Genomic DNA, 57671 nt, shown 5'->3' on the forward strand with positions numbered 1-57671 from the left:
CCGGCCCGCAGGGCGAGGGGTTCGGTGACCGGGGCCAGGCCGACGGAACGGTCCTCGACGAGGGCCAGGGCGCGGCGCCCGGCCACCGTGCCGCTCTTGTCCGCCAGCGCACCGCGCATGCCGATGGACGCCTCCAACTCCGCCCGGGCCCGCGAGAGGTTGCCGGTGCAGAGTGCGAGAACGCCCAACTCGTGGTGGAAGTAGGCCTCCTCGGCGACCTCCCCGCTGATCCTGGCCGCCTCGGAGCCGATGCGCAGCGTCCGCTCCCAGGCGCTCCAGTGCAGGCCGGCGGCGAAGGCCGGTGCCGCACTGCGGGCGAGCAGCACGGCGGTTCCGGCATGGCCCGGGTCCTGCCCGGGCACCAGCGCGCCCAGTGCCGCGGTGAGGGCGTCCACCTCGGCGACGGCCCGCTCGGAGGTCACGGACGGGTGTCCGGCCCACCAGGAGTAGTGCCGGGCGGCGGTGTGCGCGCAGTCGGCCGCGTCCTCGTCGTAGTCGCGCTCGCGGAGCTGGGCGAGCACGCCCGCGGCCAGCCGGTAGCGCGGTCCGGCCGGGGAGAGCAGCCCGCAGCGCATCAGCTCGCCGAGCGCCGCGTCCGCGTGGGTGTCGCCGACCAGGGCCGGCAGGTGGGCCTGGTGGGGCACCTCTCCTCCCAGCGCGACGGCGAGGCGCAGGGTCTGCCGCGCGGACTCGCTCAGCCGGGAGGCGAGCAGCGGGGCGGGCGCCGCGGCCTCGCCCAGCGACGGCAGGGGCACCTCCCGGCCCTGCGGGGCGTCGAACGCGGCGAACTCCTCCTGCGCCTCGGGGTCTCCGCGCAGTTCGTCGCACTGGCGCAGCAGGGCACCGGCCTGGAGGAAGCGCAGCGGCAGCCCCTCCGACTCGAACCACAGGTCGCCGGCCCAGTTGGCCTCCTCCTCGCTGAGCTCGCGTCCGACGACCTCGCGGAGCAGGTCGAGGGAGGTGGCGCGGTCGAGCCCGGAGAGGGCGACCTCCTCCAGCGGCGCGTCGGCCGTGGGCTCGGGCGTCTGCGGTGTGGCGGCGAGCAGGAAGGCGCACTCGGGCGCGGCGTCGAGCAGTTCGTCCAGCGCGGCGCCGCCGATGTCGAGGTCGTCGAGGAGCACGACGGCCCCGATGTCCCGGACGAACCCGGCGAGGGCGTTGCGGTCGGGCCGCCGGCCCGGCGAGTCGTAGACCGTGGCGTACAGCTCGTGGAGGAGGTCCCCCGCGGTGCGGTGGAGGCCGTTGAGGCGGACGACCCCGTCGGGGGCGAGCGTCCCGCAGCGGGCGGCGACGGCGTCCAGCAGCGCGGTGCGGCCCGAGCCCGGGGCTCCGGTGAGGCGGACGGAGCGTCCCTGGGAGAGCAGGCGGACCAGGCGGTCGCGGGTCTCGTCGCGGTCCAGCAGGGACGGCTGCGGGGCCGCGGGCCCCGGTGGCACCGGCGGCTGCGCGGCCCGCGCGCGCTCCTCACGCCCGGCGGCGGTCCGCCGCGTCGGCCGCGTCGGCTGCGCGCCGGGCGGGCAGGGCTCCACCTCGCTGCCGTCGAGCGGGTTGACGGTGAGCAGCAGGTCGCCCGTGGTCACCGTGGCCGTGCGGACGGGCCCCGGCGAAGACGCGGCGGGCCCCAGGACGTCGCGCGGTGGCCGCTTGGGGCCCTCGGCGTCGCCGAAGCTGTCGTTGTCCATGCTGAAAGCCCCCAGATGCGGTTGCCTGGCCTCGCTCCGCCAGGATCGCCGTCCTGGGGCCGGAGCCGCGTGCGGTGTGCCCTCCCGGCCTCTCTGCACGCCCGCCGTCGCTTCGGTCCGGTGCCCGCCTGAAGGGTGTTCGCAAGGGCGGGCGTTCGAACCCTAGACGTTCGGCGGGACATGCGGAACCGTCGGGTCCCCGCACGGTGCGGGACGTCACCTTCTCGGAAGGTTTGCGGCTCTCGTACCCTTCGCACCGGCCGGCACACCTCGCACCGCTCCCTTCCCGCGCGGCGCCGCCGGGGAGACGGAGCGGGGCGGGGCGGGCCCGTTCGGGCCCGCCCCGCCCCGCGGTCGGGTCCTCAGACCCGGGGAAGCGATTCGGCGGCCAGGCCGCCCTCGATGGCGAGGATGCGGTGCAGCCGGGTCGCGACGAGGAGCCGCTGCATCTGCGGCGGGACTCCGCGCAGCACCAGGCGGCGGCCGCACCGGCCGGCCCGCCGGTGGGCGCCCATGATGACCCCGAGCCCGGTGGCGTCCCAGGAGTCGAGCTGCGTCAGGTCGAGCACCAGGTCGCCGACTCCGTCGTCGACGGCCGAGTGCAGGACCGTACGGGCGTCCGCCGCGCTGCGGACGTCGAGGCGGCCCCCGACGACCAGCTCGGCGTGGTCGCCCCTGATGTGCATATGCGCTCCCCGAGAACTCGTGAATGCCCCGTGTCCGTCACTTCTCCGTCTTGCAACAACTGACTGCCGTCCATGCGGCGGGGTTGCTGCTTGTAAGCGAACCGATACCGAATTCACCCGCGGGAGGGATGCCGCATCGGTCGGTACGGTCAGTGCTTGTAGAAGCCCTGCCCGCTCTTGCGGCCGATGTCACCGGCGTCCACCATCCGGCGCATCAGCTCCGGCGGCGCGAACTTCTCGTCCTGCGACTCGGTGTAGATGTTGCCCGTGGCGTGCAGCAGGATGTCGACGCCCGTCAGGTCGGCCGTGGCCAGCGGGCCCATCGCGTGGCCGAAGCCCAGCTTGCAGGCGATGTCGATGTCCTCGGCCGTCGCGACGCCCGATTCGTACAGCTTCGCGGCCTCCACGACCAGTGCCGAGATCAGGCGGGTGGTGACGAACCCGGCCACGTCGCGGTTGACGACGATGCAGGTCTTGCCGACGGACTCGGCGAACTCCCGTGCGGTGGCGAGGGTTTCGTCGCTGGTCTTGTAACCGCGGACCAGTTCGCAGAGCTGCATCATCGGCACGGGCGAGAAGAAGTGGGTGCCGACCACGCGCTCCGGGCGCTCGGTCACTGCGGCGATCTTGGTGATCGGGATGGCGGAGGTGTTGGAGGCCAGGACCGCGTCCGGGCGCACGACCTTGTCCAGGCTGCGGAAGATCTCGTGCTTGACCTCCAGCTTCTCGAACACGGCCTCCACCACGATGTCGGCGTCGGCGACCGCGTCGAGGTCGGTGGTGGTCGTGATGCGCGCCAACGCGGCCTCGGCGTCGGCGGCTTCGAGCTTGCCCTTGGCGACGAACCGGTCGTAGGAGGACCGGATGCCGTCACGACCGCGGGCCAGAGCCTCGTCGGTGACATCGCGCAGCACCACGTCCCAGCCGGCCTGGGCCGAGACCTGTGCGATTCCGGACCCCATGAGTCCGGCCCCGATGACGGCGAGCTTCCTGGCCACTGCGGCACCCCTTAACAGCTGTTTACATGTGGACTCTCTGCCGGAGGTTAGCGTCCGTGAGGGCCGCTGTGACCACCAAGAGACGCGCGTCACGTCCCACATGGCGGACATCACACCCACGGCCGGACGGCGGTGGCCGACAAGGGCCCCGGCGGCCCCGTCCGGCCCCCGGGGACGGGCTCCGCGACCGGCGGCGCGCGGGCAGGCCCGCGCGCCGCCGGGTCCCGTGCCGCCGTGCTCCGCCGGGCGGGGGTCCGCCCCGCCCGGAGCCGGAGCACGGGGTGCTCTGGAGGGATCACCGTCCTCTCGGAGGACGGGTTCCCGGCCTCCGGTGGGGTCCCCCCGCCGGGAGGCCGGGACGGCCCTCGAACCGGGCGGGCCCGAGGGGAGGGCCGGCGGCACGGTGAGGTGCCGCGGCCTCCGTCCCACGCCCGCCGGGGCCTGCGCGGCAGCCCTTAGGCTGGCCGCATGGTCAATCTGACGCGCATCTACACCCGCACCGGCGACCAGGGCACCACCGCCCTCGGCGACATGAGCCGCACCGCGAAGACCGATCCGCGGATCGCCGCCTACGCGGACGCCAACGAGGCCAACGCGGCCATCGGCACCGCCATCGCGCTGGGGCAGCTGGACGAGGAGGTCGTCAAGGTCCTGGTCCGGGTGCAGAACGACCTCTTCGACGTGGGCGCCGACCTGTGCACCCCGGTGGTCCCGGACCCCGAGTACCCGCCGCTGCGGGTCGAGCAGGCGTACGTCGACAAGTTGGAGGCGGACTGCGACCGGTTCCTGGAGGGCCTGGAGAAGCTGCGCAGCTTCATCCTGCCCGGCGGCGCACCGGGCGCAGCCCTGCTGCACCAGGCGTGCACGGTGGTCCGGCGGGCGGAGCGCTCGACCTGGGCGGCACTGGAGGGGCACGGGGAGACGATGAACCCGCTGACGGCCACCTATCTGAACCGGCTGTCCGACCTTCTGTTCATCCTGGCCAGGACCGCGAACAAGGAGGTCGGCGACGTGCTGTGGGTCCCCGGCGGGGAGCGCTGACCCCGGAGCGGCGGCGCCCGCGGCCGGACCGCCGCGGGCCTCAGCGCCGCTCCGCGCCCACCGGTTCCTCGCGCTCGGCCGCCGCGGGTGCCCTGCGTGGGAAGACCGCGTAGGACAGGGCGATCACCCCGTGGATGCCGGCCACCTTCCAGGCCGTCTGCATCCAGCCCAGCAGCGGCCCGGTCCGGGAGGGGTCGTCCACGTACCGGACGGCGGCCAGCAGCAGGACGCTGGCCACGGCGGCACCCAGCGCGGTACCGAGCCAGACGCGCGCCTCGTGCCGGGCGCGGGCCATCCCGTGGCGGGGCGGCGGCTCGGGCGGCGGGGCCCCGCCGAAGCGGTGCGCGGCATGCCCGTCGAGCCACTTCACCGTGCGGTGGCCGTGGCCCACGGTGTAGCCGATGTAGAGAGCGGCCAGCCCGTGCTCCCAGCCCGGCTCCGCACCCCCCTTGAGGTCGACGGCGGTGGCCACGAGCAGGACGACCTCCAGCAGGGGCTCGCACAGCAGCAGTGCGGCTCCGGTGCGCGGCATCCGGAGTAAGTAGCGGGCGGCGAGCCCCGCCGCCAGCAGCACCCAGAAGCCGACCTCGCAGGCGACGATCAACGTGACGATCACGACGGCGCTCCTTTCCGTGCCCCAGCCTCACACGCGGAGGCCGCCCGCGTCCTCGTCGGAAGGGACGAGACGGCCCTGCATCCTTCGACGCACTCCGGGCTCCCCCCGCACGCGGACGCGGACACGGTGCGGCGCCGTGTTGGATGGGACCGTGAGTCTCCCCCGCCCCCACCGCGACGACGTGACGATCGCGGCCGTCTGGCTGTTCGTGGGCCTGGTGCTGTGGTCCCTCGGCCTGCACGCACGGCCCGCCGGCCCCTCGCTCCTCGGGCCCGTCTACATGCTGGTCCCCCTGGTGGTGACGGCCGGCCTGGAACTGGTGCGCCGGGCGCTGCCGCACACCGCACTGCTGGCCGGGACGATCGCCCTCGCGGCCGACCAGTTGACCCCGGGCAGCATCGCCACCGTGGTGATGTTCGCCGACCTCGTGTACGCGGCCGTCGTCTACGGCACACCCGCCGCCGCCCGCCGGATCCCGGTGATCTCGGGAATGATCACGATCGGTGCGTTCGTGGGCTTCCTGGCGTGGCTGCGGGAGCCCGCCGCACTGCTCCTGGGCATGGTCACGGCGCTGGTGGTGTTCGCGCCCGCCACCAGCGGCGCGGTGGTGCGCAACCACCGCGAGGCGGCCGACGCGGCCCGGCTGCGGGCCGAGCAGACGGCGCTGCTCGCCGAGATGGACCGGGTGCAGGCGGTCACCGCGGAGCGGGCCCGGATGGCCCGTGAGCTGCACGACGTGGTGGCCAACCACCTGTCCGCCATCGCGATCCACTCAACGGCGGCGCTCTCCCTCGACGACGGCGCGACCACCCGCAGGGCCCTCGGCGTCATCCGGGAGAACAGCGTCGAGGGGCTGGCGGAGATGCGGCGGCTGATCGGGCTCCTCCGCGACAGCGGGGCCGGCGGGGCCGAGCCCGCGGCGACCCCGACGCTCGCGGGGCTCCGCTCCCTGGTGGCGCAGGCCCGTGTGAACGGGACGCCGAACGGCCTGTCCTTCGAGCTCCGGCAGGCCGACGACGCGGGGCGCAGGCTGCCCGCGCCGGTGGAACTGGCGGCCTACCGCATCGTGCAGGAGTCCCTGACCAACGCCCTCAAGCATGCGGCACCCGGACCGGTCCGGGTCTCGGTCGCGGACGGGGAGCGGGCCCTGACGGTGACGGTGACCAGCTCCTTCCGCCCCCGCCCCGAGCCCCGGGCCCCGGGCTCGCGCGCGGGACTGGTGGGGATGCGGGAGAGGGTGGCGCTGCTCGACGGGGACTTCCGGGCGGGGCCGGAGGAGGCACCCGGGACGGGCGCGGACGGCGGACCGGGGAGAATCTGGCGGGTGCGGGCGGTCCTGCCCGTGCGCGGCGACGACAGGGAGCCCTCGGCGGCATGACGGATTCGGCAGGGACGGGCGGGGCGCCCGGGCGGCGCGTGCGGGTGCTGGTCGCCGAGGACCAGAGCGCGGTGCGGGCCGGGCTGGTGCTCATCCTCGGCAGCGCGGCCGATCTGGAGGTCGTCGGGGAGGCCGCGGACGGCGAGGAGGCGGTGCGCCTCGCACGGGAGTTGCGGCCGGACGTGGTGCTCATGGACGTGCAGATGCCCCGGCTGGACGGGGTGTCGGCGACGCGGGAGGTCGTGGCGGAGGGGCTGTCCGACGTGCTGGTGCTGACCACCTTCGATCTGGACGCCTATGTGTTCGGCGCGCTGCGCGCGGGAGCCGCCGGGTTCCTGCTGAAGAACGCCGAGGCGCACGAACTCCTCGAGGCGGTGCGGACGGTGGCGCGCGGGGAGGGTCTGATCGCCCCCGCGGTGACCCGGCGGCTGATCGCGGAGTTCGCCGCGCCCCGCACCCCGGCGCCCGGCTCCCCGGGCCCCGGGGTCCTCGACGCCCTGACGCCCCGGGAGCGCGAGGTGCTGTCCTGGCTCGGCCGGGGGCTGTCCAACGCGGAGATCGCCGGACGGCTGTCGCTGGCCGAGGGGACGGTGAAGACCCACGTCAGCCGGGTACTGGCGAAGCTGGAGCTGCGCAGTCGCGTCCAAGCGGCAGTTTTGGCACAGGAGTTGGGCGTCTGACGGAGGGCGGCGACTTTGGTCTGGACCTATTGACGATTGGTCCAGACCACCCTACTCTCGCCGAGCACGCTGCGGTGAGCCACGCAGCGGTGTGCACGGACCAACCCCGATCTGTCCGCACACGACTCGAGGAGATTCCTTGAGCACTCAGGCGACTCAAGCCCCCCTCAGGAAAAGACGATTCACCTCCCGGGCCACCGCCGCAGTCAGCGCACTGGCCCTTCCCCTGGCCGCCATGATCGGCCTGGCCTCCCCCGCGGAGGCGGCCACCTCGGCCACCGCCACGTACACCAAGACCTCCGACTGGGGCTCCGGCTTCGGCGGCAGCTGGACGGTGAAGAACACCGGCACCACGACCATCAGCACGTGGACCGTCGAGTGGGACTTCCCCTCCGGCACCAAGGTCACCTCGGCATGGGACGCCACCGTCACCAACTCCGGCAACCACTGGACGGCCAAGAACGTCGGCTGGAACGGCACGCTCGCCCCCGGGGCATCCGTCTCCTTCGGCTTCAACGGCAGCGGCAGCGGCGACCCCGCCAACTGCAAGCTCAACGGCGCCTCCTGCGACGGCGGCTCCGTCCCGGGTGACAACCCGCCCTCCGCTCCGGGCACCCCCACCGCCTCGGACGTCACCGACACCTCGGTGAAGCTCAGCTGGAGCGCGGCCACGGACGACAACGGCGTCAAGAACTACGACGTCCTGCGCGACGGCGCCAAGGTCGCCACGGTCACCGGCACCAGCTACACCAACACCGGGCTGACCGCCGGCACCGACTACTCCTACGCCGTCCAGGCCCGCGACACCGCGGACCAGACCGGACCGGCCAGCGGCTCGGTCGCCGTGCGCACCACCGGCGGGGGCGGCGAGCCGCCCGTCGGCGACAAGATCAAGCTCGGCTACTTCACCAACTGGGGCGTCTACGGGCGCAACTACCACGTGAAGAACCTGGTCACCTCCGGCTCCGCCCAGAAGATCACGCACATCAACTACGCCTTCGGCAACGTCCAGGGCGGCAAGTGCACGATCGGCGACGCCTACGCCGACTACGACAAGGCCTACACGGCCGCCCAGTCGGTCGACGGCGTGGCGGACACCTGGGACCAGCCCCTGCGCGGCAACTTCAACCAGCTGCGCAAGCTGAAGGCCCAGTACCCGCACATCAAGGTGCTGTGGTCGTTCGGCGGCTGGACCTGGTCCGGCGGCTTCGGCCAGGCCGTGCAGAACCCGGCCGCCTTCGCGCAGTCCTGCTACGACCTGGTGGAGGACCCGCGCTGGGCCGACGTCTTCGACGGCATCGACCTGGACTGGGAGTACCCGAACGCCTGCGGTCTGTCCTGCGACACCAGCGGCCCGGCCGCCTTCACCACCATGATGCAGGCCATGCGCGCCAAGTTCGGCCCGAACAACCTGGTCACGGCCGCCGTCACGGCGGACGCCTCCTCCGGCGGCAAGATCGACGCCGCGGACTACGGCCCGGCCGCCCAGTACATCGACTGGTACAACGTCATGACGTACGACTTCTTCGGCGCCTGGGCGAAGAACGGCCCGACGGCCCCGCACTCGCCGCTGACCTCGTACGCGGGCATCCCGCAGTCCGGCTTCAACTCGGCCGAGGCGATCGCCAAGTTCAAGGCGAAGGGCGTCCCGGCGAAGAAGCTGCTGCTCGGCATCGGCTTCTACGGCCGCGGCTGGACCGGCGTGACCCAGGCCGCCCCGGGCGGCACCGCGACCGGGCCCGCCACGGGCACCTACGAGCAGGGCATCGAGGACTACAAGGTCCTCAAGAACAGCTGCCCGGCCACCGGCACCATCGCCGGCACCGCCTACGCCCACTGCGGCACCAACTGGTGGAGCTACGACACCCCGGCCACCGTCACCTCCAAGATGGGCTGGGCGAACAACCAGGGGCTCGGTGGAGCCTTCTTCTGGGAGTTCAGCGGCGACACCTCCAACGGTGAGCTGGTGAGCGCCATCAACAGCGGGCTCGGATAACCGGTCCGTACACACACGCGGGGCCCGGGAGAGTGGGTGACTCTCCCGGGCCCCGCCCCGTGCCGGGGGCCGAGGACGGGGGGCCGGACGGTCAGCCTCCCGAGCGGGCACGCGACCCGGTCGGCGCGGTCGGGGCGGCGGCGTACCGGCCGCCCCCACTCCCCCGCCGCGGAGCCGGCCGCCCCTCCGCTGCCCGCCCGGGAGCCCGGCGGGCACCGCCGCCCGTCACGCCCCGGGCGGACCGGCGGGCCCGCCTGACGGGACCCGGCACCGACGGCGAGGGGCCCCTTCCCGGTGCGGTACCGGGAAGGGGCCCCTCGGGGAAACCCGTCAGGCGACGTTCACCCGCTGACCGGGCGGCGCCGCCTCCAGCCAGGCGAGGAAGCCGGTCAGGGCGTCCTCGCTCATCGCCAGCTCCAGGCGCGTCCCGCGATGCAGGCAGACCAGGACCACCGCGTCGGAGAGCAGCGCCAGCTCCTCCTCGCTGTCCGGCACCCGGCGCGCCAGGACCTCGATCGCCGCACGCTCCAGCATCCGCCGGGGGCGGGGGGCGTAGGAGAAGACGCGGAACCACTCCACCCGGTCGCCGTTGTAGCGGGCCACACCGTAGACCCAGCCCTTGCTGCTGCCGTCGCCGTCGTCGGGGACGTTCCAGCGCAGGCTGCAGTCGAAGGTCCCGCCGGAGCGCTGGATCACCCGACGGCGCAGACCGAAGACCAACAGCGCGACCACCACCAGCAGGACGACCAGGCCGCTCACAAGAAGAGCGAGGAACATCTCCACCGACCTCCTCGCCTCGTCCCGTTCACGAATACCTGCACCTGCATCGCCTCAGCCGCGACACGCTCCGGAGTGACTCCGGACCGGGCCGCGGCTGAGGGAAAAACTGATCGGCGGTGTCCGCCAGTCGCCTCCTTGCGAAGGGACCTAGCCGACCGCCACCGCACGAAGCCGGACGTCGGCGCGACGCTCGGCGGACGCGTCCGCCGCGGACTTCGCCCGCTCCAGCGCGCGCTCGGCGCGCTGGACGTCGATCTCGTCCGCCAGCTCGGCGATCTCCGCCAGCAGCGACAGCTTGTCGTCGGCGAAGGAGATGAAACCGCCGTGCACGGCCGCGACCACGGTCTGGCCCTCACTCGTACGGATGGTCACCGGGCCCGACTCCAGCACACCCAGCAGCGGCTGGTGACCGGGCATGACGCCGATGTCGCCGGAGGTGGTGCGCGCGACCACCAGCGTGGCCTCTCCGGACCAGACACTGCGGTCCGCGGCGACCAGCTCGACGTGCAGCTCAGCAGCCAAGGTTGGCTCCTCGGGTCACCACCCGGCGGTAGTGCCGGGTGTTGGGTCATAAGTCTAGTAGGGCGCAAGGCGCCGAAGCGCCCCGGCCCGCCCCGGCCCAGGGCCGGGATGTCGGAGGTCGCCCTCCGATGCCGCCGGATGACGGCGTGGGGAAGGGAGCGGGACGGGTCCCGCCCCCTTCCCGGGCCACGACTCAGGAGACGCCGAGTTCCTTGGCGTTCTTCTTGAGGTCCTCGAGGCCACCGCACATGAAGAAGGCCTGCTCGGGGAAGTGGTCGTACTCACCGTCGCAGATCGCGTTGAACGCGGCGATCGACTCGTCGAGCGGCACGTCCGAACCGTCCACACCGGTGAACTGCTTGGCGGCGTGGGTGTTCTGCGACAGGAAGCGCTCGACACGACGGGCACGGTGGACGACCAGCTTGTCCTCCTCGCCCAGCTCGTCGATACCGAGGATCGCGATGATGTCCTGGAGGTCCTTGTACTTCTGCAGGATCCCCTTGACGCGCATCGCGGCCTCGTAGTGGTCCTGCACGATGTAGCGCGGGTCCAGGATGCGGGACGTCGAGTCCAGCGGGTCCACCGCCGGGTAGATGCCCTTCTCGGAGATCGGACGGGAGAGCACCGTCGTCGCGTCGAGGTGGGCGAAGGTGGTGGCCGGCGCCGGGTCGGTCAGGTCGTCCGCGGGGACGTAGATCGCCTGCATCGAGGTGATCGAGTGACCGCGGGTCGAGGTGATGCGCTCCTGCAGCAGACCCATCTCGTCCGCCAGGTTCGGCTGGTAGCCCACCGCGGACGGCATGCGGCCGAGCAGGGTGGACACCTCGGAACCGGCCTGGGTGAACCGGAAGATGTTGTCGATGAAGAAGAGCACGTCCTGCTTCTGCACATCGCGGAAGTACTCCGCCATGGTCAGACCGGCCAGGGCGACGCGCAGACGGGTGCCCGGGGGCTCGTCCATCTGGCCGAAGACCAGCGCCGTCTTGTCGAGGACGCCGGACTCCTCCATCTCCGCGATGAGGTCGTTGCCCTCACGGGTGCGCTCACCGACGCCCGCGAAGACGGAGACGCCCTCGTGGAGGTTGGCGACACGCATGATCATTTCCTGGATCAGCACGGTCTTGCCGACACCGGCACCACCGAACAGACCGATCTTTCCACCCTTGACGTACGGGGTGAGGAGGTCGACGACCTTCAGGCCGGTCTCGAACATCTCGGTCTTGGACTCGAGCTGGTCGAAGGCCGGGGCCTGGCGGTGGATCGCCCAGCGCTCGCCGACGTTGGCGTTCTCCTCGGGGTGGTTCAGCACCTCACCGAGGGTGTTGAACACCTTGCCCTTGGTGAAGTCGCCGACCGGGACGGTGATGCCCGCACCCGTGTCGGTCACCGGGGCCTGGCGGACCAGGCCGTCGGTGGGCTGCATCGAGATGGTGCGGACGATGCCGTCACCGAGGTGCTGCGCGACCTCCAGGGTCAGCGTCTTCCGGGCGCCGTCCTCGGCGGGGTCGGCGACCTCGACGTGAAGGGCGTTGTAGATGTCGGGCATCGCGTCGACGGGGAACTCCACGTCGACGACCGGGCCGATGACCCGGGCGACACGGCCCGTGGCCGTGCTGCCCGGGGTGGCCGTCTCAACAGAGGCAGTCATGTTACTTGTCACTCCCCGCGGTCGCGTCGGCCAGGGCTGCGGAGCCACCGACGATCTCGCTGATTTCCTGGGTGATGTCGGCCTGGCGGGCCGCGTTGGCAAGTCGGGTGAGGTTGGTGATCAGGTCACCCGCGTTGTCGGTGGCCGACTTCATCGCCCGACGGCGGGCCGCGTGCTCGGAGGCTGCGGCCTGCAGGAGGGCGTTGTAGATACGGCTCTCGACGTAGCGCGGCAGGAGGGCGTCCAGGACGTCCTCCGCCGACGGCTCGAAGTCGAACAGCGGAAGGATCTCGCTCTTCCCGCCGGTCTCCTCCTTCGCCTTCTCGAGGCTGAGCGGCAGCATCCGGTTGTCGACGGGCGTCTGCGTCATCATCGACACGAATTCCGTGAAGACGATGTGCAGCTCGTCGACGCCACCCTCGGCCGTGTCCTTGCGGACGGCCTCGATGAGGGGGGCGGCCACCTTCTTGGCGTCCGCGTACTCGGGGCTGTCGGTGAAGCCGGTCCACGAGTCCGCGACCTTGCGCTCGCGGAAGCCGAAGTAGGCCACACCCTTGCGGCCGACGATGAAGGTGTCGACCTCCTTGCCCTCGCCGCGCAGCCGCGCGGTGAGCCGCTCCGCGGCCTTGATGGCGTTGGCGGAGTAGCCGCCGGCCAGACCGCGGTCGCTCGTGACGAGCAGGACCGCGGCACGGGCCGGGGCCTCGACCTCGGTCGTCAGCGGGTGCTTGGTGTTCGACCCGGTCGCCACCGCCGTGACCGCGCGGGTGAGCTCGGCCGCGTACGGCGCGGAGGCCGCCACCTTGCGCTGCGCCTTGACGATGCGCGAGGCGGCGATCATCTCCATCGCCTTGGTGATCTTCTTCGTCGCGGTGACGGACCGGATGCGACGCTTGTAGACCCGGAGCTGCGCTCCCATGAGTCAGGTCCCTTCCGTCGTCACTTGGAGACGTCGACGGCCGCCGGGGCGTCCTCGCCGAGCAGCTTGCCGTCCGCGGTCTCGAACTGCTTCTTGAAGTCGGCGATCGAGTCCGCGACCTTCGTCAGCGTGTCGTCCGACATCTTGCCGCCCTCGCGGATGGAGGACAGCAGACCGCTCTCCTCGCGCCGCAGGTACTCCAGCAGCTCCTTCTCGAAGCGGCGGATGTCCTGGACGGGGACGTCGTCCATCTTGCCGGTGGTGCCGGCCCAGACGGAGACGACCTGCTCCTCGGTCGGCATCGGCTGGTACTGCGCCTGCTTCAGCAGCTCGACCATGCGCTTGCCGCGCTCCAGCGAGGCCTTGGAGGCCGCGTCCAGGTCGGAACCGAAGGCGGCGAAGGCCTCCAGCTCGCGGTACTGGGCGAGGTCCACGCGCAGACGGCCGGAGACCTGGCGGATGGCCTTGTGCTGGGCCGAGCCACCGACGCGGGAGACCGAGATACCGACGTTCAGGGCCGGGCGCTGACCGGCGTTGAACAGGTCGGACTCCAGGAAGCACTGGCCGTCGGTGATGGAGATGACGTTGGTCGGGATGAACGCCGACACGTCGTTCGCCTTGGTCTCGACGATGGGCAGACCCGTCATCGAGCCGGCGCCCATGTCGTCGGAGAGCTTGGCGCAGCGCTCCAGCAGACGCGAGTGCAGGTAGAAGACGTCACCCGGGTAGGCCTCACGACCCGGCGGGCGGCGCAGCAGCAGGGACACGGCGCGGTAGGCGTCGGCCTGCTTCGACAGGTCGTCGAAGATGATCAGGACGTGCTTGCCCTCGTACATCCACTGCTGGCCGATGGCCGAGCCGGTGTAGGGGGCGAGGTACTTGAAGCCGGCCGGGTCGGACGCCGGGGCGGCGACGATGGTCGTGTACTCCAGCGCACCGGCCTCCTCCAGCGCGCCGCGCACGGACGCGATGGTGGAGCCCTTCTGGCCGACGGCGACGTAGATGCAGCGGACCTGCTTCGACGGGTCGCCGGTACGCCAGTTGTCGCGCTGGTTGATGATCGTGTCGACGGCCAGGGCGGTCTTGCCCGTCTGGCGGTCGCCGATGATCAGCTGGCGCTGGCCGCGGCCGATCGGGGTCATCGCGTCGACGGCCTTGTAGCCCGTCTCCATGGGCTCGTGCACCGACTTGCGCTGCATGACCGTGGGGGCCTGCAGCTCGAGGGCGCGGCGGCCCGAGGTCTCGATCTCGCCGAGGCCGTCGATCGCGTTGCCGAGCGGGTCGACGACGCGGCCGAGGTAGCCCTCGCCGACGGCCACGGACAGGACCTCGCCGGTGCGGGTGACCGACTGGCCCTCCTCGATGCCGCTGAACTCACCGAGGACGATGGCACCGATCTCGCGCTCCTCGAGGTTGAGGGCGAGGCCGAGGGTGCCGTCCTCGAACTTCAGCAGCTCGTTCGCCATGGCGGAGGGAAGACCCTCCACCTTCGCGATACCGTCACCGGCCAGGCTGACCGTGCCGACCTCCTCGCGCGAGGCCGCGTCCGGCTGGTACGACTGGACAAAGTTCTCCAGCGCGTCCCGGATCTCCTCCGGCCGGATCGTGAGCTCCGCCATCTGGGTTCCCTGCTCTCCTTGTTGGGCCCGAAGTTTCTTTGGGGGTCTGGGGGCGACCCCCAGGAATCTTCTGCAAATCTCTGCACGACCCAACCGGGCCGCTGGTGATGCTTGTGCTGTTGTGCTGCCGACCGGGGTCAGCCGGCGATGCGGCGCTTGGCCTCGTCGATCCGGTCCGCGACCGTGCCGTTGATGACCTCGTCGCCGACCCGCACCGAGATACCGCCGAGGACCTCGGGGTCCACCTCGAGGTTGAGGTGCATCTCCCGGCCGTAGAGCCGGGCGAGGCCCGCGCCGAGGCGCTGCTTCTGCGCTTCGGTCAGCGGCACCGCGGAGGTGACGACGGCGACCATGCGGTCCCGGCGCTCCGCGGCCAGCTTGGACAGCGAGTCGAGTCCCGCCTCCAGGCTACGTCCCCGCGGGTGCGTGACGAGACGGACGATCAGCCGCTCGGTGACCTTCTCCACCTTGCTGCCGAGCAGCTCGCCGACCAGGTCGCCCTTGGCGGCGGCCGTGGCGGCGCGGTCGGTCAGCGCCGAGCGCAGCTCGGTGCTGGTGGAGAGGATGCGCCCGAAGCGGAAGAGCTCGTCCTCCACGTTGTCGAGACGCCCGGTCTTCTGCGCTGCGGTGAGCTCGGCGGTGGCCGCCAGCTCCTCCAGCGCGTCGACCAGGTCGCGCGACTGCGACCAGCGAGCGCGGACCATGCCCTTGATCAGGTCGACGGTCTGACCGCCGACCTGCCCGTCGAGCACGCGTCCGGCCAGCTCGGCCTTGGCCTCGCCGGCCTGCGCCGGGTCGGTGAGGACCCGACGCAGCGACACCTCACGGTCGAGCAGCGCGGTGACGGCTGCCAGCTCGCCGGCGAGCTTCGCCGCGTCGGCCGACGTGGAGTCGGTCAGCGCGTCGAGGGACTCGTGCGCGGCGGCCAGCGCCTCGCGGCTGGCTCCGTTCATCGTGCGGCCTCGGCCTTCGCGTCGAGCTCGTCGAGGAACCGGTCGATGGTGCGGCTCTGGCGGGCGTGGTCCTCCAGGGACTCACCCACCAGCTTGCCGGCCAGGTCGGTGGCGAGCTTGCCCACGTCCTGGCGCAGCGCCGAGGCCGCGGCCTTGCGGTCGGCCTCGATCTGGGCGTGGCCGGCCGCGATGATCTCCTCACGCTGCCGCTGGCCTTCCGCCTTCATCTCGGCGATGATCGCGGTGCCCTGCTCGGTCGCCTCCTGGCGCAGCCGGGCGGCCTCGTGCCGGGCCTCGGCGAGCTGGGCCTTGTACTGCTCCAGGACGCTTTCGGCTTCGGTCTTGGCCGCGTCGGCCTTCTCGATACCGCCCTCGATGGCCTCGCGGCGCTCGTCCAGAACCTTGTTGATGTTCGGGAGGAGCTTCTTGGCCAGGAAACCGAAGACGATGAGGAAGGCGATCAGGCCGATGACGAGCTCGGGAATCGGCGGAATCAGCGGATTCTCGGCCGCGAGCTGAACCAGGGGGTCCACATCAGTGCCTTTCGTCGGTTAGGGCTGGTCGTTCGTCGTCTTTAGTAGACGAACGGCATGACCAGACCGATGAGGGCGAGCGCCTCACAGAAGGCGAAGCCGAGGATCTGGTTGGCGCGGATCAGACCGGCAGCCTCGGGCTGACGGGCCAGGGCCTGGGTGCCGTTACCGAAGATGATGCCGATGCCGACGCCGGGACCGATGGCCGCGAGGCCGTAACCGACGGAGCCGAGGTCACCGGTGACAGCAGCAAGGGTCTGGGACATGCCAGTTCTTCCTTCTCTTTACGGACCGGTGGGGGTTGGCCACCGGACGACTGGGGGGTTCAGGGAGGGGCTCAGTGGTGCTCGGCGAGCGCGCCCTGGATGTAGGTGCAAGCCAGGAGGACAAAGACGTACGCCTGGACCGCCTGGATGAAGAGCTCGAAGAGGGTCATGACGATGACCATCACGAAGGAGACGCCCGCGTAAGCGATACCGATGCCGTTCAGCAGGTACCAGCTGGCGATGGTGAAGAGCAGCAGCAGCGTGTGGCCCGCGAACATGTTCGCGAAGAGTCGCACGGCGTGCGTGAACGGGCGGACCAGCAGGTTCGAGAAGAGTTCGATGAACGCCGCCAGGTAGGCGACCGCACCGAGCGACTTGTCGAAGCCGGTGATGTTCTTGAACGCGCCGCCGACCCCGTGCCGCTTGAACGTCAGGGTGACCCAGGTGATGTAGACGAGCAGCGCCAGAACGGCCGGATACGAGATGATCGACGTGACCGGGAACTGCGCGACCGGGATGATCGACCACAGGTTCATCATCCAGACGAAGAAGAACAGCGCCACGATGAAGGGCACGTACTTCTCACCGTCGCGCTTGCCGATCGTCTCGTAGACCACGCCGCGGCGGATGAAGTCGTAGCCGGACTCGGCGACCATCTGCAGCTTCCCCGGCACGACCTTCGGGTTGCGGAACGCCGCCCAGAAGAAGCCGACGATGATGACCGACCCGAGCAGGGCCAGCAGCATCGTCTTGTTGAAGTACAGATTGCTGTCCCCGTCGCCCCAGAGCGGCTCGAACAGGAACGAGTGCAGGCCCGGAGCCGGAAAGCCACAACCGTCGAAGATGTGGCAGTCGGTCTCGAAGGCGAGCACCTGCGTCGGGTCAGCACTCACCGCGGGCTCCTTCAGCGTGGCGCATAGGTACGGCAACCTCGTTGTGTCGGCGCGGCGCGGAGCCGCGGGTCGGCACTGGACTGGTACTACGAATGGTGGGGCGGCAGTAGGGCATCAAGCCTCGCGAATAGGCAGGCGTCAGCTCAGATGCCCGCGCCCGCGATGCCGCAGTTGGCACCGGACGATAGCAGGATCCCGAACGGGCACTTATACCGGCCCTACCCCTCACGACGAATGCCCCTTGTCTCCGGGCTTGTCACCGGCGGAGGACTCGGGTTCGACGTAGAGGATCTTGGCCTTCATGTGTGCTCGGGTCTGGGCGGCGATCCACACGAGCGTGAGCACGACCAACGTGATCGCGAACGCCCGGGGGTTGAACAGCGTGGTGTTCTTGAACACCGCGACGAAGATGAAGAGCAGCAGCAGCTGGGCCGCGTAGAGCATCAGCCCCATGGCCTGGAAGATCTGCGGCAGCGACTTGGCCACCCGCTGGAGCACGTACAGGCCGATCCCCATGAAGACGATCACCACACCCGTGGCGACCAAGGCGCCTACCGCCCCCTTGCCGCCCGCGACCACCGCACTCACGACGGCGGCAACGGCGCCGGCGGCAGCGGTCGGCACGGCGGCGTGCAGGAGATTGCGTGCGTCATTGGACGGCATGGCGGTGGCTCCGCTTTGCTGGGGGGCAGTGAATCGGGGTCGTCGAGGACGAGCCTAAACCGGTTCCGAAATGGGTCTCGGCGGCCAACGGACTGTCGCACTACGGTCCTTCGGCGCTGTCTCCGGGTCTCGTGAACGGTATCACAAACTATTTGATGAGGTCTTTACCCGTACGTGTGCCAACTCTCACACATGAGAGTGACACTGCGCGTGTGTGCGCGCCGGGAAGGGTTTTTGTCTGGTAATGAGGCGATGCCTCCTCCCGCACGAAGCACACCCACACCGCTGACGTCACCTGGTGTACGGCTCCTGCACCTTCAACGTCCATGCAGTGCCCCCCGTCACGCGCCCCCGTGGCGGCCTCCCGATCCTTCTTCCGCAGCGTGCCGCCGTAGCGGAACGACTCCTTCTTCGTCGCGCGGCTGGCGGACAGCGGGTCCTTGCGGGCCGCGACCGTCACCGTGAAGCACGCCCTGCGTGCGCAGGCGCTCTCCACGCCGACCACCCTGTTGAAGCGCCTGCCGTACCGACGCTCCACCTTCACGCGGTCCGCCTGAGCGGCCACCGGGGTCTCCCGGGACGCGTCATCCGCCATGGCGGCCGGCTGGTACGTCCCGGCTAACGCCGTTGCCACTGGTCGGGCCCACTCCGGACACCGAGCGATCTGGACCACCCTTGTCGTGACGCTCAGTGACCACGGCAGGGAGTGGAGAAGAACGGCTGAAGATCATCCAGGAACGTCACCGTCCGGTGCCCGCGCCCTGCGAAGCTCCCGGCGCGCGGCCGACGCGCCGGGCGGAATCGGCCGAACGACGAAAAGAGTGAGACCGGTTACGCCGGTTTCCGGTCAGCCGCCGGTTCCCGCCCGGTCCCCTTCGTACAGCCGCCGCGCCCCCACCGCCGTCGCCCCGTTCATGCCGCTGACGCCCACACCGACCGGCACGGGCTCCTCGGCCGGAGCGGGGGCGCCGTCCGCCGGGAGTGGCGGCGCGGGGTGCCGACCGCGCACGCGGCGCCGGTAGCGGGGCGGGACGAAGGACTCCGCCCAGCGCGGGGCCCTCGGACGGAACCGGGGCAGCAGCAGGAGCACCAGGCCCACCGCGCTCAGGACCACGATCACCGGGACGATCCACATCGAGTCGGCGTGCACCGAGTAGAGCACCGCGCCGAAGGCGATCAGGCCGGACCAGAAGTACATGATCAGCACGGCCCGGCTGTGCGAGTGGCCGATCTGGAGCAGGCGGTGGTGCAGGTGCCCCCGGTCCGCCGCGAACGGCGACTGGCCCTTCCAGGTGCGCCGGACGATCGCCAGCACCAGGTCGGCGATCGGGATCGCGATGATGGTCAGCGGGAAGATGATCGGCATGTAGACCGGCACCATGGCGTGCACCGCGTCCCGCTCCGAGCCCACGCTGTAGGCGATCCGGTCGGGGTCCACGCGCCCGGTGATGGAGATGGCCCCGGCGGCCAGCACCAGGCCGATCAGCATCGACCCGGAGTCCCCCATGAAGATCCTGGCCGGGTGCATGTTGTGCGGCAGGAAGCCCAGGCACATGCCGACCAGCACGGCCGCGAAGAGGGAGGCCGGAGCGGCGGCCTCGATCCCGTACCCGACCCACATGCGGTAGGCGTAGAGGAAGAACGCCGCCGAGGTGATGCAGACCATGCCCGCGGCGAGCCCGTCCAGGCCGTCCACGAAGTTGACCGCGTTGATGGTGATGACGACCAGGGCGACGGTCAGCAGGTTCCCCTGCCAGGCGGTGAGGGAGACCGTGCCCACACCGGGCACCGGAATCCACAGGATCGTCAGCCCCTGCGCGACCATCACGCCCGCGGCGATCATCTGCCCGCCGAGCTTGATCAGGGCGTCGATCTCGAACTTGTCGTCCAGCACGCCGATCAGCCAGATCAGGGCCGCACCGGAGAGCAGCGCCCGGGGCTCGCTCGACAACGCGAAGATGTCGTCCATGTTGAGCAGGTGGTCCGCCACGAGCAGACCCGCGCACAGGCCGCCGAACATGGCGATGCCGCCGAGTCGCGGTGTCGGTTCCCGGTGCACGTCCCGCGCCCGGATCGCCGGCATCGCGCCGGCTGCGATGGCGAACTTCCGCACCGGTCCGGTCAGCAGGTAAGTCACCGCTACCGTGACACAGAGCGTCAGCAGGTACTCGCGCACTGAATCCCCATGTGTTGGACGACGCGCCGATCCACACCTTAGGACATACGACGGGCCACGACGGCCGACGGTTGCACGGCCGTCCCGCGCGCGCCCGTACCGTCACTCCCCGTGACGCTCGACGACCGCCGGCGGGTAGGGCGGGAAGGCCGCCGCCATCTCCGCCACCTGTTCGCGCACACGGTCCTCCTCGCGGAGCGCCGCCGCGAAGAGGGAGGCGATCCGGGCCATCTCCGGGCGGCCCATGCCCTGGGTGGTGACCGCCGCGGTGCCGAGCCGGATGCCGCGGCCGTCCCCGTAGGGCAGCGCGCAGGTGTCGAGCACGATGCCCGCGGCGGCCAGGCGGCTGCGGGCCGTCCGGCCGTCGACGCCCAGGGCCGCCGGGTCGGCGCCGACGATGTGGGTGTCGGTGCCGCCCGTGAGCACGGCCAGCCCCTCCGCCTCCAGTCCCTCCGCCAGCTCCCGGGCGTTGGCGACGACCTGGTGCGCGTAGGCGGTGAACGCGGGCGTGGCCGCCTCGCCGAAGGCCACGGCCTTGGCGGCGATGGTGTGCATCTGCGCACCGCCCTGGGTGAAGGGGAACACCGCACGGTCGATCCGGTCGGCCAGCTCCGCCCCGCACAGCAGCATCCCGCCGCGCGGCCCGCGCAGCACCTTGTGGGTGGTCGCGCAGACCACGTCGGCGTACGGCACCGGGTTCGGTGCGGCACCGCCCGCGACCAGCCCGATGGGGTGCGCGGCGTCCGCGATCAGATACGCGCCCACCTCGTCGGCGACCTCCCGGAAAGCCGCGTAGTCCGGGTGGCGCGGATAGGAGATCGAGCCGCAGACGATCGCCTTCGGTCGGTGCTGCCGCGCCAGCCTGCGCAGCTGCCCGTAGTCGATGAGGCCCGTCTCCGGGTCGATCCCGTAGCCGACGAAGTCGAACCAGCGCCCGGAGAAGTTGGCGGGCGAGCCGTGGGTCAGATGGCCCCCGAAGTGCAGGCCCAGCGCCAGTACGGTGTCGCCGGGCCGCAGCAGCGCCGCGTAGGCCGCGAGGACCGCCGAGGATCCCGAGTGGGGCTGGACGTTCGCGTGCTCGCAGCCGAAGAGGGCGGTGGCGCGCTCGGTCGCGAGGCGCTCGGCGGCGTCGACCAGCTCGCAGCCGCCGTGGTGGCGGGCGCCCGGATAGCCCTCGGCGTACTTGTTGGCGAGCGGGGAGCCGAGTGCGGCGAGCACCGCGGGCGAGGTGAAGTTCTCGGCGGCGATGAGCTGGAGCCCGCCGGCCTGCCGCTGGGACTCCGCGAGGAGGATGTCGGCGGCCTGCGGGTCCTGGCGGCGCAGCGCCGCGAAGGCCGGGTCGTCGTGGAGGACGGCGGGTGCGAGGGGGGCGGGACGCACTTCGGAGGATGCGGACATGACGGCTCCGTGCCTCGGAGGGGAGCGGCGGCACCTCCAATGTAGGACCGTGCCCCGCCGCGTGCGCGCCCTGTACCGCCGCATCCCGCCCCCGCTGCCCCCGTCCGCCCCCGTGGCGTGCGTACGGCCCCGGCCCCGTGGGGCGGCTGGGCCGGTCAGCGCCGGGTGGGGACCCCGGTGAGCGCCGTGACCACCGGGTCGAGCGCCTGGTGGATCTCCTCCCCGATCGAGCGGAAGAAGGTGATCGGCGCCCCGTACGGGTCGAAGACCTCGTCCGCGTCGGGGCTCGGGGCGAGCAGCCAGCCGCGCAGGGCGGCCGCGGCGTGCACCAGGGCCCGGGCCCGCTCCACGACGCCCTCCTGCCGCGGGTCCGGGAGGGTGGCCGGGTCTATGGCCCGGACCAGGCGGGTGAACTCCTTGAGCGTGAAGGTCCTCAGCCCGGCCGAGTGGCCCATGGAGATGACCTGGGCGCGGTGGTCACGGGTCGCGGTGAGCACCAGGTCGGCGCGGATGACGTGCTCGTCGAGCAGTTCCCGGCCGACGAAGCCGCTCGCGTCCGCACCGAAGTCCGCGAGGACGGTCTCCGCGTTCGCCTCCATGGGCGCGCCCTCGTGGCCCCAGGTACCGGCGCTCTCCACGACCAGGCCGCCGGAGAGCGGGTCGCCCAGCCGGTCGCAGAGGGCATGCCGGGTCAGCCGCTCGGTGATGGGCGAGCGGCAGACGTTGCCGGTGCTGACGTGGAGGATGCGGAAGGCCGGTACGGGGCCCGCGGGGTCCGCTATGCCACGCCCCTCGGCGGCGGTCACCGCGGCCGCCCCCGGTCGTTCTCCTGCGTCACGGGGCCACCTCGAGGTCGGGTACGACCTTGCGGAGCTCCTCGGCGGAGAGTGCGCCCTCGCGCAGCAGGACGGGCACGGGGCTCGTGACGTCGACGATGGAGGACGGGACGATGCCCGGGGTGGGGCCGCCGTCCAGGTACACGGAGACGGCGTCGCCGAGCATCCCCTGCGCGGAGTCGCAGTCCTCGGGGGCGGGGTGTCCCGTGAGGTTGGCGCTGGAGACGGCCATCGGGCCGACCTCGGTGAGCAGTTCGATGGCCACCGGGTGCAGGGGCATCCGGATCGCGACCGTCCCGCGGGTGTCGCCCAGGTCCCACTGGAGGGACGGCTGGTGCCGGGTGACCAGGGTCAGGGCGCCGGGCCAGAAGGCGTCGACGAGTTCCCAGGCCGCCTCGGAGAAGTCCGTGACGAGGCCGTGCAGCGTGTTCGGCGAGCCGATGAGCACCGGGGTGGGCATGTTGCGGCCGCGCCCCTTCGCCGCCAGCAGGTCGGCGACGGCCTCGGAGGTGAAGGCGTCCGCGCCGATGCCGTAGACGGTGTCGGTGGGCAGCACGACGAGTTCGCCGCGGCGGACGGCCGAGGCGGCCTCCCTCAGGCCGTTGGCGCGGTCCGTCAGGTCGTTGCAGTCGTATCGCCGAGCCATCTAACGAGCCTCCTCGTACGCGTGCCTGGTCATGGCATCGCCTTGCGCGCGGTCGCGAACCGCGGCCGCCTGTTCAGATCGGGGTGGTCGGCCGCGTCGGCCCAGCCGGACTCCTCGTTGAAGATCCACGGGACCTGGCCGCCCTGCGTGTCGGCGTGCTCGACGACGACGAGCCCGCCCGGACGCAGCAGGCGGTGTGCGGTGCGCTCGATACCGCGGATGGTGTCCAGGCCGTCCTCGCCGGAGAACAGCGCCATCTGGGGATCGTGGTCGCGGGCCTCGGGCGCCACGTACTCCCACTCGGTGAGCGGGATGTAGGGCGGGTTGGAGATCACCAGGTCGACCTGGCCGTCGAACTCCGGGAGCGCGGTGAGCGCGTCGCCCTGGTGGACGGTGACCCGGGAGCCCTCCGCGTTGCGCCGGGCCCAGCGCAGGGCGTCGTCGGACAGCTCCACGGCGTGCACCCGCGAGCGCGGCACCTCCTGGGCCATGGCGAGCGCGATGGCGCCGGAGCCGGTGCACAGGTCGACGATGAGCGGTTCGACGACGTCCATGGCGCGCACGGCCTCTATGGCCCAGCCCACCACGGACTCGGTCTCCGGTCTGGGGACGAACACGCCGGGCCCCACCTGGAGCTCCAGGTACCGGAAGAAGGCGCGCCCGGTGATGTGCTGGAGGGGCTCGCGGGCCTCGCGCCGCGCGACGGCCTCCCAGTAGCGGGCGTCGAAGTCGGCGTCCTTGACCAGGTGCAGCTCCCCCCGCTTCACCTGGTGGACGAAGGCGGCGAGTTCCTCCGCGTCGAAGCGGGGCGAGGGCACACCGGCGTCGGCCAGGCGCTGGGTGGCCTGGGCCACCTCGGCGAGCAGCAGACTGCGGGGACCTGGGGGGCGCCCCCCAGAAGGTGACTGCACGCTGGTCCTCCGGTGCGGGTGCGGGTGGGTGTCGGGCGGTGGGGCGGCGGGCGGACTACTGCGCGGCGGCGAGCTTGGCGGCCGAGTCGGCGTCCACGCACGCCTGGATCACCGCGTCGAGGTCGCCGTCGAGGACCTGGTCCAGGTTGTAGGCCTTGAAGCCCACCCGGTGGTCGGAGATCCGGTTCTCGGGGAAGTTGTACGTCCGGATCTTCTCCGAGCGGTCCACGGTGCGCACCTGGCTGCGCCGCGCGTCGGCGGCCTTGCTCTCGGCCTCCTCCTGCGCCGCGGCGAGCAGCCGGGAGCGGAGGATGCGCAGGGCCTGCTCCTTGTTCTGGAGCTGGCTCTTCTCGTTCTGGCAGGAGGCGACGATACCGGTGGGCAGGTGGGTGATGCGCACGGCGGAGTCGGTGGTGTTGACGGACTGGCCGCCCGGTCCGGAGGAGCGGTAGACGTCGATCCGCAGGTCGTTGGCGTGGATCTCGACGTCGACCTCCTCGGCCTCGGGGGTGACCAGCACACCGGCGGCGGAGGTGTGGATGCGGCCCTGGGACTCGGTGGCCGGCACCCGCTGCACGCGGTGCACGCCGCCCTCGTACTTCATCCGCGCCCAGACGCCCTGGCCCGGCTCGGTCTCGCCGCGGGCCTTCACGGCGACCTGGACGTCCTTGTAGCCGCCCAGCTCGGACTCGGTGGCGTCGATGATCTCGGTCTTCCAGCCGACGCGCTCGGCGTAGCGCAGGTACATCCGCAGCAGGTCGCCGGCGAACAGGGCCGACTCGTCCCCGCCGGCCCCGGCCTTGACCTCCAGGATGACGTCCTTGTCGTCGCTGGGGTCCCGGGGCACGAGCAGCAGCCTCAGCTTCTCGGTGAGCTCCTCGCGCCGGGCCTCCAGCTCCTTCACCTCGGCGGCGAAGTCGGGGTCGTCGGCGGCGAGTTCGCGCGCGGTGTCGATGTCCTCACCGGTCTGCTTCCAGGAGCGGTAGGTGCCGACGATCGGCGTGAGCTCGGCGTAGCGCTTGCTCAGCCGACGGGCGTTCGCCTGGTCGGAGTGGACCGAGGGATCGGCGAGCTTGGTCTCCAGATCGGCGTGCTCGCCGATCAGTTCCTCGACCGCTTCGAACATGGTCGGGCTCCTGGTCTCTACACGTGGGGTGGCTGCTCGGAACGGACAAAACGCCGGTCCCGGCCGCCCGTGGACCGGGGCGGCCGAGGACCGGCGCAGTGGCTCGCTACTTCTTGGCGGAGCCGGCAGCCTTGCCGAAGCGGGCCTCGAAGCGGGCCACACGGCCACCGGTGTCGAGGATCTTCTGCTTGCCCGTGTAGAACGGGTGGCACTCGGAGCAGACCTCGGCACGGATGCTGCCGCCGCCGATGGTGCTGCGGGTGGTGAACGACGCGCCGCAGGTGCAGCTGACCTGGGTCTCGACGTACTCGGGGTGGATGTCGCGCTTCAAGGTGTCTCCTCGTTTCCGGAGGGCGCCGGGTCGCACGGGCGGGATGCGGGTGCGTGAACCGGAGCCGACGTACCAGTCTGCCAGGACCGGCCGTATCTCCCAAAACCGGGGTGGCCGCCCCGGTATTCCCCCCTCCTGCCCGCAGGGGGCTCAGCCTCCGGCGGCCACCACCGCCGCGGCCTGGCCGCGGTCGGCCGCGGAGTCCCGGAGGGCGGATCCGGGGATCGGGCGGTCCTGCTTCAGCGCCCGCCAGACCTCGGTGGCCCCGGGTTCCACGGGGACGACGCGGTTGGGGTCGACCGGGTCGTAGCGGACCGGCAGGGTCACCAGGGACACGTCGTCGGCGCCCAGGTCGCCGAGCCCGCGTGCGAAGCCCACCAGCTCGTTCACCGAGTCGAGGCCGGAGTCCGGTGTGACCGCGCGGGCAGCGGTGCCCGCCAGGTCCAGCAGCCGCTTGGGGTTGCCGAGCACGCCGACGTCCCGCACCTGGTCGACGAAGGCCCGGACGAAGGCCTGCTGGAGCTCGATGCGGCCGAGGTCGCTGCCGTCGCCGACGCCCTTGCGGGTGCGCACCAGGGCGAGGGACTGCTCGCCGTCCAGGGTGTGGGTCCCCGGCTCCAGGTCGAGGCGGCTGTCGGCGTCGCGGAGGGGCTCGGTGGTGGTGATCTCCACCCCGCCGAGCGCGTCGACCAGCTCCGTGAAGCCGGTGAAGTCGACCTCCAGGTAGTGGTCCATGCGGATGCCGGACATCGCCTCGACGGTCTTGACCGCACAGGCCGGGCCGCCCGTCTCGTAGGCGGTGTTGAACATGGCCCGCGCGGCGCCGGGGGCCTCGGTGCCGTCGGCGCGGGTGCAGTCGGGGCGCTCGACCAGGGTGTCGCGGGGGATGGACACCACCGAGGCGGCGGTGCGGCCGGTGTGGACGTGGACGACCATGGCGGTGTCGGAGCGGGCGGCGCCCCCGTCCCGGCCGTAGGCGCCGTTGTCGCCGGCGCGGGAGTCCGAGCCGAGCACCAGGATGTCCATCGAGCCGTCGTCGAGGTTCTTGGGACGCTCGGTGCCGAGGGCCTGGTCGATGTCGACGCCGTCGATGCTGCCCTGGAGCGTGAAGTACGCGTAGGCCAGGCCGGAACCCGCGACCAGCAGGGCGGCGGCCGTGGTCCAGGCCGCTGCCAGGCCGATGCGGCGGGCCGTCCCGTGGTGTCTCCGGCGCTCGCCGGTGTCGCCTATGGCGCCCTCCGGGCCGCCGTCGCCGCGGCCCTGACTGCTCTGCTCGGACATGCTCTCCTCGGCTCTCCTGGGCCCGCCGCGCGGTGCGGCCGGGGCCGTCGGGCTGTGCCGGACTCGGCGGGTGCCGGGTGGGAGCGCGCCGCCCGTGCGCCCGGCGATGTGCCGGGTACCCCGCGGGGCGTGCGGCATCCCCCTCAGCGTGGCACGGGTGTCTGAGAGCGCCCTGAGAACGCGCTGTGCCCACCGCGCGGGGCGCGGTGGGCACAGGGGGGCCGGATCCGCCGGGGGCCCGTGGGAGGGCCCCGGCGGGGCGGGGGACCCTCAGTCGTTGCCGTTGCCGGCGGACGGAGTGGTCTTCTGGATCTGGAGCAGGAACTCGCCGTTGGACTTGGTCTGCTTCAGCTTGTCGAGCAGCAGCTCGATCGCCTGCTGCTGGTCGAGCGCGTGCAGCACGCGGCGCAGCTTCCAGGTGATCGCGAGCTCGTCGCTGCCGAGCAGGATCTCCTCCTTGCGGGTGCCGGACGCGTCGACGTCCACCGCGGGGAAGATGCGCTTGTCGGCGAGCTTCCGGTCGAGCTTGAGCTCCATGTTGCCGGTGCCCTTGAACTCCTCGAAGATCACCTCGTCCATGCGCGAGCCGGTGTCGACCAGCGCGGTGGCCAGGATGGTCAGCGAGCCGCCGTCCTCGATGTTGCGCGCGGCGCCGAAGAAGCGCTTCGGCGGGTAGAGCGCGGTCGAGTCGACACCACCGGAGAGGATGCGCCCGGAGGCCGGGGCCGCGAGGTTGTAGGCACGGCCGAGGCGGGTGATCGAGTCCAGCAGGACGACCACGTCGTGGCCCAGCTCGACGAGGCGCTTGGCGCGCTCGATGGCCAGCTCGGCGACGGTGGTGTGGTCCTCGGCGGGGCGGTCGAAGGTCGAGGAGATGACCTCGCCCTTGACCGACCGCTGCATGTCGGTGACCTCTTCCGGACGCTCGTCGACGAGGACGACCATCAGGTGGCACTCGGGGTTGTTGTGGGTGATCGCGTTGGCGATCGCCTGCATGATCATGGTCTTGCCGGTCTTCGGCGGGGCCACGATCAGACCGCGCTGCCCCTTGCCGATCGGCGACACCAGGTCGATGATCCGCGTGGTCACCACGCCCGGGTCGGTCTCCAGGCGGAGCCGGTCCTGCGGGTAGAGCGGGGTCAGCTTGTTGAACTCGGGGCGTCCGCGACCGGACTCGGGGGCCATGCCGTTGACGGAGTCCAGGCGCACCAGGGCGTTGAACTTCTCGCGGCGCTCGCCCTCCTTGGGCTGGCGCACCGCGCCGGTGACGTGGTCGCCCTTGCGCAGGCCGTTCTTGCGGACCTGCGCGAGGGAGACGTACACGTCGTTCGGGCCGGGCAGGTAGCCGGAGGTCCGGATGAACGCGTAGTTGTCGAGGATGTCGAGGATGCCCGCGACGGGGATCAGCACGTCGTCCTCGGACACCTGCGGCTCGCCGCCGGCGAAGTCGTCGCGGCCGCGGCGGCCCCGGCGGTCGCGGTAGCGCCCGCGGCGGCCCCGGCGGCCGGTGCCGTCGTCGTCGAAGTCGTCCTGCGCCCCGCCGCCCTGCTGGCCGCCCTGGCGCTGCTGGCGCTGGCCGCCGCCCTGCTGGTCGTCGCCCTTGCCCCGGCCGCGCTGGCGGTCGCGGCGCCCGCCGCGGTCCTGGCGGCCCTGGCGGGCCTCGCCGTCCTGGCCGCCGCCGGCCTCGGGCCTGGTGTCGGTCTGCGTCTCGGTGCGCACCTCGGTGCGGACGTCGCCGCCGGCCTCGGGGCTGCCCGCCTGCGCGGTGGCGCGGCGACGGCGGCGCTCACCGGCCGGCTGGTCGTCGCTGGCCGGCTGGCCCGGGATCTCGATCTGCTGCTGGGCGACGGCCTTCTCCGCGGCCTCGCCCTTCTCGGCCTTGGCGGCCTTGGCGGGCTTGTCGGCGCCGGAGGCGGCCTCGTCCTCGGCGGTGCGGGCCTTGGAGGTGGCGCGGCGCTTCGGCTTGGCGGGGGCCTCGCCGGCGCCCGCCTCGGCGGGCTTCGACGGGGAGGCCCCGGAGGCGGCCTGCGCCTCCTTGATGACCTCGATCAGCTGGCTCTTGCGCATCCGCGCGGTGCCCCTGATGCCGAGGCCGGACGCCACCTGCTGCAGCTCGGCCAGGACCATGCCCTCAAGGCCGGTGCCGGAACGGCGGCGCCGTGTGGTGGTGCCGGAGGCAGCACCTTCGGCGGGCGCGGCGGTGTCGACACTGTTGTCGGCAGTGACGCCCATCAGATCGGTGGTGTCGCTCACGAAGGGTCCTTCCCTGGAGCGGACGTCGGCCTTCTGGCTCGGCGACCGGTTGTGCTGTCCGGCTGCGGTCTGGGGTGCCGACCGCGTCGGAGCGGTGATCCCGCCGGTGCGGACCAACGGCGGAAGATATACATGCAAAGACGTGCAGGGTCCGGCTCGAGGTCCCCCTGCCCGACCCGCTTCCCGGGGGAGCGAGGGGTGTCGTGCCGGTTCCGGAGCGTGCTCGAAACTGCTCAGGCAGGCTGCTCAGGCAGTGTGGGAGGCTCCCGGAAGAAGGGTGGTCCCGTGACGGGACTCGCAGCACCGCGCCGCTTCGACGACGGTTGCAGACTTGAGGTTAACACTACCGGCTCCAACAAACATTCCCCCTCTCTCGCACCGGCAATCGTGTGTCACTGCGTGGCCAGCGGCAGAACGCTCGCCCCCGCGGCGTCGAAGGGGAGCCGGTTGGCCGCCCACTCCTCGCCCGCCAGCCGGGCGACCTTGTCCGCCGCCCCGCTGTCGGGCAGCGCCAGGACCGTCGGCCCCGCACCCGAGATCACCGCGGGGATGCCGTCGGCGCGCAGGCGGTGGACCAGGGCCATGCTCTCGGGCATGGCCGGGGCGCGGTATTCCTGGTGCAGCCGGTCCTCGGTCGCGGCCAGCAGCAGCTCGGGGCGCCTGGTCATCGCCTCGACGAGCAGGGCGGCACGGCCCGCGTTGGCGGCGGCGTCCACATGCGGCACGGTCTTGGGCAGCAGCCCGCGGGCCGTCTCGGTGAGCACGGGCCTCGCCGGGACGAAAACCACCGGAACGACGGAATCCGAGGGGTCCATCCTGATGGCCCGGGTGCCCGCGGCCTCGCTCCAGGCGAGGGTGAAGCCCCCGAGCAGGCAGGCGGCCACGTTGTCGGGGTGGCCCTCGATCTCGGTGGCGAGTTCCAGCAGCGCGGTGTCGTCCAGGCGGGCGTCGCCCCCTATGGTGACGGCCCGGGCGGCGACGATGCCGGCGCAGATGGCCGCCGACGAGGAGCCGAGGCCGCGTCCGTGCGGGATGCGGTTGGCGCAGACGACCTCCAGGCCGCGGGGCTGCCCCCCGAGCAGGTCGAACGCGGTGCGCAGGGAGCGCACCAGCAGATGGTTCTCGTCGCGCGGCAGGGTGTCGGCACCCTCGCCCGCGATGTCGATGTGCAGGCCGGAATCCGCGACCCGGACGACCACGTCGTCGTACAGGCCGAGCGACAGTCCGAGGGCGTCGAAGCCCGGACCGAGATTGGCGCTGGTGGCGGGGACGCGCACCCGGACGGCGGCGGCGCGGAACGCGGGACCGGCCATCGCTCGACGACACTCCTTGGTTCTGAACTGCGAGATGTACGAGATTTTCGAGGGGACGAACACCCGGGCCTGGACGGCGACATCACCACGGCACCTGCGGTGGGACGGGGTCGGGTACAGCCTATCGAAGGAAGGTTCACCTGCGACACAGGGCGCACGGGAGGCGCACGATGCGTGTCGTCCGCCCTGTGTGCCCCGACCGGGAACGCCGCGGTGGTTGCGCTTCCCCGACCGCAACGCTCCAGGGGGCAACGGGGGCTTTGCAAGCGGCTTTTGAGCCGTTCTCCGCCGCCCCGGCGCCGGAGATCCGCGGTGCGCCGCCCCGGGCGGGGCACGGCGCACCGCGGCCCGCCGTCAGGCGAGACCCAGGCGCTCCGCGGCGGCGGCGGCGTCCACCGGGACGGTGACGGGCTGCGGCGCACCCGCGACCGCCCAGTCCGGGTCCTTGAGGCCGTTGCCGGTGACCGTGCAGACGATCTGCTGGCCGGGGTCGACCTTGCCCTGCTCGGCGGCCTTCAGCAGGCCCGCCACGGACGCCGCCGATGCGGGCTCGACGAACACGCCCTCCTGGGACGCCAGAAGGCGGTAGGCACGCAGGATCTCACGGTCCGTCACCTCGTCGATGAAGCCGCCCGACTCCTCGCGCGCGGCGAGCGCCTGCGCCCAGGAAGCCGGGTTGCCGATCCGGATGGCCGTGGCGATCGTCGAGGGGTCCTTGACGACCTCGCCGCGGACCAGCGGCGCGGAGCCGGACGCCTGGAAGCCCCACATCCGCGGCGTCCGGGTGGAGACGGCGGGAAGCGCGCCGTCCGCCGCGGGCCGCGCGTACTCCCGGTAGCCCTTCCAGTACGCCGTGATGTTGCCGGCGTTGCCGACGGGCAGCACGTGGATGTCGGGGGCGTCGCCCAGGGCGTCGACGATCTCGAAGGAGGCAGTCTTCTGCCCCTCGATGCGGTACGGGTTCACCGAGTTGACCAGGGCGACCGGGTAGTTCTCGGAGAGGCCGCGGGCGAGGTCCAGGCAGTCGTCGAAGTTGCCGTCGACCTGGAGGATGCGGGAGCCGTAGACGAGCGCCTGGCCCATCTTGCCCATCGCGATCTTGCCGCGGGGCACCAGCACCGCGCAGACCATCCCGGCGCGCACCGCGTACGCGGCGGCGGAGGCGGAGGTGTTCCCGGTGGAGGCGCAGATGACGGCCTTGGCGCCCCCCTCCTTGGCCCGGGTGATGGCCATGGTCATGCCGCGGTCCTTGAAGGACCCGGTGGGGTTGGCCCCCTCGACCTTCAGGTGCACCTCGCAGCCCGTGCGCTCGGAGAGGACCTGGGCCGGGACGAGCGGCGTACCACCCTCACGGAGCGTGACGACCGGCGTCGTGTCCGTGACCGGAAGGCGGTCCCGGTACTCCTCGATGATGCCGCGCCACTGGTGGGTTCCGTTGGTGGTCATGGGTCCCTTACTCCCCTTCAACACGCATGATGCTGGCGACACCGCGCACGGTGTCGAGCTTGCGCAGCGCCTCGACCGTCCCCGAGAGGGCGGCGTCGGGCGCGCGGTGGGTGACGACGACGAGGGAGGCCTCGCCGTCCTTGCCCTGCTGCCGGACCGTGTCGATCGACACGCCGTGCTCGGCGAAGACCGTGGCGACCTGGGCGAGCACGCCCGGCTTGTCGGCCACGTCGAGGCTGATGTGGTACCGCGTGACCACCTCGCCCATCGGCGACACCGGCAGCTGGGTGTAGGCGGACTCGCCGGGCCCCGTTGCCTCGGCGAGCTTGTTGCGGCACACGGCGACCAGGTCGCCGAGCACCGCCGACGCGGTCGGCGCACCGCCCGCGCCGGGCCCGTAGAACATCAGCCGGCCCGCGGCCTCCGCCTCGACGAAGACCGCGTTGTACGCCTCGCGGACGGAGGCCAGCGGATGGCTGAGCGGGATCATCGCGGGGTGCACACGGGCGGTGACCGACCGGCCGTCCGCGGCGCGCTCGCAGATCGCGAGCAGCTTCACCGTGCAGCCCATGCGCTGGGCGGAGGCCATGTCCGCGGCGGTGACCTCGGTCAGGCCCTCGCGGTGGACGTCGTCCAGCCGTACGCGGGTGTGGAAGGCGATCCCGGCGAGGATCGCGGCCTTGGCGGCGGCGTCGAAGCCCTCGACGTCGGCGGTCGGGTCGGCCTCCGCGTAGCCGAGGGCGGTGGCCTCGTCGAGCGCCTCGGTGTAGCCGGCCCCGGTGCGCTCCATCTTGTCGAGGATGAAGTTGGTCGTGCCGTTGACGATGCCGAGCACCCGGTTGACCTTGTCGCCCGCGAGGGACTCGCGCAGGGGGCGGATCAGCGGGATGGCCCCGGCGACGGCCGCCTCGAAGTACAGGTCCCGCCCGTGGCGCTCGGCGGCCGCGTAGAGGGTGGCGCCGTCCTCCGCGAGGAGGGCCTTGTTGGCCGAGACGACCGAGGCGCCGTGCTCGAAGGCGGTGGTGATCAGGGTGCGGGCGGGCTCGATGCCGCCGATGACCTCGACGACGACGTCGACGTCCCCGCGTTTGACCAGGGCCGTCGCGTCGGTGGTGACCAGCTCCGCGGGGATGCCCTCGCGGACCTTCTGGGGGCGGCGGACGGCGACCCCGGCGAGCTCCACCGGGGCGCCGATCCGCGCGGCGAGGTCGTCGGCGTGCGTCGTCATGATGCGCGCCACCTCTGAGCCGACCACACCACAGCCCAGCAGCGCCACCTTCAGCGGACGCGTACGCATCATCCGACCTCGTTTCCTTTACTTCTACGGTTGGACCAGTCTCACCCACCGGACCGGAGTTTCTATCCCCCGTCCGACATACGAGACAACTATCTCAGCTATCCGACATCGAGACGCAGAAGATCCTCCTCCGTCTCGCGCCGCACGATGACCCGCGCCGCACCGTCGGCCACCGCGACCACGGGCGGGCGCAGCGCGTGGTTGTAGTTGCTGGCCATCGACCGGCAGTAGGCGCCGGTCGCGGGCACCGCGACCAGGTCGCCCGGGGCCAGGTCGGCCGGCAGGAACGCGTCCCGCACGACGATGTCGCCGCTCTCGCAGTGCTTGCCGACCACCCGGCTCAGCATCGGCTCGGCGTCGCTGGTGCGCGAGACCAGCGCCACGCTGTACTCCGCGTCGTAGAGCGCGGTGCGGATGTTGTCCGACATGCCGCCGTCCACGCTGACGTAGGTGCGCAGGCCCTCCAGCGGCTTGACCGTGCCCACCTCGTAGAGCGTGAAGGCCGTCGGGCCCACGATGGCCCGGCCCGGCTCCACGGAGATCCGCGGGGTACGCAGCCCGGCCGCCTCGCACTCGCGGGACACGATCTCGCTCAGCGCCTTGGCGATCTCGTGCGGCTCGCGCGGGTCATCCCCGGAGGTGTACGCGATACCGAGGCCACCGCCGAGGTCGATCTCGGGCAGCTCGACGCCGTGCTCGTCGCGCACCTGGGCCAGCAGCTGCACCACGCGGCGGGCCGAGACCTCGAAGCCCGCCATGTCGAAGATCTGCGAGCCGATGTGCGAGTGGATGCCGACCAGTTCGAGGCCGTCGAGCCGCAGCGCCCGGCGCACCGCCTCGGCCGCCTGGCCCCCGGCCAGGGCGAGACCGAACTTCTGGTCCTCGTGCGCGGTGGCGATGAACTCGTGGGTGTGCGCCTCGACCCCCACCGTCACCCGGATCTGCACCCGCTGGCGCAGGCCCAGGCTCTGCGCGACGTGCGCCACCCGCACGATCTCCTGGAAGGAGTCCAGCACGATCCGGCCGACACCGGCCCCGACCGCACGGCGGATCTCCTCCTCCGACTTGTTGTTGCCGTGGAAGGCGATGCGCTCGGCGGGCATGCCCGCGTCCAGCGCCGTGGCGAGCTCACCGCCGGAGCACACATCCAGGTTGAGGCCCTCCTCCGTCAGCCAGCGCACCACCGCGCGGCTGAGGAAGGCCTTGCCCGCGTAGAACACGTCCGCGCCGCCGCCGAAGGCGTCGTGCCAGGCCCGGCAGCGGGCGCGGAAGTCCGCCTCGTCCAGGAAGTACGCCGGGGTGCCGAACTCCTCGGCCAGTGCGGTGACCTCGATCCCCCCGACGGTGGCCACCCCGTCGGCGTTGCGCGCCACGGTGCGCGACCAGACCTTCGCGTCCAGCGCGTTCAGATCGGCCGGGGGGGCGGTGTAGTGGCCCTCGGGCAGCACGTCGGCATGGCGGGGCCCGGCGGGGTGTGCGGATCGGCTCATCTGTCTCTCACATCTCACAGGTGTAGGGGTGCGCTGATGCCGAACAGGGACAGGCCGCCGGCCAGCACCGCACCGGCGGCCTCGGCGAGGGCCAGCCGGGAGCGGTGGGCGGCCGAGGGTTTCTCGTCGCCCACGGGGAGCACGGTGTGCTGGAAGGAGAGCAGGGCGTCGGCGACCGTCTCCAGATGCCGGGCGAGCCGGTCGGGCGCGCGCAGCCGCGCGGCGTCCGCGACGGCGGCCGGGTGGTCCGCCACCGCCGAGGTGAGGGCGGGGGCGTCGACGGGGGCGACGGGCTCGGCCGCGAAGCCGAGCGCCCGCGCACCGCGGGTGAGGGCATGGGCGCGGGCGTGCGCGTACCGCACGCGGAAGAGGGGGTTGCGCTCGTGCTGCACCAGCAGCCCCTGGGTGCGCGGCCGGTCGTGAGCGGCGGCGGCCAGCAGCGCCCAGCGGGCCGCGTCGGCGCCGAGACGGGCGGCCAGCTCCTGGTCCGGGGCGGGCACGACGCCGAGGCGCTCGCCGGGAGCGGGGCGGGCGCCCATCCGCGCCAGGGTCTCGCCCCACACCCGCTCGCGCAGCTCGCCGTCGTGCGCACGGGGCTCGGCGGCCGACGGCAGGCCGTAGGCGGGGCCCTGGGCGAGCACACTGCGGACCAGCGTCTGCTGGGATCCGTCCGCGAGGGTGAGGTTGAGGAAGCCGGGGCCGGTGACCTCGACCCGTGCGATGCCGGGGGCCTGCTCCAAGTGGCGGCCGAGGATCCCGGCGACCTCGGCGGCGCTGCGGCCCGCCTCGCGGGCGAGGCGCAGGGCGACGTTGCTGGCCCAGTGGCCCCGGCCACCGGGGCGGGGGCGCTCGACCTGCACGGTCTCCGGCACGGCCACGCGCAGCGCACCGTCCTCGACCGCGCGGCACACGGCGTGCCGGACGGTACGGGAGAGCTCGGCGGGGGTCACGGGGACAAGCGTATGGGAGACAGGGGGGCCCTTCGCGAACCGGTTTCGCCATGCGGGCAGGCGGGCGGGGGCCGGGCCACCGGCGGGCCTGTGCCGGGGGGCTCGCCGGTGCGGTGGAGCGGGGGCCTCGCAGGGTGCGGTGGGGGCCGGCGGTGTGGTGGGTGCTCGCCCGGGGCTGTGGGGGCGGCGTCGGGCCGGGTGCCTCGGCGCGTGCGCCCCGCGGCTTCGAGGCGTGGCGCCTGGCCCGGCGCCCCGGGGCACGGCGCCGCGCGTGCCCCGTCCGTGCGCCCCCGGGCCTTCGCACCGAGCACGGCGACACCCTCGGAGCGCTGCGCCCGGGGCTGTGCGCCCTCCGGCCTGCGCCTCAGCCGAGCGAGCGCCCGCCGGCGCCCGTCCGGTCGGGAACCCCGCCCGGACCGGCCTGCGCGGCCGGACGGGGAGGGGCGGGGAGCGGAGGCTCCCCGCGGCCGATACCGCCGGGCCGGTCGCCGCCGCCCCCGTCCGCCTCGTCCTCGGAGCCCTCGGGCTCCCTCACCAGGCGGCGGACCACGCGCACCAGCTCGGCGGGCTCGAACGGTTTGGCGAGGAAGGCGTCCACACCGGCGGCCAGGCCGCTCTCCACCTCGTAGGGGGTACAGGCGCTGATGATGGCCAGGGGCAACCGCGCGGTCCGCGGATCCGCCCGCAGCCGGGCGGCGGTCCGCAGGCCGTCGAGGCGGGGCATGACGACGTCGAGCGTGACGGCGTCCGGCCGGACCCGGTGGACGACCTCCAGGCACTCGGCACCGTCGGCCGCGGTCACGACCTCGAAGCCCTCCAGTTCGAGGTTGACCCTGATCAGCTGCCGAATCACCCGGTTGTCGTCGACAACCAGCACTCGGCGGGGCGCGCCGGACACAACTCGAGAGTAGGTCCGCGGACGCGGCCGCGTCCGGGTTTTCCCGACTTCCGCCCCTTGCGGGGGTCGGGACGGCGCTCCGGGGGCGCACGGGTGCACCGGCCCCGGCACCGCCCCGGTCCATGATCGCCTTCCCTCCGCCGGCCCTCCGGGCCTGCGCCAACAGGACCGTCGCGCCCTCCACATATCCCGTCACGGACAGCCTCCGGGAGCTGGTAGTGTTCTACCCGTCGCCGCGCAGCAGCGAGGCGCACGCCCCCGTAGCTCAGGGGATAGAGCAACGGCCTCCGGAGCCGTGTGCGCAGGTTCGAATCCTGCCGGGGGCACTTCGCTTCAGCCAGCACGATGATGCGGTTGACCAGCGCAGATGCCAAGCACGAAGAGCGGGAGCCAGTCTCACTGGGTCCCGCTCTTCGTCGTTGGTTCGCACTGATCGCGATAGACCTGCGATAGACGGGGTGGGCGATCAGCGACGGACTCACGCATGTCTGCTGCGCGTCGAAGCCACCTCTCCCGAAAACCACGGCGGAACGTGCAGACGGACGGCACACCTCGCCACAGTTCAGCACCAGAGCGAGGGGATGCAGGCAGATGCGGGCCCGCAGCACGTGGCAGCGATTTTCTCTAGGCACAAGAGCAGCCATCGATCAGGCACTGTAGGCGAGTGGATGCCAGAAGACCTTGCCTTGTACTCACGCTGGTGGCAGCTAGAGACGTACCTGCGCCCTCTGGTTCTACGTGGAACTTCGATCGGTTCGGGGCGGTGGACAGCTTCTCCTGCGTCGCCCTAGACGCGGACCACCGGCACCGACGCCGTACGCATGCAGACCGCTTCCGGCCGGCCCATGATGGTCCGGCCCTGGCTCGCCCGGATGGATCACGGAGAAGGGATCTCCCCTGTGGGGCATCCGGTTCGCCCGTTCGCCCCGACCGCTCCATCAAGGAGGACTCAGCCTGGCACGTCGGACTCGCATTCCAGTTCATCGCGGGTGAAGGTGATGAAGTCCTCCAGCAGACCCGGCAGGACCTCCGGCAACCGGTCCTTGTCGGGGACACCGTCCGTGGTGATGAACAGGTCTACGTACCTCCCCCGTGCCGTCGAGCCCGTTGGAGGCTCGCAGGTGTAGTAGGTGGCGGCACCGGCATCCCAGATGATGCCCTTCGTCCCCACACCGATGGGCTGCGGATCCGCCTTCTCCACCGGGTCCCAGTCCACCTGTTCCTCGGAGCCCAGCAGCATGGCGGTCGCCAGGAACTTCGTCACGCCGTCGATGGAGACAGAGCACGTCCTAGCATCGTGCTCCTCGGTCAGCACGAACGGCCTGGCCCACAGAGTGGCCTTGTCCCCCGACGGCAGGATCGGGACCACGTCAGCACTGGCGAACGCCTCCCAGCAGATCCGCTCGGGCAACTCCGGGACGGCCTTCTCCTCTCCACCCGAGCACCCCGCCAGCAGACCCGCCAGGATCACGACCGCCGCCGCCGCACCACCACTGCGCATGAACCGACTCACCGTCAACTCCCCTTGGGGGCGGAACTGGCGATCAGGTCGCGCCCCACGGAATGCGCCGCCGCCGTCTGGGTCGAGGCCGCGCCCTTGTACTCCTCGATCTGCTCAGGCGTGAGCCCGGCCCCTCTCGCAGCCGCCCCCACAGCGGCCACTGCGGCCTCCTTGACAGCCCGCTCGGACGCTGCGTAGCCGGACACGGACTCACGCCGGGACTCGGACGACGTGTCATGCTCCGCGCTCTTCACGGCAGACTCGCTGATGTCCTCCTTGACCCACTCCACCACGTCACCCCCCACGGGCAGCATCTCCACGTACTTGCCCCCCACGGCGTCGATGATCCGGTTCGTCCACTTCGCATTGTCCGCGACGCCCTGGTTGTACTCCTCCGCCTCATGGGCCTTGGCGTCGTGCACGGCCTGAGCCCTCGCCTCGGACATGAGACCGGCGATCTCGCCCCCCGGGTGGACCGCGTTCCGCACGGCTTCACCCGTGTCGCCGTGGGCGTCGGGGTTGTGGAACACATCGGAGACCAGGGCCGTGGTGTAAGCCTGCTGGGCGTTCGTGATCGCACCGTAGGCCTGGGGGTCCTGGCCGACCGCACCGAGAAAGAAGGCCATGTCGGCCTTGTCGAACTCCGCCAGTTCACCGAGCGGTCTGGCCTGGTTCGCACCGTTCTCGGCTGCGGCCTGCAGGTCGGGCATGTACTCGGCCGCCATGTTGCCGAGGTTGCGGGAGAGACCGCTGAGCGGTCCCGCCGGGTCGCCGGGCTTCGCGGCGACGAGCTCGGGTTCCCCGCCGATCCTCGCGACGACCTTCTCCATCACGCTGCTCATCGTGGCACTGTGCGAGACCGCGGGGGCGTCCTCGTCGCCCGGCACCCGTCCGGTGACCGCCGCCTCCAGGGCGTTGCCCATGGCCGTCTGCGCCGGGTACTCCCCTCCGAGGACGTCGGCGTCGTACCAGTCGTCCGCGGGCTTCTTGTCGAGCAGGTAGTCGACCACGCCGCGCGCGTCGTCGCCGGTGGAGGCCTTGTCCGCCAGGGTGACGATGCCGTCCTTGTCGGTGTCCTCGCGGAGCGGCTCGTCGAAGAAGGCGGCGGACGCCTCCGGGTTGTTGGCCATGGCCTGCATGAGTCCGGTCAGGGGATTGAAGCCCTTGCCTCCCGAGTCATCGAGATTGATGCGCATCTCCGGGTCCGGGGGCAGGTTCCGGGACCACACGTCCGGGTCCTTCCTGTCCAGGGCGACCATGTCCCGGCCGACCGAGACGAGGAAGTCCTTGTCGTAGGTCCCGTCCCTGAGCAGGGAACCCAGGGCCTGGTAGCCGTAGAACCTCGCGAAACCGGCGCCCGGCGCGTCGATCTGCCGGTGGCCCGCCTTCATGAGTTCAGTGGTCCACGATGCATCGAGGTGGTTCGGGGTCGACTTCTGCGTGGCGAGGCCGAGAATGGCGCCCATGTCGCTCTGAATGTTGCGGACCATGCCCACCCGGTCCTGGCCAGCCGGCCCGAGAGACGTCGAGTCCAGCGACATCCTGGTGTACGCCTCAAGAGTGCCCTCGGCACCCAGCCTGCGGTAGAAGGCCGTGGAGAACTCCGGATCCTCCCGGTTGTCGTCCAGAAGGTCTTCCAGTTCCCTCAGGGCCTCCAGGTTACGGGCCGTGCCGCCCTCCCCGGTGACCTGTCGCATCAGGGCCGCCGCCCGGTCCACCTGCTCGGCGTCCAGACTGCGGTACGTGGGAGCACTGAAGTCGTGGTCGTCCTTGACGTTCGCCAGGAGGGCGCGCTTCAGCGAGTCGTCAGCGTCCGAGCAGTCCTCGACGATTCGGTCGACCCTCCGCTGCCAGAAGGCCACGTCCTCTTCCTGCTTCGCCAAGGCCTGCGGGTAGTCCGGGTCGTGGCGCGCCGCCGTGTCCCGCGCCAGGTCGTGCCGGGGCCTGACCCTGCCCCTGGCATCGACGTGGACCCCGGCGGCCGGGCCCTCCTCGTCCCTGATGCGGACGAGGGCATCCCTGGCGGCCCGGAACGACGTGTGCGCGTCCGCGAGTAGCAGCCTGATGCCCTCCGCCTGGGCCTGGGCGTCGCCGAACTCCTTGGCGGTCTTGGCGATGAAGGGCTTGGTGACGTCGGAGTTGGCGCCTTGCCACCGGGCCTTGTCGGACTTGGCCTTCATACCCTGGCGGGCGTCTTCGGCGAGCCTCTCCAACCTGGTCGCCATCTCCGACCAGTCGTCCACAGCCTCCTTCAATCGACCGACGGGAGCGTTCACGACGTCCTCGAATGTCAACACGGCACTACCCTCCGCTCCCTAGGTGAAGTATCCGTCGATCTTGGAGACGGAGAGCAGGCTGCCGCCGATATCCGCATCGTCGTTGGCATGGGCGGAGGTGCTGTAGTCGAGGTGGTCGGAGATGCGGGCGCACGCGTCCAGCAGGGTGCGCACCTGGCTGTTCCACCGGTTGTGCACCGACATCAGTTGGGCTCCGCTGGTGAAGTTGGCGTGAGTCAGGGCGTTCGCCGCGGTGAAGGTGGCAGGGCGGGCATGGTGACCGTCCTTGGAGAGCCGGCCGTGGAGCAGGAACGCCTCATGCCCGACGGCTCCGAGGTCGTCTCTGTTCACCACCAAGTCGGCGGCCGAGGCACCTGGGCCTCCGTCCAGGCGGTTGAGCTGCATCCGCGCTGACTGCCGCTCAGCGGCATCGGACTTCATCTGTTCCCACTCGTCCCAGGCCATCGTCTCCCCGTTCGGCCGGTTCTGATCACGTGGTGCGGGGTCCTCGGCACCACAAGGGACAGCAAGGGATTGCCCGGAGGGACGGCCGCGCCCCAGGAAACCCCCGTTCAACCGTGACTGGCCGGGCATTCTAGCGAACAGGGATCACGCCCTGTGCTGCCCGCCGACATCCGCGGGCCTGCCCGTGCCCCTCCGCGGGCGAGCCGGGAGCGGAGCACGGTGCGGGTGGCACCGACGGCCGCCCGTCGGTACGACCGGGACGTCGCAGGCGCGGCGCCCCCGGGAGTGAACACCCCCCATGCGGGAAGGATCGCACTGTTGATCGACACACAGCGCCATACCCTTCTACAAGGTTGTAGATTCTCCACGACGTCACCGCCCTTCGACGACAGGCCGCCGTATGAGGGGCACGCTGCCTGGCACACGCTTCACCGGAACCAGGCCGCACGGCAGTCGCAGTCGCCGCACAGAGAGAGCAGCACATCGCATGAGCATCATCAGTTGGATCGTCCTCGGTCTCCTCTCAGGAGCGATAGCGAAGTTCCTGCTACCCGGACGCGACCCGGGAGGCCTGATCGGTACGACTGTGATCGGCGTCGCCGGGGCGTTCACCGGCGGATGGCTGTCGGCGAAGCTCCTGGACCGGCCCATCCAGAACGAGTTCTTCGACCTCGCCACCTGGGGAGCGGCCATCGGTGGATCCCTGGTGCTTCTGGTCGCCTACCGGCTCCTGTTCGGAAACTCGCGAGACTGAGAACACGCACGAGCCGTACGCCCGGGCGGTGAAGCAGCGCCACGCCCGGGCGGTCGATCCCACACCCCGCACCGGCCCGCCCCAGCGGGCAGGCCGCGCTTCACTCCATGCCGCTCGTTCGGCGCTCCTCCAGGGTGCCCCCTGCGCCGGGACCTGTGCCGTGCCGCACGGTCGCCCCGGGTGTCCACGGGGTGGCTGCGCCGGCCAACGGCACACGGCTCCGCTCCCGGCCTCCGTCAGGTCAGCCGCTCCGGCGGAAGCCTTGAGCCCCGGTGGTGGAGGATCCCACCCCTGCCCACAAGGCCACAGTTCGTGCGGCATACGGGGGATTTCCCCGGACCACGATCACATCGCCCAAGGTCGGGTTGTCATACGGTCATGACGATCAAGCCGCTGCCTCAGCCGCACCCCATGCCCTCCCATCCTCGCCGTAGGGATGTTCGGGCTCCCTTGCCCAGTCCGCGGGACAGGGCGCACCTCCGTCGAGCCTGGCACCTGACAGAAGGCCACGTGGCCGACGCGTTCGGAGTGACCGTGGCCACAGTGCGCTCATGGGAGGCCGGACGCACCTCCCCCACAGGCCTGCGGCGGGCTGCGTACTCCGCATTCCTGAGCGGTCTTGCCCAAGGGCTGATGCCGGAACGCGAGGCGTCAGAGGCGGAAGCCGCCACACGGACCCAGGCCCCTCAGGCTCCTCGTCGTCCCACGAAGCATCGGGCTTCTCTCGGTGGGAGGAAGGAACGCCGCCCGGAAGTGCCCAGTGGCCCGCCTCTGGCGCGGAAGCCCTCATCACGCACCGTTTCCGCAACCGGGACAGCGGTGCTGCACGGTCACATCGCCATGCCGAAGGCTATCCGGCCGGGGTGCAGGCCCGATCCCATCTCGCCCGCACGACGACGACGGCTGCGTTCAGCGGCTGTCGCAGCGGCCGTCTGGACGGCCTGCCTGCACCTCTTGATCACCTCTCCACCTCCACTTCTCTGACACCGCGGATCCGCAGCCTCCCCGTTGGGGCTCAGAGCCACCCGGTGACCGTCACTCTGACCCGCACCGTCCTGCCTCCGTCCTCGGGGAGCAGCGAGGCAACGCACTCCCGGACGGCTCGACGGGTCGCGCGAGCGACATCGGCGGGACGGCTGTGCCGGAGAACGACAATGCGGACGTCGACCCTCATGGGCTCGGCACCATGGGGCTCGTGCACCCCCACCCCGGACGGCAGCGCAGGGTCCGCCGTCCGGGGCGAGGAGGGTCGAAGCAGAGCGGTGAGGCCCGGCTTGAGGAATGCGACACCCGGCACGTCCTCGACGGATCGGGCGATCTCCCGCGCCAGCAGGCTGCGGGCAGGGTCCCGGGTCATCGGCTTCGCCCCTCCCGGCTTCCGTCCGGATCGACCACCAGGTCAGTGATCCGTACGTCTACCGCCGCTATGACCAGACCGAGCTGATCGTCCGCCGCGGCCCGCACCTCACGGCGCACGTCATCGGCAATACCCGGAAGATGCGCATCCACCGGGGCATGGATGTCCAGGCGCACGTCCACCGGACCGGTGTCGAAGGAGAGGCTGGGCGCGAAGCGGCACGAGCCTGCCCGTACGCCGGGGACGCCTTCGGCCGCCGCACGCAGTGCCCGCGCCGCCACCGCCTCCATGATCCACAAGTCCTCCCCGGCTTCACCGAGCGGCAGGGGCCGACCGGGCCGCAGTTCTAGGCGCACCACGTCCATGATCCGCTGAGTGAGCGGTGTCATGTCGTCAGCCGCGGGGTCCAGGGGGCTGTCGCGGAGGCCGCGAACTGCCGACTGCAGCTGTTCGAGGCCGCGCACGGACTCACGGCAGTGGGGGCAGTCCCGCAGGTGCGCATCGCTCCGGCCGTGCTCCCAGGCATCCCACACGTCGAAGACGAGACGCCCACATGCCAGCTGCTCGTCCTCCCCGTCACGGCCATGGTCGGGTGAAGTAGTACGCGTGGTCATCGCCAGGCCCCCATCGCTTGTGTCAGGCTGCGGCGTGCACGGAATACGCGAGCCCGGACAGCCTCCTGACTGATGCCGACCGCTTCCGCGATGAACTCGTAGGGTCGTCCGTCCAACTCTCGCAGCACCCAGCATGCCCGCTGCTCCGCCGAGAGCACTTCGAGCGCGTCCCGGAGTTCCCGCACTGCATCTCGGGCCTCGGTGATCCGCGCCGGAGACGACACGTGCTCCGCTGCCGGTACGTCACCCGCCGACTCCAGTGGTGCCGTCGGTCGACGGCTGCGCAGGACGTTGAGACAACGGTTGGTGACGATGCGATATATCCACGTCGTGAAGGTGGAGTTGCCGTGGAACTCGGGAAGCCGCCGCCACGCGCTGAGGAAGGCGTCCTGCACGGCGTCCTCAGCCTCGGACCTGGTACCCAGCAGGCGCGTGGCGACACGGATCAGCGCTGGTGCGTGCCGCTGGACGAGCACGGCGAAGGCATCCTCGTCGCCCTCCGCCGCCCGGACGACCAGCAGGTGCTCGTCGGTGTCGCCGCAGGCATCGGGTGATGCGGTGTCTGTGCGGGCCCCCGCCACTGGCCGCTCCTCTCGTCCGGTCTCTGAAGGTAGGACACGGCTCCCCGGTGCCGTGTTATGCACGACTTCCCGGCGGGGGCTTCGGTCGGATGCCCGCCGAGTCCGCCCGTGACCGCGACGCCTCGGGGACACCGAGCCGACGCACAGGCACCGGTACCGGTCGGGGCCGCGCACGTACACAGCCGGAGCCGGAGGGGCACCCGACGGCCACTGCCAGGGAGACGCCCCTACCGCTCTCCGGGCTGCCGACCGCCGTGCCCGCAGGGTCCGGACCACGCCTGCCTGGGAGGAAGGACGTTGCCGCCAAGGGGATCCGGGCGGGGCTCTGACGCAGCGCGGGATGCCGCAACTGCGTGCCGGCCGACCGCCCCCGGGGACTCGTCACGGCGCCGTGGCGCCCCGCCCTTGGCCTGCCGCGACGACCGACGGCCCGTCAGGCCCGAAAGTCGCGCGGACTCGCGCGTCACACGTGTCCGGCCGGTGTGTCTGACGAAGTGAGAGCCAATCCCCTCCGTGAGAAAGGGCTGTGCCATGACCACGCAGACCACCACCGTCGAGAAGGACCTTTCCGCTCGGCAGAGCGCAAAGGCAGCACACACGACCACCGCTCTATCAAGCGGTGTCACCGGCGTGGATCAGCCGGCCGCGAACCGTGGGAGGACTTCGATCGCGGACGTGGTGGTGGTGAAGGTGGCCGGGATCGCCGCACGTGAGATCCCCGGAGTCCATGACATGGGAGGCGGCTTGTCGCGCACGATCGGCGCCGTGCGCGATCGTGTTCCGGGCGGCAGGCCGAACGTGGGACGGGGCGTGAAGGTCGAGGTCGGAGAGCGCCAGACCGCGATCGACCTCGACCTCGTCGTGGAGTACGGGGTCACCATCACCGATGTCGCTCACGACGTGCGCGAAAACGTGATCTCCGCTGTGGAGCGCATCACCGGGCTGGAGGTGGTGGAGGTGAACATCTCCGTCAACGATGTCCACCTCCCGGAGGACGACGGGGACCACTCCGTCGCGGACTCCCGTGTGGAGTGACCCCACCGGAGCGGCCCCGACCAGGACTGGAGCAGACTTGTGAAGGCGTCGGGTCTCGGTATGGCTGCCGGCATGGCTCTGGGGTTCGCCGGCTTTTTCGGTGGCTTCGTCGCTCTCCTCTTGGTGGCGGCCCTGGGGGCGACCGGTTGGGCCGTCGGTCACTGGCTCAACGACGGTGGGCGGATCAGTGATCTGAGAGACGCGTACGAGCGAGGGCGTCAATGAGCAGCCCCGCAGAACGCGGCACAACCACGGTCTCTGACACGGCCATCCGTCGGATCACCGAGCGGGCGGCAGTGGAGGCACTGTCCCTCACCGCCTCCGGTACCGCAAAGCGCTCCGCGGCCGCGCACGTTGGCCGCTCCGGACACTCCATCCGCGTCTCGTTGCGCTACCCCGTTCCTCTGTCGGATGCCGTGCGGCGCGTTCAGGAGCACGTGCTTGCGCGCACTCGGGAACTGACCGGCCACGAGATAGGCCGCCCGCACATCACCGTCAGCACCCTCTCACCGAGTCCTGCTGTCGGCCTGCTTCCGGAGCAGGTCGGGGGAGGCGGACCAGTGGCGAAAGCGGCCTTCGGCAGTGGAACGCCGCTGCGCTGGTGGTCGCAGCGGCGGCTGCCTTCGGCGCTCCTGGCCATGTCGGCCGCCCTCGCAGCAGGGCTCTTGGTGCTGCATGTCTTCGGGGTGCCGATCGGAGGATCCGCCGGGAGCCAGGGAAGAAGATGGGCGCTGTCGCGGCTCGGGGGCCCAGCAGTGACGGCCGTGGCCGGAGCGGTCGCCGCGCTGGGGCTTTCGATGATCACTCTGGCCCTGGCTCCGGGCCTTCGGCGCCTCCACACCCTCACGTCGACGGCTCGCCTGCAGGCAGCCGTCGATCGGCGAGCACTGGAGGCACTCGTACAGGACGCCGTGCAACGCGTGCCCGGGGTGAGCGCGGTGCGGGTGCGTCTGCGGAGACGGCGGATGACGGTACGGGCGGAGCTCGTCTTCGGTAGCCGTGCAGCCGCACTGGACACGGCGCGACGGCAGACCGTCACGGCTCTGGCAGGGTGCCGACTGCACCGAACGCCGCGCTTGTCGCTCAGTGCCCGCCTCTCACCTGACTGGGTTCCGGAACCAGCGGCGGTGAGCGCCCGTGAGCGGCAGGTCGTCGATCCCCTCCGTACCTGATCCGAGAGACACGGCCCGTAAGGAGGGCGCCCCCTGATGTTCCGCTGCCGAACGGCTTTGAACCGTACCGTGCTAGGTCTCACGGGACTGGTACTCGTGATCGCGGCTGCCGCGGTCGTGTCGTCGGTGTGGGGCCTGGGTCTTCCACCGTGGGGGCCGGGCCTCGCGCAACGCACGGTGCTCCTGGAGGAGGTGAGATCCGCGCTCCGCTTGCGTCCGCCCTGGACCCCTGAGGTCATGGTGACCGCCCTCGCCCTGGTGCTCGTGTGCGGTCTGTGGTGGTCCGCCTGGCAGCTGGGAGACGGCAGGCGTTCCCTGCTGGCGCTGGGGGTGGCCGAAGGTGTGGTGCGGGCCAAGGCGCTGGAGGATGCCGTGGCGTGGCAGGTGGCCGGCATCAGCGGCGTCGATTCCTCCCGCGCTCGGCTCAGGGGACCGTCCGGGACCTTCCGTCTCCGGCTGGATGTCCGACTACGGCCGGGGGCCGCGCCCGGTACCGTCCTGCCGGCGCTGGAGGTCGTGGTGGCCGAACTGGAGAGGACACTTGCCCCGAGCCCCGTCCGAGCACGGGTGCGCTTCGGGGCCCCACACAGGGCACGTGGGGTGGGCTTCCTCCCGACCCGGTCGTCACGAGGCCGGAGGGTGCGGTGAGTGTCCTGCCGGCGGGAGGCCGGAGGCCGAGGCCGCAGTCAACGTCCGTCGTCAGGCAAGCGCAGCAGGGCCCACGGAGGCGCAGAGCATCATGCACCTCCCTCGGGGCGTGATCCGTGCCGCCGTCGAGTTGCCGCCGGGCGAGCGCCGGACGACCCGTCAACCTGCGGCGGAGTGCCAGCCCGTCCCGCCCTGGCAACAGAGGCGACGGGACATCACGCAGCGTCTCTCCGCTGGCTTTGTCCACGGGATAGCTCGTGGACAAAGCCACTCCGCTGCCGGAGTCCCGACCCGCGCATGGGAGGACGGCCCCGGGACCCTCTGTGTGGCACAGCCGCTCGTGCCGGCGCCTACTGCCTCATGATCGAAGGAGACCGGGCCGGTCCACCTCCGCCACGTGGGCATCGTGCACCTCGCGAACGGGCACGCCGGAGGTTCCAGCCCTGGTGAGGACGTGATCGCGGCAGGGCGCCGCGCACGCCCGCCCGTGTCCGCACGGCGCTCGGATCAGCGGCTGCGCAAGGCGGCGAGGGAATCCTCAAGGTCTGCGCCACGAGGTCGGTTGTGGGGGAGCTTGGCGAGCAGGGCGGCCATGCCGCACGTGTTGGTCAGAGCCGAGAAGACGAGGCCTGCCGCGATCCCGGCCGAGACGAGCTGGAAGGCCGGGTGGACGAGAACCCCGAGAAGCAGTCCAAGAAGCACGACGGCACCTGCGGTCAGGCGCACCTGGCGCTCCATGCCCCACGTGGCCCGCGGTGCGCCCTGCGGGCGGTGCAGTTCGTGCCCGTCCGCGGCCCATGCCCCGGTGCCTCCGGAGAGCGTGGCCGTCGTGATGCCGTTCTCCGCGAGGATCCGGCAGGCGTTGCCGGAGCGCGCCCCCGAAGCGCAGACGACGAGGACGTCTCCGCGGTCAGCCGCGTGCCGGATGTCCGGCAGCGCCTGTGCGATCCGGTCGAGGGGGATGTTGAGGGCACCGGGCAGGTGGCCGCCTGCGAACTCTCCCGGGGTTCGTACGTCGATGATGGTCAGCTCGTGCAGGCGGGTCCGGGCCTCGTGAGTGGCGAGGGCCTCAGGCGTAGTCATGGCAGATGTCATCCTTGTGTGTCGACGGGGCCCCCAACGAGGGCACCAGAGTACCCCTCGGGGTATTTCGTGAGGAGTTGTCGTGGAACTTGATCTGGCCGGTGCCGAACTGAAGGCGGTCCTCAACCGGCTGCGCCGGGCTCAGGGCCAGATCGCCGGAGTCATCCGGATGATCGAAGAGGGCAGGGACTGCGAGGAGGTCGTCACCCAGCTGGCGGCCGCATCACGCGCACTGGACCGGGCGGGCTTCGCGATCATCGCCACCGGACTCCAGCAGTGCCTGACCGGTATCGAGGACGGCAAGCAATCGGGAGAGGACCGGGACGCGATGCGCAGCCGCCTGGAGAAGCTGTTCCTGTCGCTGGCCTGACCTGGTGGCGGCGTCGAGGTTCAGACGATCACGTCCGTGAGCATGAACGCCGCCACCGCCAGCAGGACGCAGGCGAAGATCCGCTGCAGGGCCGCGCCGGAGACCTTCGAGGCAAGACGCTTCCCGTCCCAGGCCCCCAGGACTGCCGCCCCGGCGAAGGGCCCGATCACCGCCCAGTCCAGCGCACCGCCTGTTCCCGCACGCGCCACCAGTGCGGCGAGCGAGTTCACGGTGATCACCAGCAGACTGGTACCCACTGCCTGACGCATGCGCAGTCCGAGTACGCCCACCAGGGCGGGGACCGCCAGGAAGCCGCCTCCCACCCCGAGGAATCCCGTCACGGCACCCAGCCCTGCGCCCGCTCCGGCAGCCTTGACCGGTCGGACCGGCCCCGAGGGACCGGTGGCAGGGCGCAGCATCCGCAGAGCCGCCAAGCCCGCGATGACGGCGAAGGCACCGGTCAGCAGCGCCGGGTCCAGCCGCCCCGCGGCGGCACCGGCGAGGAAGGCCGGCCCGATGCCCGCCGCGGCGAACAGCGCACCCGTCCTCCAGGCCACGGCGCCGTCGCGGGCGTGGGCGTACAGAGCCGTGGCGGAGGTCGCCGTGACGATGACGAGGCTTGCCGTCGTGGCTGCGACGGGAGTGAAACCGAGGAGGTAGATCAGGGCCGGAACAGCGAGGACACTGCCACCGCCGCCGAGGGCCCCGAGGGCCAGTCCGACGACGGCGCCGGCGATGAGGGCGAGGACGAGAGAGGTCACGCGATTCGGCCGCTGTTCCCGCGTTCGTCGACGACCGGGTATCCGGCGGAGGCCCACGCGTTCATGCCTCCCTCGACGTCCACTGCCTCCGCGCCGCGCTCCACGAGGAGCTGCGCCGCACGCTGGGAGCGCCGCCCGCTGCGGCAGATCACCACGAGGGGCAGCTCCTGCGCGGCCTGCGGCAGGGGTGCGCCCGCCACGAGGGCCGTGAGCGCGACATGCACTGCTCCGGGAGCGTGCCCGGCGCTCCACTCCGGCGCTTCACGCACATCCAGAAGGACGGCGCCCGGCCGGTCCCCGCGGGTGCGGCTGTAGGCCTCGCCCACGCTGAGGCGCGGCGCGGTCCGGCGGGACAGGAACATGGTGGGGTTTCCTTCCGAATCGATCGGGTGAAGGTGGGGCAGAGGTCCGACCGGTCGGCGCGTGGCGTCCGGGGCGGACTCGCACCGATCCCGATGCGACCGCGGTCGCATCGGGATCGGTGCCCGAACGGCGCCGACGGCTGTCGCACCCGGGTCGACGGGCATCGGGTCACGCCGGAACGAGCGGCAGGCCCGCAGCGGTGGCGGCGTCGAAGCCGTCGTCGACAGCGACCACCTCGCGCCCGGCGGCATCCAGCAGCGAGGCGGCGATCGCGGCTCGCATGCCTCCGGCGCAGTGCACCCACACCGTGCCGTCGGGGACCTCGTGGACGCGGCGGGCCAGCTCGTGCACGGGAATGTGCACGGCGCCCTCGATCCAGCCGTCCGCCCGCTCGGAGTCCCGGCGCACATCGAGCACGACGACCTGGTCGATCCCCTGCTCGGCCAGCCCGGCGAAGGTGGAACGCGGAAAACTCGCCGGCTCCTCCCCGGCCCGGAGCCAGCTGCCCGGGTCTCCCGTGGCCGCTGCGGCGGGGCGGTCGATGCCGACCCGGACGAGTTCGCGCTGCGCGGCGGCCAGCTGCTCGGCATCCGCGGCGAGCAGGGTGACCGGCTTGCCCCAGGGGATCATCCACGCGAGGTAGGTGGCGAGACTTCCGTCCGCCTCGAAGTTGAAGGAACCGGCCACGTGGCCTTCGGCGAAGGCGAGGCGGCTGCGCAGATCCACCACCCATTCCCCGGCCGCGAGGCGGGAGGCGATCTCCTCCGCGTCGGCGAGGGCGGGCGGGGTCAGATCCACCGGCGCCGGGCCCTTGGCGTTCGCCGGACCCATGTGGGCGTAGTAGGCGGGCACATCGTCGAGACCGGCGAGCAGGTCGGCGACGAAGGCATCGACCTCGGTGGTGAGCGCCGCGTTCGCGGCCTTCTCCTTGCCGATCGTCGTGGTGTCGCCCCCGTCGGCCTGCACCGAGGAGCAGAAGCTGCCGAAGCCGTGGGTGGGCAGGACCGCGGTGTCGTCGGGCAGCTCGGCGGCGAGACGGTGGGCTGACGCGTGCTGGGCGCGCGCGAGCTGCTCGGTGAGCCTGGGCTCGACCAGGTCCGGTCGGCCGACCGAGCCGACGAGAAGGGATCCTCCGGTGAACGCCGCCACAGGGGCACCGCCGTCGCTGAGCACATAGGAGGTGTGGTGGGGCGTGTGTCCGGGTGTGGCCATCGCGATCAGTACGAGCCCGGAGTCCACGGTGAAGGAGTCGCCGTCGGACACGGGAGTCCTGGCGAAGGCCACTCTCGCCCCGGACGGTACGAGGTACGCCGCACCGGTGATCCGGGCGAGTTCGAGCCCGCCGGTGAGGTAGTCGTTGTGCACATGCGTCTCGACCACATGGGAGATCCGTACACCGCGGCGCACGGCTGCGGCCAGCACCCGGTCGACGTCCCGCGGGGGGTCCACCGCCACCGCCGTCCGGCTCCCACCGGCCAGATAGCTGCGGTTCCCGAGGCCTTCCAGCTCGATGGTGTCGACGAAGAACACGCGGAGCCCCTTTCCCGATCGATTACCCCAGGGGGTATTACATCCACCCTAACATCAGTACCCCAGGGGGTATATTCCGTTGCTGCGTCCACCACCCCGCGTGCCGCGTACCCGGTACCCCGGCCGAGGATGCACGGCCCGGTGCCGAGAGAGCGGCGGCGCGCAGGCGCACGGGCCGGCCGCCCGGAGCCGTTGGACGGTGCCGGCAGGCCGGCTGACGGCGGAACGGAGCCCCCTGACGCGAGGGACCGACTGGGCGGTGCCGCCCGGGGGCCCTCGGACCGGAGGATCCCGTGCACCCCTGCGCATCCACGCCCCTCGGCGAACGCTGTGCGACCGCGTGCACGGCCGGCCCGAGGGTGCCGTCTGCCGGGCGGAGGGGCACTCGACAGGCTGTGAAGGGCACTTCGCGCGGCATCCGCCGTCCGGGGGAGGGCGTCGCGCGGGGTCGAGCGGAAAGGGTCCCGCTCGACCGGACGCGGTACGGCGGTACGGCGGTACGGGTCATGGAACCGACCCCGGCCCGGCTCCGGCGGCATCGGCCGGAACCCGCCGGTCGCGGCACCCGGAAGGCGGACACCCGCGGTGCGCGGTGGCGGCGCAGACGAAAGCCCGAGCGAAGGTCCGGGCCCGGACGGCACCCCTGTTCGCCGGGCTCGACGCGGCCGGGGCGGACCCTTGCCGCGTCAGGCGTCAGGCGTCAGGCGTCAGGCGGCCGGGGCACGGGCGCGGGCCACGGGTCACGGGTCACGGGTCACGGAGGGCGACGCTGATCCGGTCGGCCGGGACTGCGGCGCCCTGCTGATGCTGGAGGCGACGGCCGGGAGCACGGCACCGGTCCGCTTCCTCACGCTCGGCACACCCAGGGGGCGCCCTCCGGCAATACGGGTCCGGACGGACGCCGTGCCGAGGGCAGGGCCGGCGGCGCCGTCTTGATCGCGCGCCAGCGATCACGCACCGTCAGGTGAATACTCCCCGGGGGATGCCCGGAGCCCTGCGGAGGCGGGCAAACCGGGGACGGGCCGCAGCCCTCGGGCCGCCCCCACGCGAAAGCGGAGGTGGCTTCCGGACCGCCCGGACCGCCCGGATCAGCTCGGGCGGACCGGATCAGCTCGGGCGGACCGGCGCTCCCGGCGCCCCGCCGACGGAACGCGGAACGCGGGAGGCGGGACGCCGGAGCCGGGGGCGAGGGCCGGCGCCCGCGCAGCGGCCCCTCCGCCGGGATGTCCGCCCCGTGCCGCCACCGGTCGGCGGCCGCGCTTCGGCGCCGACAGCGGCCTCGTGCGGGCGGTGGGCACCTGACGGCTCCCCGCCCACCGGCCCGGGCGGGGAGCCGTCAGGCCCCCGCGCGGGCCCTCCGGCGCCGCGGCCGGGATGCGCCGGGGCCTCCCCCGTCGAGCACCGCCCGCGCCGACCCGGCGCGCCGGGTCGGACAGCCTCGCCCTCCCGTCACCGGCGCTCGCCGGCGCCGGCCGCGGACCCGGGGGCAGGAGAGGCCGGAGAGGCCGGAGAGGCACCCCCGGGGCGGCCCCGCCCCTGCCGCCTTCCCCCCTTCCCCTCCCCCGACGGGACCGCGTAGCCGTCGGGCCGGACCAGGAGCGTGTCGCGGCGGGCCGGATCGGCCCAGGTGGCCCGTATCAGGTGCCCACCCGCCACCGGCGAGGTGCCGGGCAGACCGGGGGTCTCGCCCGACGGGGCGACGAGCACGAACGCCCGCTCCCGCAGCAGCTCGTAGAGCCTGCCCTCGCGCAGGGCCAGGTCCGGAACACGCCGGGCACCGGGACCGTAGGAGATGCCGATGCCCGTGATCATTCCCATGGCCCGCGCGGAGGCCGGACGCACGGCGTTCAGCAGCCCTGCCGCGAGCCCGCGGGCCGCGCGCTGGAGCGGGGTGCGGGCCATGGCGAGGCGGACGATCGCGCCGCTGCTGCGCAGTACACCGGCCCCGACGGGATGCCGTTCGCCGTGGTAGCTGTCCAGCAGCCCCTCGGGGTCGGACGCCTCCCCCCGCAGGACCGCCGCGAGCTTCCAGGAGAGGTTGGCCGCATCCTGGAGCCCGGTGTTCATGCCCTGCCCTCCTGCGGGGGAGTGCACATGCGCGGCGTCTCCCGCGAGGAAGACGCGGCCGACGCGGTAGGAGGGCACCTGGCGCTCGTCGCTGTGGAAGCGGGACATCCAGCGGGGGCCGTGCATCCCGAAGTCGCTGCCGAGCGCCTTGCGGGCGATCGCCCTGACCTCGTCGAGCTCCACCGGCTCGCCGTCGGGCGCCTGGCGGCCGCGGTCCCAGCCCATCACCCGGTACCAGCCGCCGCCGAACGGGGTGATGAACGCGAAGGCGTCCCCCGAGGCGGCCACGGTGAGCAGCCCCTCGGGCTCCTGCGCCAGCCGGACGTCGGCGAGGACGATGGAGCGCACCACGGACACCCCGGGGAAGGGCAGGCCCAGCGCACCGCGCACCGCACTGCGCAGGCCGTCGGTGCCGACGAGGTAGCGGGCCCGCAGTGGGGACGCCCCGGGACCGGCGAGTTCGGCGGTGACGGAGTCGGCGTCCTGACTCAGACCACGGAGTTCCGCCCCGTACCGGAAGCGGACCCCGGCGGCGAGCGCCCTGCGCTCCAGGAGCCGTTCGACCTCGAACTGCGGGGTGACCAGCAGGAAGGCGAAGCGGGAGGACAGCCGGCCGAGGTCGAGCGTGAGCCGCCGGAAGAGGCTCAGCTCCGTGACGGGCGTGCCCGTGGCGACCAGCTCGTCGGCGAGGCCGCGGGCGTCGAGCTGCTCCAGGGTGCGGGCGTGCACCCCGAAGGCGCGCGTCAGGTTGCTGATGCCCGGCTCCCTGCGCTCGACGAGCGTGACCCGCAGCCCGGCGGCGGCCAGGTCCCCGGCGAGCAGCAGCCCGGTCGGCCCCGCGCCCACGACGAGGACGTCCGCATCGGTGCCGTCGGCTGCCTTCCCCGGGACCGCCGCGGGGACCTGCTCCGCGCCGGGGCCCGAGTCCGGGACCGCGCCCGGGACCGCGTCGGCGCCCGGGACGCCGGGTGTTCCCTTCCTGCTCATCACTGCCTCCAGGTGTGCCTACGATCGTTTGCCAACAAGCGTTGGTCAACGCTTGTTGGTCAACCTAGGGCACCCCGGGATGGCCCGTCAACACCCGTTGGCCTACTGTTGTTGGCATGACGACCGCACGCCGCTCCGACGCCACACGCGCCGCGATCCTCGAAGCCGCCCGCGAGCGCTTCGCCTCCGACGGCTACGAGCGGGCGACCATCCGGGCCATCGCCCGCGACGCGGGGATCGACCCGTCGATGGTCATGCGCTACTTCGGGAACAAGGAGGGGCTGTTCGCCGCGGCCTCGGCGATCGAGCTCGAACTCCCGGAGCTCGGCGCCCTGCCCTCCCGGCACGTCGGCACCGCGCTCGTCACGCACTTCCTCGACCGGTGGGAGCGGGACGACGTGCTCACCGGGCTGCTGCGCGTGGGGGTCACCAACGCCACCGGAGCGGAGCGGATGCAGGCGATCTTCGCGGAGCAGCTCGGCCCCGTCGCACTCGGCGTCTGCCCCGACCCCGCCGAGGCGCCGCGCCGAGCCGCGCTCGCCGCGTCCCAGATCCTCGGGATGGCACTCGCGCGCTACGTGCTGCACCTGCCGCCAGCGGTCGAACTGTCCCGCGACGAGGTGATCGCCTGGCTGGGGCCCACCGTCCAGCGCTACCTCACGGCCGAGGGGCCGTAGAGGCGCCCGTCGGCGCCGCGCGAGGGCGGCCCCGCAGGGCCGCCCGCCGCGCCGCACTCCGCCGGTTCGGCCCGCACGGGCTCCGGGGTGGGCGGCTTTCGGCCCGCCCCCGCCCCCGGGCGCTCAGGCGTTGGGGCGCTTGCCGTGGTTGGCGCTCTTCTTCTTGCGCGCACGGCGCTTGTTGCCTCGCTTCGACATGACGACACCCCCTCTCCGCATATCGGTCATTCCGGGCGTCGATCAGTCTAGGTTCCGAGGCCGTACGGCGCACCGGGGAGGGCGGCCCGCCACGCACTGCGGCGCACCGGGGAGGGCGGCCCGCCACCCACGGCGGCACACCGGCAAGGCATCCGCGGCGACCCTCCGGCGAACCGCCCCTGCGTCAGGCGGAGCTCCGGCGGCGGGACGCCGTCTTCTTCGCGGCGGACCGCCCCCCGGACCCGTCGGCGGACTTCGCGCCCGACCCGCCCCCCGGCGCCTCCGCCTTACCGGACGCCCCGGACCGCGCCCGCTTCGGCGCCGCCTTCCCGGCCGTCTTCGACGTCCGCGCCGTGGACTTGGCCGGAGCCGCCTTGGCGCCCCCGCCCTTCCCCGCCGTACGGGCCGTGGACTTCTTGCCGCTCGCCGCCTTGGGAGCCGAGCGGCCCGCGATCGGGGTGACCCCGGCGACACCCCCCTCCTCCCCTCGCGCCTCCTTCGCGGCGCGCACGCTGCCCTCCAGCGCGGCCATCAGGTCGATGACCCGCCCCCCGTCGCCCCCACCCGGCTCCGGCACCGGGACGGCCCCGCCCTCGGCCTTGGCGGCGATCATCGCCTCGACGGCCTCGCGGTAGTCGTCGTGGAGGGACTCCAGGTCCACCTCGCCGAGCGTGTCCATGAGGGCGTCGGCCAGATCGAGCTCGGCGTCGCGCACGGTCACCTCCACCTGCGGAGCCACCCCCTCCGGTGCGCGGATCTCGTCCGGCCACAGCAGCCCGTGCATGGCGATCACGTCGTCGACGACGCGCAGCATGCCCAAGCGCTCGCGGCCCCGGAGCGCGAACTTGGCTATGGCCACCTTGTTGCTGCGCTTGAGCGCCTCACGGAGCAGGGTGTACGGCTTGGCGGCCGGCGCCCCGTTCGCGGAGAGGTAGTACGCGGCGTCCATCTGGAGCGGGTCTATGTCGGCGGCGGGCACGAAGGCCACGATCTCGATCGTCTTGGCGGTCGGCAGCGGCAGCGACGCCAGATCCTCGTCCGTGATGGGGATCATCGAGCCGTCGGCGTCCTCGTAGGCCCGGCCGATCTCGGCGGTGGGGACCTCCTTCTCCTCCAGCTCGCAGACCTTGCGGTAGCGGATCCGGCCGCCGTCCGCCTCGTGGATCTGCCGGAAGGACACCGCATGGCTCTCGGTCGCGTTCACGAGCTTGATCGGAATGCTCACCAGACCGAAGGAGATCGCACCGTTCCATATGGATCGCACGCTATGTCCCTTCCCTACCGGAATCATGGGATTCTCATCGTATGACGCCGATCACAGAGGTGGCGGGCCGGCGGCTGGCGCTGAGCAACCTGGACAAGGTCATCCACCCGGCGACCGGGACCACCAAGGGCGAGATCCTGCACTACTACGCCGTGGCGGCGCCCGCGATGCTGCCCCATCTGCGCCATCGTCCGACCTCCTTCCTGCGCTACCCCGACGGCCCCGACGGCCAGGTCTTCTTCACCAGGAACCCGCCCCCCGGCATCCCCGAGTGGGTGGGCACGGCGCCCGTCCCCCGGTCGGACGACCCCGGCGCCCGGCAGGTCGTGGTGGACGACCTGCCGACCCTGGTCTGGGCCGCCAACCTGGTCACCGAGTTCCACACCCCCCAGTGGCGGGCGGACACCCCGGGGCTCGCCGACCGCCTGGTGCTGGATCTCGACCCGGGGGCGCCCGCCGGTCTGGAGGAGTGCTGCGAGGTCGCCCTGTGGCTGCGGGAGAGGCTCGCCGAGGACGGCCTGGACGCCTACGCCAAGACCTCGGGTGCCAAGGGGCTGCACCTGCTGGTCCCCCTGGCACCGACACCCTCGCGGGAAGTGTCGGCCTACGCGCGCTCGCTCGCGGTCGCGGGGGAGGCGGCGCTGCCGGGGCTGGTGCTGCACCGGATGGCCCGGGCCCTGCGCCCCGGGAAGGTGTTCGTGGACCACAGCCAGAACGCCGCCGCCAAGACCACCGCGGCGCCCTACACCCTGCGCGCCCGCCGGGAGCCCACGGTGTCGGCACCGGTGACCTGGGAGGAGGTGGAGCGGCGCGGGCCACTGGTCTTCCGCCTCGGGGACATGCCCGCCCGCCTCGAGCGCCACGGGGACCTCCTCGCACCGCTCACGGACCCCGGGGCCGGGGGGCGGCTGCCGTGAGCACCCTCCGGCCGCCGCTGCGGGTGGCCACGGCGGAGCCGGTGGCCGCCCTGCCGAGGGAGGCGGGCCTGGCCTACGAGCCCAAGTTCGACGGGCATCGCATGGTGCTCTTCGCCACCGGGGGGAGGGCGGTGCTCCAGGCGCGGTCCGGGCGGATCGTCACGGCCGCCTTCCCCGACCTGGAGCGAGCCGCCGCGGCACTGCCGGAGGGGACCGTGCTCGACGGCGAGGTGGTCGTGTGGCGGGACGGGCGGACGGACTTCGCCGCGGTCCAGCGGCGGGCCGCGGCGACCCCGGGCCGCGCGCCCGCCCTGGCCCGCGCGCTGCCCGCCTCGTACGCGGCCTTCGACCTGCTGGCCGCGGGCGACGAGGACCTGCGGCCGCTGCCGTACGGGCGGCGCCGGGCGCGACTGGTCGCGCTGGTGGGGCCGCTGGGGCCGCCGATCCAGCCGGTACCGATGACCCGCGACCCGGACGAGGCGCAGACCTGGCTGGAGGCCCTGCACGCGCTCGGCGTCGAGGGCCTGGTGGTCAAACGGTGGGACCAGCCGTACCGGAGCGGGGTGCGGGCATGGCGCAAGCTGCGGCGCACCACCGGCCGCGACGCGGCCGTCCTGGGGTTCACCGGCAGGCCGGAGCGGCCCTCGGCACTGGTGCTCGCCGTGCCCGGTGAGGCGGCGCCGCTGGTCTCGCGCCCGCTGGCGCCCGCCCTGCGCGCGCAGGCGGCGGCCCTGCTGCCCCGCTGGAGGGCGCCGGGGACCGGCACGGCGGTGGCGCCCGGCCGCGGCGCGATCGGCTACAGCCCGCTCTCCCCCGGCCTGACGGC

Annotated in this window: 52 protein-coding genes and 1 tRNA gene (2 of these 53 running past the window's edge); 12 read left to right on the plus strand and 41 right to left on the minus strand. The window is 72.1% G+C overall.

What is annotated here, in order from left to right; genetic code table 11:
• The 3 genes from NPS70_RS06080 to NPS70_RS06090 all read right to left on the minus strand — a co-directional run.
• Positions 1-1682, minus strand: the 5' portion of a protein-coding gene (locus NPS70_RS06080; RefSeq protein WP_256522966.1) for an ATP-binding protein. The gene continues 760 nt to the left of window position 1, outside the view; the window shows 1682 of its 2442 coding nt (coding positions 1-1682); its start codon is at positions 1680-1682; its stop codon lies off the left edge, out of view.
• A 362-nt stretch (positions 1683-2044) separates the two neighbouring features.
• Entirely contained in the window at positions 2045-2368 is a 324-nt protein-coding gene (locus NPS70_RS06085) for an STAS domain-containing protein (protein ID WP_256522967.1), read from the minus strand.
• A gap of 149 nt (positions 2369-2517) precedes the next feature.
• Positions 2518-3366, minus strand: a complete 849-nt coding sequence (locus NPS70_RS06090; protein ID WP_256522968.1) for a 3-hydroxyacyl-CoA dehydrogenase family protein — start codon at positions 3364-3366, stop codon at positions 2518-2520.
• 468 nt (positions 3367-3834) lie between these two features.
• On the opposite strand from NPS70_RS06090, the gene NPS70_RS06095 reads away from it, so the two are divergent.
• Positions 3835-4407, plus strand: a complete 573-nt coding sequence (locus NPS70_RS06095; protein ID WP_256522969.1) for a cob(I)yrinic acid a,c-diamide adenosyltransferase — start codon at positions 3835-3837, stop codon at positions 4405-4407.
• A 40-nt stretch (positions 4408-4447) separates the two neighbouring features.
• Here NPS70_RS06095 and NPS70_RS06100 read toward each other — a convergent pair whose 3' ends face one another.
• The gene (locus NPS70_RS06100; protein ID WP_256522970.1) at positions 4448-5023 is read right to left on the minus strand and encodes a hypothetical protein; all 576 of its coding nucleotides are present in this window, start codon (positions 5021-5023) and stop codon (positions 4448-4450) included.
• A 151-nt stretch (positions 5024-5174) separates the two neighbouring features.
• On the opposite strand from NPS70_RS06100, the gene NPS70_RS06105 reads away from it, so the two are divergent.
• The 3 genes from NPS70_RS06105 to NPS70_RS06115 all read left to right on the plus strand — a co-directional run bounded on the left by NPS70_RS06105 (position 5175) and on the right by NPS70_RS06115 (position 9077).
• Positions 5175-6401 (plus strand): histidine kinase, encoded by a 1227-nt coding sequence (locus NPS70_RS06105; protein WP_256522971.1) that lies wholly within the window; start codon positions 5175-5177, stop codon positions 6399-6401.
• Complete coding sequence (locus NPS70_RS06110; RefSeq protein WP_256522972.1) at positions 6398-7081, plus strand: response regulator transcription factor; 684 nt, start codon at positions 6398-6400, stop codon at positions 7079-7081. Before NPS70_RS06105 ends, NPS70_RS06110 begins: the two co-directional genes overlap by 4 nt.
• A gap of 235 nt (positions 7082-7316) precedes the next feature.
• The gene (locus NPS70_RS06115) at positions 7317-9077 is read left to right on the plus strand and encodes a glycoside hydrolase family 18 chitinase (protein WP_256523077.1); all 1761 of its coding nucleotides are present in this window, start codon (positions 7317-7319) and stop codon (positions 9075-9077) included.
• Between the two features lie 330 nt (positions 9078-9407).
• On the opposite strand, the gene NPS70_RS06120 is transcribed toward NPS70_RS06115, so the two are convergent.
• The 25 genes from NPS70_RS06120 to NPS70_RS06240 all read right to left on the minus strand — a co-directional run bounded on the left by NPS70_RS06120 (position 9408) and on the right by NPS70_RS06240 (position 36225).
• Entirely contained in the window at positions 9408-9854 is a 447-nt protein-coding gene (locus NPS70_RS06120) for a DUF2550 domain-containing protein (RefSeq protein WP_256522973.1), read from the minus strand.
• 150 nt (positions 9855-10004) lie between these two features.
• Complete coding sequence (locus tag NPS70_RS06125) at positions 10005-10379, minus strand: F0F1 ATP synthase subunit epsilon (RefSeq protein WP_256522974.1); 375 nt, start codon at positions 10377-10379, stop codon at positions 10005-10007.
• Between the two features lie 193 nt (positions 10380-10572).
• A complete protein-coding gene (gene atpD / locus NPS70_RS06130; protein WP_256522975.1) occupies positions 10573-12027 on the minus strand; it encodes a F0F1 ATP synthase subunit beta in 1455 nt (484 codons plus the stop codon).
• 1 nt (position 12028) lies between these two features.
• Entirely contained in the window at positions 12029-12946 is a 918-nt protein-coding gene (locus NPS70_RS06135) for a F0F1 ATP synthase subunit gamma (RefSeq protein WP_256522976.1), read from the minus strand.
• Between the two features lie 20 nt (positions 12947-12966).
• Positions 12967-14565 (minus strand): F0F1 ATP synthase subunit alpha, encoded by a 1599-nt coding sequence (gene atpA / locus NPS70_RS06140; protein WP_256522977.1) that lies wholly within the window; start codon positions 14563-14565, stop codon positions 12967-12969.
• 137 nt (positions 14566-14702) lie between these two features.
• Positions 14703-15518, minus strand: a complete 816-nt coding sequence (locus NPS70_RS06145; RefSeq protein WP_256522978.1) for a F0F1 ATP synthase subunit delta — start codon at positions 15516-15518, stop codon at positions 14703-14705.
• Positions 15515-16051, minus strand: coding sequence for a F0F1 ATP synthase subunit B (locus tag NPS70_RS06150; protein ID WP_256522979.1), 537 nt, complete (start codon positions 16049-16051; stop codon positions 15515-15517). The genes NPS70_RS06145 and NPS70_RS06150 overlap by 4 nt, the downstream gene beginning before the upstream one ends.
• Positions 16052-16092: 41 nt before the next feature.
• Positions 16093-16317, minus strand: a complete 225-nt coding sequence (gene atpE, locus NPS70_RS06155) for an ATP synthase F0 subunit C (RefSeq protein WP_142213658.1) — start codon at positions 16315-16317, stop codon at positions 16093-16095.
• A gap of 71 nt (positions 16318-16388) precedes the next feature.
• Positions 16389-17210: a F0F1 ATP synthase subunit A gene (gene atpB / locus NPS70_RS06160; RefSeq protein ID WP_256522980.1), complete on the minus strand. Its 822-nt coding sequence runs from the start codon at positions 17208-17210 to the stop codon at positions 16389-16391.
• Positions 17211-17435: 225 nt separating this feature from the next.
• On the minus strand, positions 17436-17873 hold the full coding sequence (locus tag NPS70_RS06165) for a TspO/MBR family protein (protein WP_256522981.1): 438 nt from the start codon (positions 17871-17873) through the stop codon (positions 17436-17438).
• An 847-nt stretch (positions 17874-18720) separates the two neighbouring features.
• Complete coding sequence (locus tag NPS70_RS06170; protein WP_256522982.1) at positions 18721-20049, minus strand: MraY family glycosyltransferase; 1329 nt, start codon at positions 20047-20049, stop codon at positions 18721-18723.
• A gap of 102 nt (positions 20050-20151) precedes the next feature.
• Positions 20152-21447, minus strand: coding sequence for a serine hydroxymethyltransferase (gene glyA / locus NPS70_RS06175; protein ID WP_256522983.1), 1296 nt, complete (start codon positions 21445-21447; stop codon positions 20152-20154).
• A gap of 155 nt (positions 21448-21602) precedes the next feature.
• Entirely contained in the window at positions 21603-22253 is a 651-nt protein-coding gene (locus tag NPS70_RS06180; RefSeq protein WP_256522984.1) for a protein-tyrosine-phosphatase, read from the minus strand.
• Between the two features lie 28 nt (positions 22254-22281).
• Positions 22282-22929: an L-threonylcarbamoyladenylate synthase gene (locus NPS70_RS06185; protein ID WP_256522985.1), complete on the minus strand. Its 648-nt coding sequence runs from the start codon at positions 22927-22929 to the stop codon at positions 22282-22284.
• Between the two features lie 29 nt (positions 22930-22958).
• Positions 22959-23840: a peptide chain release factor N(5)-glutamine methyltransferase gene (prmC, locus tag NPS70_RS06190; protein WP_256522986.1), complete on the minus strand. Its 882-nt coding sequence runs from the start codon at positions 23838-23840 to the stop codon at positions 22959-22961.
• Between the two features lie 55 nt (positions 23841-23895).
• Positions 23896-24966 (minus strand): peptide chain release factor 1, encoded by a 1071-nt coding sequence (prfA, locus tag NPS70_RS06195; RefSeq protein WP_256522987.1) that lies wholly within the window; start codon positions 24964-24966, stop codon positions 23896-23898.
• 106 nt (positions 24967-25072) lie between these two features.
• Complete coding sequence (gene rpmE / locus NPS70_RS06200; protein WP_256522988.1) at positions 25073-25297, minus strand: 50S ribosomal protein L31; 225 nt, start codon at positions 25295-25297, stop codon at positions 25073-25075.
• Between the two features lie 150 nt (positions 25298-25447).
• Positions 25448-26578: an LCP family protein gene (locus NPS70_RS06205; protein ID WP_256522989.1), complete on the minus strand. Its 1131-nt coding sequence runs from the start codon at positions 26576-26578 to the stop codon at positions 25448-25450.
• Positions 26579-26848: 270 nt separating this feature from the next.
• Complete coding sequence (rho, locus tag NPS70_RS06210) at positions 26849-28831, minus strand: transcription termination factor Rho (RefSeq protein ID WP_256522990.1); 1983 nt, start codon at positions 28829-28831, stop codon at positions 26849-26851.
• Positions 28832-29223: 392 nt separating this feature from the next.
• The gene (thrB, locus tag NPS70_RS06215; protein WP_256522991.1) at positions 29224-30144 is read right to left on the minus strand and encodes a homoserine kinase; all 921 of its coding nucleotides are present in this window, start codon (positions 30142-30144) and stop codon (positions 29224-29226) included.
• A 354-nt stretch (positions 30145-30498) separates the two neighbouring features.
• Positions 30499-31590: a threonine synthase gene (gene thrC / locus NPS70_RS06220; RefSeq protein WP_256522992.1), complete on the minus strand. Its 1092-nt coding sequence runs from the start codon at positions 31588-31590 to the stop codon at positions 30499-30501.
• Between the two features lie 7 nt (positions 31591-31597).
• The gene (locus NPS70_RS06225) at positions 31598-32890 is read right to left on the minus strand and encodes a homoserine dehydrogenase (RefSeq protein WP_256522993.1); all 1293 of its coding nucleotides are present in this window, start codon (positions 32888-32890) and stop codon (positions 31598-31600) included.
• A 95-nt stretch (positions 32891-32985) separates the two neighbouring features.
• The gene (lysA, locus tag NPS70_RS06230; protein ID WP_256522994.1) at positions 32986-34377 is read right to left on the minus strand and encodes a diaminopimelate decarboxylase; all 1392 of its coding nucleotides are present in this window, start codon (positions 34375-34377) and stop codon (positions 32986-32988) included.
• A 14-nt stretch (positions 34378-34391) separates the two neighbouring features.
• Positions 34392-35327 (minus strand): ArgS-related anticodon-binding protein NrtL, encoded by a 936-nt coding sequence (gene nrtL / locus NPS70_RS06235; protein WP_256522995.1) that lies wholly within the window; start codon positions 35325-35327, stop codon positions 34392-34394.
• Between the two features lie 364 nt (positions 35328-35691).
• Entirely contained in the window at positions 35692-36225 is a 534-nt protein-coding gene (locus tag NPS70_RS06240; RefSeq protein WP_256522996.1) for a PleD family two-component system response regulator, read from the minus strand.
• Between the two features lie 254 nt (positions 36226-36479).
• Here NPS70_RS06240 and NPS70_RS06245 point away from each other — a divergent pair.
• Positions 36480-36551: transfer RNA gene (locus tag NPS70_RS06245), tRNA-Arg, on the plus strand.
• A gap of 623 nt (positions 36552-37174) precedes the next feature.
• Here NPS70_RS06245 and NPS70_RS06250 read toward each other — a convergent pair.
• Genes NPS70_RS06250 through NPS70_RS06260 form a run of 3 tightly spaced genes read right to left on the minus strand, consistent with a single transcriptional unit; the run spans position 37175 to position 40356 of the window.
• A complete protein-coding gene (locus tag NPS70_RS06250) occupies positions 37175-37738 on the minus strand; it encodes a hypothetical protein (RefSeq protein ID WP_256522997.1) in 564 nt (187 codons plus the stop codon).
• 2 nt (positions 37739-37740) lie between these two features.
• On the minus strand, positions 37741-40023 hold the full coding sequence (locus NPS70_RS06255; RefSeq protein ID WP_256522998.1) for a DUF6571 family protein: 2283 nt from the start codon (positions 40021-40023) through the stop codon (positions 37741-37743).
• Positions 40024-40041: 18 nt separating this feature from the next.
• On the minus strand, positions 40042-40356 hold the full coding sequence (locus NPS70_RS06260; protein WP_308314988.1) for a hypothetical protein: 315 nt from the start codon (positions 40354-40356) through the stop codon (positions 40042-40044).
• A gap of 598 nt (positions 40357-40954) precedes the next feature.
• On the opposite strand from NPS70_RS06260, the gene NPS70_RS06265 reads away from it, so the two are divergent.
• Positions 40955-41221, plus strand: a complete 267-nt coding sequence (locus NPS70_RS06265; RefSeq protein ID WP_256523000.1) for a GlsB/YeaQ/YmgE family stress response membrane protein — start codon at positions 40955-40957, stop codon at positions 41219-41221.
• Between the two features lie 1353 nt (positions 41222-42574).
• Here the strand turns inward: NPS70_RS06265 and NPS70_RS06270 are convergent.
• Positions 42575-43192, minus strand: a complete 618-nt coding sequence (locus tag NPS70_RS06270) for an Asp23/Gls24 family envelope stress response protein (protein WP_256523001.1) — start codon at positions 43190-43192, stop codon at positions 42575-42577.
• Positions 43189-43773 (minus strand): sigma-70 family RNA polymerase sigma factor, encoded by a 585-nt coding sequence (locus NPS70_RS06275; RefSeq protein WP_256523002.1) that lies wholly within the window; start codon positions 43771-43773, stop codon positions 43189-43191. Before NPS70_RS06275 ends, NPS70_RS06270 begins: the two co-directional genes overlap by 4 nt.
• Positions 43774-44304: 531 nt before the next feature.
• Between NPS70_RS06275 and NPS70_RS06280 the strand changes: the two genes are divergently transcribed.
• Positions 44305-44808 (plus strand): Asp23/Gls24 family envelope stress response protein, encoded by a 504-nt coding sequence (locus NPS70_RS06280; protein ID WP_256523003.1) that lies wholly within the window; start codon positions 44305-44307, stop codon positions 44806-44808.
• Positions 44809-45029: 221 nt separating this feature from the next.
• Positions 45030-45980: a DUF6286 domain-containing Asp23/Gls24 family envelope stress response protein gene (locus tag NPS70_RS06285; protein ID WP_256523004.1), complete on the plus strand. Its 951-nt coding sequence runs from the start codon at positions 45030-45032 to the stop codon at positions 45978-45980.
• Positions 45981-47135: 1155 nt separating this feature from the next.
• Here NPS70_RS06285 and NPS70_RS06290 read toward each other — a convergent pair.
• Entirely contained in the window at positions 47136-47711 is a 576-nt protein-coding gene (locus tag NPS70_RS06290) for a rhodanese-like domain-containing protein (protein ID WP_256523005.1), read from the minus strand.
• A gap of 82 nt (positions 47712-47793) precedes the next feature.
• Between NPS70_RS06290 and NPS70_RS06295 the strand changes: the two genes are divergently transcribed.
• Positions 47794-48081, plus strand: coding sequence for a metal-sensitive transcriptional regulator (locus NPS70_RS06295; RefSeq protein WP_256523006.1), 288 nt, complete (start codon positions 47794-47796; stop codon positions 48079-48081).
• Positions 48082-48101: 20 nt separating this feature from the next.
• Here the strand turns inward: NPS70_RS06295 and NPS70_RS06300 are convergent, their stop codons facing one another.
• The 4 genes from NPS70_RS06300 to NPS70_RS06315 all read right to left on the minus strand — a co-directional run bounded on the left by NPS70_RS06300 (position 48102) and on the right by NPS70_RS06315 (position 53789).
• The gene (locus tag NPS70_RS06300; RefSeq protein ID WP_256523007.1) at positions 48102-48842 is read right to left on the minus strand and encodes a sulfite exporter TauE/SafE family protein; all 741 of its coding nucleotides are present in this window, start codon (positions 48840-48842) and stop codon (positions 48102-48104) included.
• A complete protein-coding gene (locus NPS70_RS06305) occupies positions 48839-49204 on the minus strand; it encodes a rhodanese-like domain-containing protein (RefSeq protein ID WP_256523008.1) in 366 nt (121 codons plus the stop codon). The genes NPS70_RS06300 and NPS70_RS06305 overlap by 4 nt, the downstream gene beginning before the upstream one ends.
• Before the next feature lie 169 nt (positions 49205-49373).
• Positions 49374-50735 carry an MBL fold metallo-hydrolase gene (locus NPS70_RS06310; protein WP_256523009.1) on the minus strand — a complete coding sequence of 454 codons (1362 nt, stop codon included), beginning with the start codon at positions 50733-50735 and terminating at the stop codon, positions 49374-49376.
• Positions 50736-52184: 1449 nt separating this feature from the next.
• On the minus strand, positions 52185-53789 hold the full coding sequence (locus NPS70_RS06315) for an FAD-dependent oxidoreductase (protein WP_256523010.1): 1605 nt from the start codon (positions 53787-53789) through the stop codon (positions 52185-52187).
• Between the two features lie 116 nt (positions 53790-53905).
• On the opposite strand from NPS70_RS06315, the gene NPS70_RS06320 reads away from it, so the two are divergent.
• Positions 53906-54466 (plus strand): TetR/AcrR family transcriptional regulator, encoded by a 561-nt coding sequence (locus NPS70_RS06320; RefSeq protein ID WP_256523011.1) that lies wholly within the window; start codon positions 53906-53908, stop codon positions 54464-54466.
• Between the two features lie 123 nt (positions 54467-54589).
• Here NPS70_RS06320 and NPS70_RS28855 read toward each other — a convergent pair whose 3' ends face one another.
• Both NPS70_RS28855 and NPS70_RS06325 read right to left on the minus strand, forming a co-directional pair.
• On the minus strand, positions 54590-54664 hold the full coding sequence (locus tag NPS70_RS28855) for a 50S ribosomal protein bL37 (RefSeq protein ID WP_374211945.1): 75 nt from the start codon (positions 54662-54664) through the stop codon (positions 54590-54592).
• 184 nt (positions 54665-54848) lie between these two features.
• Positions 54849-55928, minus strand: coding sequence for a Ku protein (locus tag NPS70_RS06325; protein ID WP_256523012.1), 1080 nt, complete (start codon positions 55926-55928; stop codon positions 54849-54851).
• A gap of 41 nt (positions 55929-55969) precedes the next feature.
• Between NPS70_RS06325 and ligD the strand changes: the two genes are divergently transcribed.
• On the plus strand, positions 55970-56845 hold the full coding sequence (gene ligD / locus NPS70_RS06330) for a non-homologous end-joining DNA ligase (protein WP_256523013.1): 876 nt from the start codon (positions 55970-55972) through the stop codon (positions 56843-56845).
• Positions 56842-57671 carry the 5' portion of an ATP-dependent DNA ligase gene (locus NPS70_RS06335; protein ID WP_256523014.1) on the plus strand. 118 nt of this gene lie beyond the right edge of the window, so 830 of the gene's 948 nt are visible here — the first part of the coding sequence; it begins with the start codon at positions 56842-56844; its stop codon lies beyond the right edge, outside the window. Before ligD ends, NPS70_RS06335 begins: the two co-directional genes overlap by 4 nt.

Source organism: Streptomyces sp. C10-9-1 (assembly GCF_024497955.1).
Classification (GTDB): Bacteria; Actinomycetota; Actinomycetes; order Streptomycetales; family Streptomycetaceae; genus Streptomyces; species Streptomyces sanyensis.

Excerpts from the sequence above, each read along its gene's own strand:
- NPS70_RS06085 (WP_256522967.1), bottom strand. The coding sequence starts at position 2,368 with ATGCACATCAGGGGCGACCACGCCGAGCTGGTCGTCGGGGGCCGCCTC.
- NPS70_RS06095 (WP_256522969.1), top strand. The coding sequence starts at position 3,835 with ATGGTCAATCTGACGCGCATCTACACCCGCACCGGCGACCAGGGCACC.
- NPS70_RS06110 (WP_256522972.1), top strand. The coding sequence starts at position 6,398 with ATGACGGATTCGGCAGGGACGGGCGGGGCGCCCGGGCGGCGCGTGCGG.
- NPS70_RS06115 (WP_256523077.1), top strand. The coding sequence starts at position 7,317 with ATGATCGGCCTGGCCTCCCCCGCGGAGGCGGCCACCTCGGCCACCGCC.
- NPS70_RS06120 (WP_256522973.1), bottom strand. The coding sequence starts at position 9,854 with ATGTTCCTCGCTCTTCTTGTGAGCGGCCTGGTCGTCCTGCTGGTGGTG.
- atpD (WP_256522975.1), bottom strand. The coding sequence starts at position 12,027 with ATGACTGCCTCTGTTGAGACGGCCACCCCGGGCAGCACGGCCACGGGC.
- NPS70_RS06135 (WP_256522976.1), bottom strand. The coding sequence starts at position 12,946 with ATGGGAGCGCAGCTCCGGGTCTACAAGCGTCGCATCCGGTCCGTCACC.
- atpA (WP_256522977.1), bottom strand. The coding sequence starts at position 14,565 with ATGGCGGAGCTCACGATCCGGCCGGAGGAGATCCGGGACGCGCTGGAG.
- NPS70_RS06145 (WP_256522978.1), bottom strand. The coding sequence starts at position 15,518 with ATGAACGGAGCCAGCCGCGAGGCGCTGGCCGCCGCGCACGAGTCCCTC.
- atpE (WP_142213658.1), bottom strand. The coding sequence starts at position 16,317 with ATGTCCCAGACCCTTGCTGCTGTCACCGGTGACCTCGGCTCCGTCGGT.
- NPS70_RS06165 (WP_256522981.1), bottom strand. The coding sequence starts at position 17,873 with ATGCCGTCCAATGACGCACGCAATCTCCTGCACGCCGCCGTGCCGACC.
- glyA (WP_256522983.1), bottom strand. The coding sequence starts at position 21,447 with ATGTCCGCATCCTCCGAAGTGCGTCCCGCCCCCCTCGCACCCGCCGTC.
- NPS70_RS06185 (WP_256522985.1), bottom strand. The coding sequence starts at position 22,929 with ATGGCTCGGCGATACGACTGCAACGACCTGACGGACCGCGCCAACGGC.
- prfA (WP_256522987.1), bottom strand. The coding sequence starts at position 24,966 with ATGTTCGAAGCGGTCGAGGAACTGATCGGCGAGCACGCCGATCTGGAG.
- NPS70_RS06205 (WP_256522989.1), bottom strand. The coding sequence starts at position 26,578 with ATGTCCGAGCAGAGCAGTCAGGGCCGCGGCGACGGCGGCCCGGAGGGC.
- thrB (WP_256522991.1), bottom strand. The coding sequence starts at position 30,144 with ATGGCCGGTCCCGCGTTCCGCGCCGCCGCCGTCCGGGTGCGCGTCCCC.
- thrC (WP_256522992.1), bottom strand. The coding sequence starts at position 31,590 with ATGACCACCAACGGAACCCACCAGTGGCGCGGCATCATCGAGGAGTAC.
- NPS70_RS06225 (WP_256522993.1), bottom strand. The coding sequence starts at position 32,890 with ATGATGCGTACGCGTCCGCTGAAGGTGGCGCTGCTGGGCTGTGGTGTG.
- lysA (WP_256522994.1), bottom strand. The coding sequence starts at position 34,377 with ATGAGCCGATCCGCACACCCCGCCGGGCCCCGCCATGCCGACGTGCTG.
- NPS70_RS06265 (WP_256523000.1), top strand. The coding sequence starts at position 40,955 with ATGAGCATCATCAGTTGGATCGTCCTCGGTCTCCTCTCAGGAGCGATA.
- NPS70_RS06270 (WP_256523001.1), bottom strand. The coding sequence starts at position 43,192 with ATGACCACGCGTACTACTTCACCCGACCATGGCCGTGACGGGGAGGAC.
- NPS70_RS06280 (WP_256523003.1), top strand. The coding sequence starts at position 44,305 with ATGACCACGCAGACCACCACCGTCGAGAAGGACCTTTCCGCTCGGCAG.
- NPS70_RS06285 (WP_256523004.1), top strand. The coding sequence starts at position 45,030 with ATGAGCAGCCCCGCAGAACGCGGCACAACCACGGTCTCTGACACGGCC.
- NPS70_RS06290 (WP_256523005.1), bottom strand. The coding sequence starts at position 47,711 with ATGACTACGCCTGAGGCCCTCGCCACTCACGAGGCCCGGACCCGCCTG.
- NPS70_RS06305 (WP_256523008.1), bottom strand. The coding sequence starts at position 49,204 with ATGTTCCTGTCCCGCCGGACCGCGCCGCGCCTCAGCGTGGGCGAGGCC.
- NPS70_RS06315 (WP_256523010.1), bottom strand. The coding sequence starts at position 53,789 with ATGAGCAGGAAGGGAACACCCGGCGTCCCGGGCGCCGACGCGGTCCCG.
- NPS70_RS06320 (WP_256523011.1), top strand. The coding sequence starts at position 53,906 with ATGACGACCGCACGCCGCTCCGACGCCACACGCGCCGCGATCCTCGAA.
- ligD (WP_256523013.1), top strand. The coding sequence starts at position 55,970 with ATGACGCCGATCACAGAGGTGGCGGGCCGGCGGCTGGCGCTGAGCAAC.